The sequence below is a fragment of the Paucibacter sp. Y2R2-4 genome (assembly GCF_025717535.1).
GTDB lineage: Bacteria > Pseudomonadota > Gammaproteobacteria > Burkholderiales > Burkholderiaceae_C > Paucibacter_A.
In genome coordinates, this window is the sequence record NZ_JAJIRO010000005.1 from 340,493 (window position 1) to 398,163 (window position 57,671).

Annotated in this window: 42 protein-coding genes and 2 pseudogenes (2 of these 44 running past the window's edge); 24 read left to right on the forward strand and 20 right to left on the reverse strand. The window is 62.4% G+C overall.

The genetic code is table 11. From position 1 onward, the window contains the following. A protein-coding gene (locus tag LNV06_RS20000) for a LysR substrate-binding domain-containing protein (protein ID WP_263540050.1) crosses the window boundary here: on the reverse strand, positions 1-90 show its beginning. Its footprint begins 774 nt before the window's first position; the window shows 90 of its 864 coding nt (coding positions 1-90); it begins with the start codon at positions 88-90; its stop codon lies off the left edge, out of view. A gap of 219 nt (positions 91-309) precedes the next feature. Between LNV06_RS20000 and LNV06_RS20005 the strand changes: the two genes are divergently transcribed. From LNV06_RS20005 to phnX, 5 genes are all read left to right on the forward strand, one after another. Next, positions 310-1,290: a putative 2-aminoethylphosphonate ABC transporter substrate-binding protein gene (locus LNV06_RS20005; RefSeq protein WP_263540258.1), complete on the forward strand. Its 981-nt coding sequence runs from the start codon at positions 310-312 to the stop codon at positions 1,288-1,290. Between the two features lie 116 nt (positions 1,291-1,406). Further along, positions 1,407-2,516, forward strand: coding sequence for an ABC transporter ATP-binding protein (locus LNV06_RS20010; protein ID WP_263540051.1), 1,110 nt, complete (start codon positions 1,407-1,409; stop codon positions 2,514-2,516). Next, positions 2,513-4,273: a putative 2-aminoethylphosphonate ABC transporter permease subunit gene (locus LNV06_RS20015; RefSeq protein ID WP_263540052.1), complete on the forward strand. Its 1,761-nt coding sequence runs from the start codon at positions 2,513-2,515 to the stop codon at positions 4,271-4,273. Before LNV06_RS20010 ends, LNV06_RS20015 begins: the two co-directional genes overlap by 4 nt. A 40-nt stretch (positions 4,274-4,313) precedes the next feature. Continuing rightward, positions 4,314-5,429 (forward strand): TIGR03364 family FAD-dependent oxidoreductase, encoded by a 1,116-nt coding sequence (locus LNV06_RS20020; protein ID WP_263540053.1) that lies wholly within the window; start codon positions 4,314-4,316, stop codon positions 5,427-5,429. 33 nt (positions 5,430-5,462) lie between these two features. Beyond that, entirely contained in the window at positions 5,463-6,284 is an 822-nt protein-coding gene (gene phnX / locus LNV06_RS20025; RefSeq protein WP_263540054.1) for a phosphonoacetaldehyde hydrolase, read from the forward strand. Between the two features lie 577 nt (positions 6,285-6,861). On the opposite strand, the gene LNV06_RS20030 is transcribed toward phnX, so the two are convergent. After that, positions 6,862-8,571, reverse strand: a complete 1,710-nt coding sequence (locus LNV06_RS20030) for an alkaline phosphatase D family protein (RefSeq protein ID WP_263540055.1) — start codon at positions 8,569-8,571, stop codon at positions 6,862-6,864. Positions 8,572-8,796: 225 nt separating this feature from the next. Between LNV06_RS20030 and LNV06_RS20035 the strand changes: the two genes are divergently transcribed. Continuing rightward, positions 8,797-9,423: a PEP-CTERM sorting domain-containing protein gene (locus tag LNV06_RS20035; protein WP_263540056.1), complete on the forward strand. Its 627-nt coding sequence runs from the start codon at positions 8,797-8,799 to the stop codon at positions 9,421-9,423. Between the two features lie 62 nt (positions 9,424-9,485). Here LNV06_RS20035 and LNV06_RS20040 read toward each other — a convergent pair whose 3' ends face one another. Continuing rightward, positions 9,486-11,408 (reverse strand): glucokinase, encoded by a 1,923-nt coding sequence (locus LNV06_RS20040; protein WP_263540057.1) that lies wholly within the window; start codon positions 11,406-11,408, stop codon positions 9,486-9,488. A gap of 539 nt (positions 11,409-11,947) precedes the next feature. Between LNV06_RS20040 and glk the strand changes: the two genes are divergently transcribed. The 3 genes from glk (at position 11,948) to LNV06_RS20055 (ending at position 18,326) form a co-directional block, all read left to right on the forward strand. Further along, on the forward strand, positions 11,948-12,991 hold the full coding sequence (glk, locus tag LNV06_RS20045) for a glucokinase (RefSeq protein WP_263540058.1): 1,044 nt from the start codon (positions 11,948-11,950) through the stop codon (positions 12,989-12,991). 320 nt (positions 12,992-13,311) lie between these two features. After that, positions 13,312-16,101, forward strand: a complete 2,790-nt coding sequence (locus LNV06_RS20050; protein ID WP_263540059.1) for a TonB-dependent receptor — start codon at positions 13,312-13,314, stop codon at positions 16,099-16,101. Positions 16,102-16,244: 143 nt separating this feature from the next. Further along, the gene (locus tag LNV06_RS20055) at positions 16,245-18,326 is read left to right on the forward strand and encodes a prolyl oligopeptidase family serine peptidase (RefSeq protein WP_263540060.1); all 2,082 of its coding nucleotides are present in this window, start codon (positions 16,245-16,247) and stop codon (positions 18,324-18,326) included. A gap of 31 nt (positions 18,327-18,357) precedes the next feature. Here the strand turns inward: LNV06_RS20055 and LNV06_RS20060 are convergent, their stop codons facing one another. The 5 genes from LNV06_RS20060 to LNV06_RS20080 are packed head-to-tail and all read right to left on the reverse strand — an operon-like array spanning position 18,358 to position 25,699. Beyond that, on the reverse strand, positions 18,358-20,820 hold the full coding sequence (locus LNV06_RS20060) for a glycoside hydrolase family 13 protein (protein ID WP_263540061.1): 2,463 nt from the start codon (positions 20,818-20,820) through the stop codon (positions 18,358-18,360). 2 nt (positions 20,821-20,822) lie between these two features. Continuing rightward, complete coding sequence (gene malG, locus LNV06_RS20065) at positions 20,823-21,713, reverse strand: maltose ABC transporter permease MalG (RefSeq protein ID WP_263540062.1); 891 nt, start codon at positions 21,711-21,713, stop codon at positions 20,823-20,825. A 20-nt stretch (positions 21,714-21,733) separates the two neighbouring features. Beyond that, a complete protein-coding gene (malF, locus tag LNV06_RS20070) occupies positions 21,734-23,386 on the reverse strand; it encodes a maltose ABC transporter permease MalF (protein ID WP_263540063.1) in 1,653 nt (550 codons plus the stop codon). Between the two features lie 19 nt (positions 23,387-23,405). Further along, on the reverse strand, positions 23,406-24,599 hold the full coding sequence (malE, locus tag LNV06_RS20075) for a maltose/maltodextrin ABC transporter substrate-binding protein MalE (RefSeq protein WP_263540064.1): 1,194 nt from the start codon (positions 24,597-24,599) through the stop codon (positions 23,406-23,408). Continuing rightward, positions 24,596-25,699 carry an ABC transporter ATP-binding protein gene (locus LNV06_RS20080; RefSeq protein WP_263540065.1) on the reverse strand — a complete coding sequence of 368 codons (1,104 nt, stop codon included), beginning with the start codon at positions 25,697-25,699 and terminating at the stop codon, positions 24,596-24,598. The genes malE and LNV06_RS20080 overlap by 4 nt, the downstream gene beginning before the upstream one ends. 365 nt (positions 25,700-26,064) lie before the next feature. On the opposite strand from LNV06_RS20080, the gene LNV06_RS20085 reads away from it, so the two are divergent. The 5 genes from LNV06_RS20085 to LNV06_RS20105 all read left to right on the forward strand — a co-directional run bounded on the left by LNV06_RS20085 (position 26,065) and on the right by LNV06_RS20105 (position 35,834). Then, positions 26,065-28,575 carry a glycogen/starch/alpha-glucan phosphorylase gene (locus LNV06_RS20085; RefSeq protein WP_263540066.1) on the forward strand — a complete coding sequence of 837 codons (2,511 nt, stop codon included), beginning with the start codon at positions 26,065-26,067 and terminating at the stop codon, positions 28,573-28,575. 5 nt (positions 28,576-28,580) lie between these two features. Then, positions 28,581-30,830 (forward strand): 1,4-alpha-glucan branching protein GlgB, encoded by a 2,250-nt coding sequence (glgB, locus tag LNV06_RS20090; protein WP_263540067.1) that lies wholly within the window; start codon positions 28,581-28,583, stop codon positions 30,828-30,830. A gap of 2 nt (positions 30,831-30,832) precedes the next feature. Then, on the forward strand, positions 30,833-32,980 hold the full coding sequence (gene glgX, locus LNV06_RS20095; protein WP_263540068.1) for a glycogen debranching protein GlgX: 2,148 nt from the start codon (positions 30,833-30,835) through the stop codon (positions 32,978-32,980). 18 nt (positions 32,981-32,998) lie between these two features. Next, positions 32,999-34,546: a 4-alpha-glucanotransferase gene (gene malQ / locus LNV06_RS20100; RefSeq protein WP_263540069.1), complete on the forward strand. Its 1,548-nt coding sequence runs from the start codon at positions 32,999-33,001 to the stop codon at positions 34,544-34,546. Between the two features lie 79 nt (positions 34,547-34,625). After that, positions 34,626-35,834, forward strand: a complete 1,209-nt coding sequence (locus LNV06_RS20105) for a cation:proton antiporter (protein WP_263540070.1) — start codon at positions 34,626-34,628, stop codon at positions 35,832-35,834. Between the two features lie 14 nt (positions 35,835-35,848). Here LNV06_RS20105 and LNV06_RS20110 read toward each other — a convergent pair whose 3' ends face one another. Then, positions 35,849-36,745, reverse strand: coding sequence for an alpha/beta hydrolase (locus LNV06_RS20110; protein WP_263540071.1), 897 nt, complete (start codon positions 36,743-36,745; stop codon positions 35,849-35,851). After that, on the reverse strand, positions 36,742-38,418 hold the full coding sequence (locus tag LNV06_RS20115; protein ID WP_263540072.1) for an alpha-amylase family glycosyl hydrolase: 1,677 nt from the start codon (positions 38,416-38,418) through the stop codon (positions 36,742-36,744). The genes LNV06_RS20110 and LNV06_RS20115 overlap by 4 nt, the downstream gene beginning before the upstream one ends. Positions 38,419-38,702: 284 nt before the next feature. Between LNV06_RS20115 and LNV06_RS20120 the strand changes: the two genes are divergently transcribed. Both LNV06_RS20120 and LNV06_RS20125 read left to right on the forward strand, forming a co-directional pair. Further along, on the forward strand, positions 38,703-41,423 hold the full coding sequence (locus LNV06_RS20120) for an alpha-1,6-glucosidase domain-containing protein (RefSeq protein ID WP_263540073.1): 2,721 nt from the start codon (positions 38,703-38,705) through the stop codon (positions 41,421-41,423). Between the two features lie 190 nt (positions 41,424-41,613). Further along, on the forward strand, positions 41,614-42,801 hold the full coding sequence (locus LNV06_RS20125) for a hypothetical protein (RefSeq protein WP_263540074.1): 1,188 nt from the start codon (positions 41,614-41,616) through the stop codon (positions 42,799-42,801). A gap of 45 nt (positions 42,802-42,846) precedes the next feature. Here LNV06_RS20125 and LNV06_RS20130 read toward each other — a convergent pair whose 3' ends face one another. From LNV06_RS20130 to LNV06_RS20155, 7 genes and pseudogenes are all read right to left on the reverse strand, one after another. Continuing rightward, positions 42,847-43,182, reverse strand: coding sequence for a YkgJ family cysteine cluster protein (locus LNV06_RS20130; RefSeq protein WP_263540259.1), 336 nt, complete (start codon positions 43,180-43,182; stop codon positions 42,847-42,849). A 17-nt stretch (positions 43,183-43,199) separates the two neighbouring features. Next, complete coding sequence (locus LNV06_RS20135) at positions 43,200-44,666, reverse strand: bifunctional serine/threonine-protein kinase/universal stress protein (RefSeq protein WP_263540075.1); 1,467 nt, start codon at positions 44,664-44,666, stop codon at positions 43,200-43,202. 64 nt (positions 44,667-44,730) lie between these two features. Next, on the reverse strand, positions 44,731-45,474 hold the full coding sequence (locus LNV06_RS20140) for a metallophosphoesterase family protein (RefSeq protein ID WP_263540076.1): 744 nt from the start codon (positions 45,472-45,474) through the stop codon (positions 44,731-44,733). Positions 45,475-45,574: 100 nt separating this feature from the next. Further along, positions 45,575-45,688: pseudogene (locus tag LNV06_RS22690) on the reverse strand (PEP-CTERM sorting domain-containing protein); the annotation flags it as partial. A gap of 42 nt (positions 45,689-45,730) precedes the next feature. Next, positions 45,731-46,840: pseudogene (locus LNV06_RS20145) on the reverse strand (esterase-like activity of phytase family protein); the annotation flags it as partial. A gap of 461 nt (positions 46,841-47,301) precedes the next feature. Further along, positions 47,302-48,264, reverse strand: coding sequence for an ornithine carbamoyltransferase (gene argF / locus LNV06_RS20150; RefSeq protein WP_263540078.1), 963 nt, complete (start codon positions 48,262-48,264; stop codon positions 47,302-47,304). Beyond that, positions 48,261-49,466, reverse strand: a complete 1,206-nt coding sequence (locus LNV06_RS20155) for an aspartate aminotransferase family protein (protein WP_263540079.1) — start codon at positions 49,464-49,466, stop codon at positions 48,261-48,263. Before LNV06_RS20155 ends, argF begins: the two co-directional genes overlap by 4 nt. Positions 49,467-49,790: 324 nt before the next feature. Here LNV06_RS20155 and LNV06_RS20160 point away from each other — a divergent pair, with 324 nt between their 5' ends. Next, positions 49,791-50,141, forward strand: a complete 351-nt coding sequence (locus LNV06_RS20160; RefSeq protein ID WP_263540080.1) for a DUF3579 domain-containing protein — start codon at positions 49,791-49,793, stop codon at positions 50,139-50,141. Here LNV06_RS20160 and LNV06_RS20165 read toward each other — a convergent pair whose 3' ends face one another. Continuing rightward, the gene (locus LNV06_RS20165) at positions 50,142-50,270 is read right to left on the reverse strand and encodes a hypothetical protein (RefSeq protein ID WP_263540081.1); all 129 of its coding nucleotides are present in this window, start codon (positions 50,268-50,270) and stop codon (positions 50,142-50,144) included. It lies immediately after the preceding gene. A 205-nt stretch (positions 50,271-50,475) separates the two neighbouring features. On the opposite strand from LNV06_RS20165, the gene LNV06_RS20170 reads away from it, so the two are divergent. Together LNV06_RS20170 and LNV06_RS20175 are read left to right on the forward strand one after the other, a co-directional pair. Beyond that, complete coding sequence (locus LNV06_RS20170; protein WP_263540082.1) at positions 50,476-51,510, forward strand: M14 family zinc carboxypeptidase; 1,035 nt, start codon at positions 50,476-50,478, stop codon at positions 51,508-51,510. Continuing rightward, positions 51,507-52,316 carry an alpha/beta fold hydrolase gene (locus LNV06_RS20175; RefSeq protein ID WP_263540083.1) on the forward strand — a complete coding sequence of 270 codons (810 nt, stop codon included), beginning with the start codon at positions 51,507-51,509 and terminating at the stop codon, positions 52,314-52,316. Before LNV06_RS20170 ends, LNV06_RS20175 begins: the two co-directional genes overlap by 4 nt. 101 nt (positions 52,317-52,417) lie before the next feature. Here LNV06_RS20175 and rpsT read toward each other — a convergent pair whose 3' ends face one another. After that, positions 52,418-52,711 (reverse strand): 30S ribosomal protein S20, encoded by a 294-nt coding sequence (rpsT, locus tag LNV06_RS20180; protein WP_263540084.1) that lies wholly within the window; start codon positions 52,709-52,711, stop codon positions 52,418-52,420. Positions 52,712-52,906: 195 nt separating this feature from the next. Between rpsT and murJ the strand changes: the two genes are divergently transcribed. Together murJ and LNV06_RS20190 are read left to right on the forward strand one after the other, a co-directional pair. Continuing rightward, positions 52,907-54,469, forward strand: coding sequence for a murein biosynthesis integral membrane protein MurJ (murJ, locus tag LNV06_RS20185; RefSeq protein ID WP_263540085.1), 1,563 nt, complete (start codon positions 52,907-52,909; stop codon positions 54,467-54,469). Between the two features lie 56 nt (positions 54,470-54,525). After that, the gene (locus LNV06_RS20190; RefSeq protein ID WP_263540086.1) at positions 54,526-55,395 is read left to right on the forward strand and encodes a SirB1 family protein; all 870 of its coding nucleotides are present in this window, start codon (positions 54,526-54,528) and stop codon (positions 55,393-55,395) included. 90 nt (positions 55,396-55,485) lie between these two features. Here LNV06_RS20190 and LNV06_RS20195 read toward each other — a convergent pair whose 3' ends face one another. Next, positions 55,486-55,638: a hypothetical protein gene (locus tag LNV06_RS20195; RefSeq protein WP_263540266.1), complete on the reverse strand. Its 153-nt coding sequence runs from the start codon at positions 55,636-55,638 to the stop codon at positions 55,486-55,488. Here LNV06_RS20195 and hda point away from each other — a divergent pair. The 3 genes in view from hda to pcnB are tightly spaced (each overlapping or abutting the next) and all read left to right on the forward strand, a layout consistent with a single transcriptional unit that may run on beyond the window. Further along, positions 55,570-56,232: a DnaA regulatory inactivator Hda gene (gene hda, locus LNV06_RS20200; protein WP_263540260.1), complete on the forward strand. Its 663-nt coding sequence runs from the start codon at positions 55,570-55,572 to the stop codon at positions 56,230-56,232. The two genes, LNV06_RS20195 and hda, sit on opposite strands and share 69 nt — an antisense overlap. Further along, on the forward strand, positions 56,229-56,897 hold the full coding sequence (locus LNV06_RS20205; protein ID WP_263540087.1) for a histidinol-phosphatase: 669 nt from the start codon (positions 56,229-56,231) through the stop codon (positions 56,895-56,897). The genes hda and LNV06_RS20205 overlap by 4 nt, the downstream gene beginning before the upstream one ends. Then, a protein-coding gene (pcnB, locus tag LNV06_RS20210) for a polynucleotide adenylyltransferase PcnB (protein ID WP_263540088.1) crosses the window boundary here: on the forward strand, positions 56,894-57,671 show its start. The gene runs 824 nt beyond the window's last position; the window shows 778 of its 1,602 coding nt (coding positions 1-778); the start codon lies at positions 56,894-56,896; its stop codon lies off the right edge, out of view. Before LNV06_RS20205 ends, pcnB begins: the two co-directional genes overlap by 4 nt.

The window sequence follows — 57,671 nt, forward strand, 5'->3', positions numbered from 1 at the left end:
CGGCTGGCTCAGGCTCAGATGTTTGGCGGCCAAGGTCACGCTGCCCAGCCGGGCCACGGTGAAAAACGCCTTCAGCTGCGTCACCAGCATGAGGGGCTCCTCCGCCAGGGACGCAAAGACGCCAATACCTGATTTTTGAAATTTGCGTCCTTTGACGCTATGTGTTCATGGCCCATCCCTACAGTTTCGCTGATCCCAAGGCAGGGCCGAAGTCGGCCGTGCGTGGAGCGAATGACCCCTAAACCTGGAGCTGTGATGCGTCAAAAATTCCTGAAGCCCCTGTGCGCTGTGTTGGGCCTGTCGGCCGTGATGTTGGGCCAAGCCTGGGCTCAAGGCAAAACCGAGTTGTTGGTCTATTCGGCCCTGGAAGCCGACCAGATCAAGGCCTACAAGGCCGCTTTCGAAGCCGACAACCCCAGCATCGAGCTGAAGTTTGTGCGCGAGTCCACCGGCATCATCACCGCCCGCCTGCTGGCTGAGAAGGCCAATCCGCAAGCCGACGCAGTCTGGGGCCTGGCCGCCACCTCGCTGATGCTGCTGGACAAAGAAGGCATGTTGCAGCCTTACGCGCCCAAGGGCTTGGAGCAGGTGCGCGCCAATATGCGTGATCCGCGCGCCCAGCCGACCTGGGTGGGCATGGACCTGTGGTCGTCGGCTGTTTGCTTCAACACGGTGGAAGCCGAAAAGCGCAAGCTGCCCAAGCCCAGCAGCTGGGCCGACCTGACTCAGCCGGTCTACAAAGGCACGGTCACCATGCCGCACCCCGCCTCCAGCGGCACCGGCTTCCTGATGGTTTCGGCCTGGCTGCAAAGCATGGGCGAGGCCAAGGGTTGGGCCTTCATGGACGCGCTGCACCAGAACATCGGCAGCTACACCCACAGCGGCTCCAAGCCTTGCCGCCAAGCCGGCGCCGGTGAGTTCCCGGTCGGCCTGAGCTTTGACTACCGCGCCAACAAGACCAAGAAGGACGGCGCGCCCATCGACATCGTCTTCCCCAAGGAAGGCTTGGGCTGGGATGTGGAAGCCACGGCCATCTTCAAGACCAGCAAGAAGCAAGACGCCGCCAAGGCCCTGGCTGACTGGGCCGTGACCAAGAAGGCCAATGAACTCTACGCCGGCAACTTCGCCGTGCTGGCCTTGCCGCAGGTGCAAGAGCGTCTGGAGTTTGTGCCTTCCGACATCGAAAAACTGCTGGTCAAGAACGACTTCAACTGGGCCGCGAGCAACCGCGACCGCATCTTGACCGAATGGGCCAAGCGCTACGAAGGCAAGGCTGAACCGAAGAAGTGAGGGGAGAGGGTTGGGGCGCCGGGAGATGTGGCCTTACGCCACATCGGGCCCGGCGCCCTTGGCCTTTGATTGCAGCCACTCACCTTTCCTGCGCCACCCACAGAAGAAGAACACCCATGCTCTCGGTACAACACATCACCAAACGCTATGGCGCCCAGCCGGTGCTGCGCGGCATTGCGCTTGAAGTGGCGCAAGGTGAATTCATCAGCTTGCTGGGCCCCTCGGGCTGCGGCAAGACCACGCTGCTGCGCATTTTGTGCGGCATCGAAACCCCCGACACCGGCAGCATTCATTTGCAGGGCCGCGACATCACCGCCTTGGCCGCCTCGCAGCGGCGCTTTGGCGTGGTGTTCCAGTCCTATGCCCTGTTTCCGAATTTAAGCGTGCTGGACAACGTGGCCTACGGTTTGCAGGCCATGAAGCGGCCGCAGCAAGAGGCGCGCGCGCTGGAGATGCTCTCGCTGGTGGGCCTGGCCGAGCAGTCGCGCAAGTTCCCGGCCCAGCTCTCTGGCGGCCAGCAGCAACGGGTGGCGCTAGCACGAGCCCTGGCGCCGCAGCCGCCGCTGCTCTTGCTGGATGAGCCCTTGTCGGCCCTGGATGCCCAGGTGCGCGTTGGCCTGCGGGCCGAAATTCGCCGGCTGCAAAAGCAGTTAGGCATCACCACCATCATGGTGACGCATGACCAGGATGAAGCCTTGTCCATGTCGGACCGGGTGGTGGTCATGCACCAAGGTCAGATCGAACAAGCCGGCACGCCGCAGCAGCTGTATGCCCGCCCGCAGACCCCTTTTGTGGCCGGCTTTGTCGGCAAGATGAATCTGCTGCAGGCCCTGGTGACCGGCGCTGGCCGCGCCCGCGTGGGCCAGCATGAGCTGCGCTGCGAGGTGGAGGACTTCAAGACTGGCAGCCCCTTGCTGCTGGGCCTGCGGCCCGAGGCCATCGTCTTGCGCCCCGAGGCCTGTGACTTTGAGGCGCCGCCCTATGGCGCCAGCAACACCGTCAAGGCGCAGGTGCAGGAGGCCATCTTCCTGGGCCCTTGCACCTTGCTGCGCTTGCGCTGCGAGGCCTTGGGCGACGTGGTCTTGGAGGTGGAACTCTCCACCTCCCGCGATGCGAGCCTGCCCGAATGGTTGGGCCTGGCCTCGGGCCAATCGGTGCTGGTGGATCTGCCGCCGCAGGCCATTCGCGGGCTGGCCCAGCCGCTGTCGATGTTGAGGGCAGCATGAGCGCGGTCTTGGATCGCTCGTTGCGGGTGCCAGGTGCTAAGCCCAACTGGGCGGCCAAATGGGCGGCCAAGTTGACGGCCAGATGGACGCTCTGGCGTGAGCGCGCGCCGCTGGCCTTGCTCTTGGGCCTGGGGCTTTTGTTGCTCTTGCTGTCCATCGCCTTGCCGGTGGGCAGCCTCTTGACGCTGAGCTTCTTTGACGCCGAAGGCCGCTTTGTTGGCCTGGCCAATTTTTTTCAGTACGCGGCCAGCCCCAATGTGGGCCGCTCGCTGTTCAACAGCTTGTGGCTGTCGGGTCTGAGTGCGCTGATCAGCGTCAGTCTCGCCTATGTCTATGCCTATGCCTTGACGCAAAGCTGCATGCCGGGGCGGCGGCTGTTTCGCGCCCTGGCCTTGCTGCCGGTCTTGGCGCCTTCGCTCTTGATGGCCATCAGCCTGATCTATTTGTTTGGCAATCAGGGCTTGCTCAAGCCTTGGCTGCAGATGCTGCCGGGCTTTGAGAGCATTTACGGCCCCTCGGGCATCGTCATCGGCTCGGTGCTCTGGACCTTGCCGCATGCGCTGCTGATTCTTTTGACCGCTCTGGGCACCAGCGATGGTCGCCTGCATGAGGCCGCCGCCAGCTTGGGCGCCAGCCGCTGGCGCATCTTTCGAACCGTGACCCTGCCGGCCAGCCGCTACGGGCTCTTGATCTCGCTGGTGGTGGTGTTTGTGATGGTGCTGACCGATTTTGGCGTGCCCAAGGTGATTGGCGGCAGCACCCAGGTGCTGGCCACCGACATTTACAAACAAGTGGTCGGCCAGCAGCGTTTGCAAATGGGTGCGGTGGTGGCGCTGGCCTTGCTCTTGCCGGCAGTCGCGGCCTTCTTTGTGGAGCAGCGCCTGCGTCGCTCGCAGGGTGCCGCGCTGACGGTGCGCGCCGTGCCGTACCAACCCACGCCTTCCAAATGGCTGGACGGCAGCCTGCTGCTGTTTTGTAGCCTGATCGCCTTGCTCTTGATGGGCGTGATGGCGGTGGCGGTGTTCGCCGCCCTGGCCACCTACTGGCCTTACAACCTGCAGCCTTCGTTGAACAACTTCCGCTTTGACATGATGGACGGCGGCGGCTGGGCCAGCTATGGCAACTCGATCAAGATGGCCTTGTCTTGCGCGGTGTTGGGCGCGGTCTTGAGTTTCTTCACGGCCTATTTGGTGGAAAAGCCGCGCCGTTTTGCGGCCGCTCGCAGCCTGCTCAATGCGATTGCCAGCCTGCCGATGGCGGTGCCGGGCTTGGCGCTCGGCCTGGGCTACATCATGTTTTTCAATGCGTCTTGGAACCCGCTGCATGGGCTATACGGAACTTTGAGTTTGCTGGTCATCTGCACCGTGGCGCATTACTACTCGGTGGCGCACATCACCCAGCTCTCGGCCCTGCGCCAGCTGGACCCGGAGTACGAATTGGTGGCCGAGTCCTTGGGCGTGCCCTTCTGGCGCACGCTGTGGCGAGTGCATCTGCCGGTCAGCTTGCCCACGCTCATGCAGGTGGCGGGTTACTTCTTCGTCAATGCCTTGACTACCGTCTCGGCCGTGGTGTTTTTGTACTCGCCCGAAACCACCTTGGCCTCGGTGGCGGTGCTGGCCATGGATGACGCCGGCGATATCGGCCCGGCCGCAGCCATGGCGGTTTTGATCTTCGCCACCGCCGCCCTGGGCCGCTTGCTGATTGGCTTGCTGGAGGCTTTGTTGGTCAGCAAGACCCAGGCCTGGCGGGCTCGCTGAAGCTTTGTTTGATTCCCTTCCTGAAACTGAAAAATAGAACATGAAGTACGACTTGATTGTGGTGGGCGCCGGCATCGTCGGCCTGGCCCATGCCTATGCAGCGGCCCAGCGTGGCCTCAAGGTGCTGGTGCTGGAGCGCGACGCGGCTTGCGTGGGCGCCTCGATCCGCAACTTCGGCTTTGTCACCGTGACCGGCCAGAAGGGCGGCGCCAGCTGGGGCCGCGCGCGCCGCTCGCGCGAAGTCTGGGCCGAAGTCGCGCCGCAGGCCGGCATTGAGGTGGTGCACAGCGGCCTGTACCTGGCCGCCGAGCGCGAGGAAGCGCACACGGTGCTGGAGGCCTTCATGGCCACCGAGATGGCTCAAGGTTGCGAACTGCTGAGCCCGAGCGATGCGCAGCAGCGTGCCGGCGGCGTTTTGCATGCCGATGCCTTGCAAAGCGTGCTCTACAGCCCGCATGAGCTGCGCGTCGAGTCGCGCACCGCCATCCCGCGCCTGAGCAGCTGGCTGGCCGCCGCGCACGGCGTGGAGTTCCGCTTTGGCGAGAGCGTTCTGTCGGTCCAGACCCCGCATGTGCAAAGCTCGCGCGCCAGCTATCAGGCCGAGCGTGTGGTGGTCTGCGCCGGTGCCGAGCTGAATGGCTTGTTTGCCACCTCTTGGACGCCGCATCAGCTGCGTCTGTGCCAGCTGCAGATGCTGCGGGTGCGCCCCGAGGCCGGCTTCAAGCTGCCGGGCTCGGTGATGGGGGACTTGAGTTTGGTGCGTTATGAGGGCTATTCGGAGCTGCCCGAAGCCCAGGCCCTGCGTGCGCGCCTGGAAGCCGAGGAGGGCGCCAGCCTGTCCCATGGCATTCATTTGATCGTGGTGCAAAGCGCCGACGGTTCGCTGGTGGTGGGCGACTCGCACCACTACGGCCCGGTGCTGCCGCCCTTTGCCTCCGAGGAAGTGGACGCCTTGATCTTGCGTCATCTGCGCTCGACGCTGCAGCTGCGCGAGGCGGTGGTGACCGAGCGCTGGGTCGGCACCTACCCTTCATCCTTGACGGAGCCTTGCCTGGTGGAGACCCCGGCGCCCGAGACCCGTTTGGTCACCGTCACCAGCGGCACCGGCGCCAGCACCGCCTTTGGTTTGGCCGAAGAAGTCTTTGCCGCCTGGTAAATCCCACATCCAAGAAGAAAGAACAGTTCAAGCATGAGCACCGAAAACAAGAACTCTTTGCAAGCCGTCGTTTTTGATTGGGCCGGCACCATCATTGACTTTGGCAGCCAAGCGCCGATGGGCGCCTTTGTCCAACTCTTTGCCCGTTATGGCGTGGAGATCAGCATTGCCGAAGCGCGAGTGCCCATGGGTTTGGCCAAGTGGGACCATATCCACGCCCTGGGCAATCAGCCGCAGATCGCCGCACGCTGGCTGGCTCGCCACGGCCGCGCTTTCTCCAACGCCGACTGCGACGAGTTGTACGAGGTCTTCACCCCGATGAACCAAGAAAGCGTCAAGCAACATGCGACGCTGATCCCGGGTGCTTTGGACGCGGTGGCGGCCTTGCGCGAGCGCGGCCTTAAAATCGGCTCCACCACCGGCTACAACCGCCCCATCATGGAGGTGGTGGCGCCCTTGGCTGCCGTCCAGGGCTATGTGCCCGACAACCTGGTTTGCGCCGGTGACATGGCCAGCGCAAGACCTGGCCCCCTGATGATGGTGCGCACGCTGTCGGATCTGGGCGTTTGGCCGCCGAGCAGTGTGGTCAAGGTGGATGACACCGTGCCCGGTCTGCAAGAAGGCCGTGCCATTGGCGCCTGGGTGGTGGGTCTGGCCATCACTGGCAACACCTTGGGTTTGAGCGAAGCGGAATGGACGGCTTTGCCTGCCGATCGCCAAGCCGAACTGCGCGAACAAGCGACCCAGGAACTGCTGGCAGGTGGCGCGCATTTTGTGATTGATGGTGTGCATCAACTCTTGCCGCTGATCGACGAGATCGAGCGGCGTGTGGCGGCTGGGGAGCGGCCGGAGTAAGTTCTCGGTTCGCTGTTCTTCTTGGGCGGCTTGCGCGGAGGGCACTGCAGCCCGGGACGTTGCCGGGCTCATGGCTCGGGGGTTGGCACGATGTGCCAACTTCCCTGTGCTGCTCGCAACTGAGGGCCGGCGCAGAACTCACTTCACTCGCTGCGCTCGTTTCGTTCAAACATGCTGCGCCAAGCCAGAGCTTGAAGCGCGCTGCGCGCGCGCCCTCCATTGCTGCGCTGCTCGGCCCCTCACAAATCGCCCGTCAACGACCCGGGCTACAGCGCGCTTGCATGGCCAGCGATGTGTCTTGCCTCGTGGCGAAAGCCAAACCCGCAGGCGGCCTGGCCCGACGACGGGCGATTTGTGCCCGGCCGACGGCGCAGCGGAGTGGGTCAGGCGCGCGCAGCGCGCATCAAGCTCTGACTTGGCGGCACCTGTTTGAACGCAGTGAGCGCAGCGAGCGAAGTGAGTTTGCCGCCGCTGACCCGCGCAGTGAGCAAGGAGGGGAGTCGGCTCGTCAGAGCCGACCCGGGCACCATGAGTACGGCGGCGGGCCGGGCCGCCGGAGCTCGCATGAAAAGCCTCTTCAAACCTCCGTCAAACGACGCGCACCCGCACCCGGCAAGACGGCCAGCGAGCGGCCGATGCTGGTTTCGTAAGTCTTGGACTTGACGGTGCTGACGTAGTGCCAGTCGCAGCGGCATTGCTGAGCGTTGGCGGTGACGACCATAAAGCCGCGTTGGTGGGTGTTGGCGTACTTCAAGGGGCCGATGATTTGCTCGAGGCCGCCGGCCACGGCCAAGGGGTTCTCGTTCGGGAAGTACTCTTCAAAGCCGGGCGAGCTGACGCCGGGGGTGGCGAATTCCACGCCGACTTGATTGCCTTGGTAGTCTTGCAAATCGCTGGCCCAGGCATTGTGGGTATCGCCGGCCAGAACCACCAGGTTCTTGTTCAGCGCGCGGGCGGTGCCCAACACGGTTTCGCGGGCAACGGCGTAGCCGTCCCAGGCGTCGAGGTTGTAGGGGATGGAGGGCTGCGCAAGGATGGCTTTTTGCGTTGGCGTCAGCGCGGCCGGATTGCTTTGGGCCAGGGCCAGCAAGGCGACATAGTCCGAGAAGCTGATTTGGCCCAGCACCAGCGGCGCGGGGATGTTCATGCGTGCCATCAAAACCTGTTGGCCCAACACCTGCCAGGTGGCGCTGCTGGCGGCCAGGCGGCCTTGCAACCACTGCGATTGCTGGCTGCCCAGCAACTGGCGCGTCGGGTTGCCTATATCGGTGGCGAACTGCTGCGCATTGAAGCCGTTAGCGCCCATGTAATTGGCGTAGCTCAGCTGCTTGTCGCGAGCCAAGACGCGGGTGTCCAGCATGTGCAGGTCCAGCACATTGCCGAACTTGAAGGAGCGGAAGATGACTTCCGGGCGCGCGGCGTCGGTGCGGATCGGCATCCACTCGTGATACGCCTTCATGGCTGCTGCGCGACGCAGGGCGAAGTCGCCTTCGGTCTCGGGCGTATGGTTCTCGGCGCCGTCCTTCCAGGTGTCGTTGGCGAACTCATGGTCGTCCCAGACGCAGATGAAAGGCAGGACCGCGTGCAGCTCTTGCAGATCGGCGTCGCTGCGGTATTGGGCGTAGCGCTGGCGATAGTCGGCCAGGCTCAGCAACTCGTTCACCGGCAAAGACTCGCGGCCCATCTGGACAGCTTCGCCAGAGGCATAGCCGCCGCGAGGGTATTCGTAGATGTAATCGCCCAAATGCACGGCAGCGTCCAGGTCGGCCATCTTGGCGGCTTCGGCGTAGACGTTGAAATAGCCAGCGGGATAGTTCGAGCAAGAGAATACCGCCAGCTTGACCGGGGCCTGGCCGCCGTTAGCCAAGGTGCGGGTGCGGCCGGTGCGCGAGACCTGGCCATTGACGACAAAACGGTAGTACAGCGTGCTGGCGGCAGGCAGGCCCAGCACATCGACCTTGACGGTGTGGTCGCGGTCCGCCAGCGCTTGAGCACGGCCACGGCGCAGCAACTGCGTGAAGCCAGCGTCGCTGGCGACATCCCAATTCACGGTGACCGAAGCGCCCAGAGCCGGGTTGACGCGCGTCCACAAGATCACGCGGTCGGCCAGCGGGTCGCCGCTGGCCACGCCGTGGGTGAAGGGCGAATCGGGGTTGATGACCGAGGCGGCGCGCACCACGCTGGATGCGGCTGGTGCGGCCAGACCGACCACGCTGACGTCGCGCATGAAGGCGCGGCGATTGAAGGAGGGCTTGCTAGAACTGGGCTTGCGAGAGGCTTGGGTCATGGCTGAACCTTGGGGCTGATTGCGGCAGTGAAAAGGATGGGAGCCGATCGGGCTCGTCGCGCCGCAGCATAGGTTTGACGCATGACAGAACACCTCGTTCTGAGCCTTGTGGCCATGGGTCATCCGGCTCTTGATCCGTTCGGCAGGGGTGCTTGTCCGACGCAAGTCATGCCGGCTGCCTAAGCTCTCGCTTCAATTCGATTCATTCGCTTGAGGATGCAGTACATGAGCAAGAACACAGTCGGTTTTCTGAATTCGGCGCTGCGCAAGAAAGTTGCTGCCGCCGTGTTGCTGGGCGCGGCCTCGGTCGGCTCGGCCCAGGCCTTGACGCTGAGCTCGCAAACGCTCAATGGCGCTGAACTCAGCGATCTGTCGAGCCCCGGTTTGCTCGCCTTGGATCTGAGTTTTTTCAGCACCGCGCCTGTCGCCCTGGAGTTTGAATTGGACGCGGCCGATGTCGGACAGTCGATTGCCTTCAACTCGATCGTGAAGGCTGTGGGCGGCGCGGACTTTCTGTCCGACCTGCATCTGCAAGTGGGTGGTGGCGCCCAGTTCAGCAGCATCGGCAGTGCCTACACGTTGTCGGGACAAGATCTCGCGGTGACGCCTTCGAACACACCGCTCAGTCTGGTCAGCGTGCACAGCGAAGGCCAGAACGAGCTCTATTTGGGCGACCCGTTTTCGGAAGGCAAGGCCGACTGGCGCATTCAGTTCGGCAATCTGCAGCAGGGCGAGCGCTTTGTGTTGAACATCAGCCAGGTCAGCGCCGTGCCGGAGCCGACCACGGCCGCCATCTTGGCTCTGGGCCTGGTGGCTTTGTTCCTCTTGAGCCGGGTGCGTCGCCCCGACTGAGCGGAGCTTGGCTGAAGGCATCAAGAAAAAGCCGCTGCTATCCTGCAGCGGCTTTTCTTTTGTCAGCGGCTGTGCGAAGTCAGCCGCGCTAAGGGCGAAGCCAAGCTGACACCCGGCGCGGTACGGCCGGCACTGGCGGCCGGCTTCAGGCCGGCTTCATCCGCGCTTTGCGCAGCCGGTGGCAGCAGGTCCACGCCTTCCGGGTTGCGCCGCATGGCCACACCCACGGCCAAGATGTCGATCACCAGCAGGTGCAAGATGCGGCTGACCATGGGCACATGGGTGGCCACGTCTTCTTGGTGGTCCACGATCAGCGCCACATCGGCCTTGCGAGCCAGCGGCGATTGACCGGCGGTGATAGCGATCACAAAAGCGCCGCGCGCATGCGCCGCGTCCATCACTTCCAGCAACTCCGGCAAACGGCCGCTATTGCTGATGACCACGGCCACATCCCCGGGTTTGAGCACGTTCGCGGCGAGGCGTTGTAGGCGCGGGTCGGTGTAGGCGGCGCTGGGCATGCCAAAGCGCAGGAACTTGAACTCCGCGTCTTGCGCCACCACGCCGTAATGCCCCAGGGCATAAAACTCGATGCGGCCGGCATGCAGCAGCAGCTCGACGGCGCGGGCAATCATGTCGCGGTTCAACTGGCTGCGTACCTGCAGAATCGCCGAGGCGGTGTTGCCCAGCACCTTGGCGCCCAGCTCCAACATCGAGTCATCCAGATTCACCTGGCTGTGGGTCACGGGCACGGTGCCGGTCAGGCCCGAGGCCAGGCGCAGTTTGAAGTCCGACAAGCCCTCGCAGCCCAAGGTGCGGCAAAAGCGAATCACAGTGGGCTGGCTGACATTGGCCGCACGGGCGATGGTGGCAATCGGGTCGTTGAGCGCGGAGCGCGGATGCGCCAGCACATGCTCGGCCACGCGCAGCTCGGCCGGCGACAACTCGGCGCGGGCGCGGCGGATCTGGCCCAGCAGGCCGGCTCCGGGCTGGGTCTGCAAGGTGCGGAGCTGGGCCTCCAGAATCGCGGATGCGCCCTTGAAGGTGGCGTGCTCGGCGGTGATGACAAAGGTCGGGATGCCGGCCACATAGTCGCTGAAGCGGCCCTTGTCTTCGAAGCGAGCACGGAAGGGCGAGCGATCGAAAGCAGCGCCCAGGCGCGGCACGATGCCGCCACCGATATAAATGCCGCCCAAGGCGCCCAGCGTGACCGCCAAATTGGCCGCCGCCGTGCCCAGCAGGGCGCAAAACACTTCCAGGGTTTCGACGCAGAGCGGGTCTTCTTGGTCCAAGGCGCGCTGGGTGATGTCGGGCGCGCCCAACTCTTCGGCCCGCGCATTGCGGTAGTCGGCCAGGGCGCGATAAATCAGCTCCAAACCGGGGCCCGACAGCAATCGCTCAAACGACACATGCGGGAACTGCCGCCAGGCATGACGCAGGATGGCGATCTCGCGCTCATCGCGCGGGGCGAAATTGGTGTGGCCCCCCTCGGTGCCGAGCGCGATCCAGCCGTCGCCGGTAGGAATCAGCCCTGACACGCCCAGGCCCGAGCCCGAGCCCAGCAGGCCGATCACGCTGGGCATGCGGGCCTCGCCGCCACCGATCTGGCGCACCTCATGGGCCGACAGCCGCGGCAAAGCCATGGCCAGCGCCGTGAAGTCGTTCACCACCACCAGCGTGTCCAGCCCGAGGCGGGCGCGCATCTCTTCGATGGAGAACTGCCAGTGGTAATTGGTCATGCGCACCTGATCGCCTTCGACCGGGTTGGCAATGGCGATGGCGGCATGCGCAATCTGCTGCACATCCGGGGCATCGGCAGCGCTGCTCAAGCCTGCGAGATAGCTGCTGACTGCGGCATGAAAGTCCGCATGGTCCGCGCAGCGCAGCGAGGCGATATGGCTGAACTCGCCCGGCTTGGCCTCCAGAGCAAAACGCGCATAGGTGCCGCCGATGTCGGCGATCAAACGTGGGCTGTCAAGGCTCGACATAGATAGGCGAAGTCGCTGCTGGCGGGTTTGTGGGGCGGGTCACTGCCCCGGGGAGGAGAGATGAATCTTGGGCGCTGCATTATGGGGCCGCGCATGCCGTGCCCGGGACAGGGCTGGCCCGGGGCAGCCAGGCCTGTCTCGTGGACGGCGGCCTGCCGCTGAAGCATTTTGGATGTAGTTTGTAGCTTGACTACAGGCTGCGCTCAGCGAACCTTTGTCATGAAATCACCACGTTTTCATAGGTGATCCTATTGATTTGCCCCTTTGGGGCAGGTTCTTGCTGAGGGCTTGGGTGCATTCGGGTCAAAGGCTATTGCGTGATGAATGTAGTTTTGTTACCTTTCGTGCCTGAGGCGGGGTGCTTGGGTCTGGTTTGGCTCGCTCCCGGTGTGAAAACTGATTCGGCTGCCTGTGTGGCTCGGGTCTGATGGGTCCAAAACAATCGTGCAAGCTCTTCCTTCTCTTTTCAGGCCCAGGGCTCTCGCCCGGGAGAAAGTGCCTGACTTTGCGCTCGGTTCGGCTTGCTGTGGAGGTGCCCTGTGCTGAGTGCGAGCTATCCCTGCTTGGTGGCTGATGTCGGCGGCACCAATGCGCGCTTTGCTTGGGTGGCGTCTGCGGGCGCGCCGGTTACTGATATTGCGGTGCTGCCGGTGCATGCGCATGCGGGTCCAGCGGCAGCGGCGCAGTCCTATTTGTCGCAATTGCAAATTGGCTTGGGGGCGAGTTACCAAGCGCCGCGTCGCGCCGCTCTGGCTGTGGCGACTGCGGTGGCTGGAGACCGCGTCGAGCTGACCAATGGGCATTGGAGCTTCTCGCGTCAGGAGTTGCAGCAGGCTCTGGGGCTGGATTCCCTTTTGGTCTTGAATGACTTCGAGGCCTTGGCTTTGTCTTTGCCGCGCTTGCAGGCTGGGCAGTTGCGTCCGTGGCCGCAAGCTTCCGGCGTTGCGGGTGAAGTCGCGCCTCAGGCATCGGTGCTCGGTTCGGCGCCCGGTCCGACGTTGGCGGTGATTGGTCCCGGCACGGGCTTGGGTGTGGCGGGTGTGACCCGGGTGCGCGGCGAGTGGGTGGCCTTACCAGGTGAGGGTGGGCATATGACGCTGGCGCCCGGTGATGCCCTTGAGAGTGAGTTGCTGGCCTTTGTGCGGCGCACCTATGAACATGTGTCGGCCGAGCGCTTGCTCTCGGGCATTGGTCTGCCCTTGCTACACAGCGCGGTGGCGGCAGTGCGCGGGGCTGCGGGTTCGCCAGCAGGGATGCCGGCCTTGCCTGCGGAAGTCATTGTCGAGCGCGGCTTGGCGCGCTCGGATGCGCATTGCGAAGAGACGCTGGAGGTCTTTTGTGCCTTGCTCGGCGGCTTTGCCGGCAATGTGGCCTTGACCTTGGGGGCGCGCGGCGGAGTGTTCATTGGTGGCGGCATCGTGCCGCGCTTGGGTGAGCGCTTTTTTGCTTCGCGCTTCCGGGAGCGCTTCGAGGCCAAGGGGCGCTTCCGTGGCTATCTGGCTGACATCCCGACCGCCTTGATCACTGACACCTTGGCGGCCCTGGGTGGCTCAGCCTTGGCTTTGGATCAGCAGCACGACTAAGGTGCATGCAGCGCAATGATGCGCTGTAGTTGACTTTCATTTGAGATGTAGTTTGGGTACTTGGCGTTTGTTGCGACTTGGTATCGAAGTGGTCTTTGGTGCGTCATTTCAAGTGATTTCTAGGGTGTAACCCTTGATTTGCGAGTAAAAAAGCGAAGAAACTTGAAGTAACAAAACAACATCTAGGGTTTACGTTTGTTCCTTGTAAATCTAGTTTTGGTACAAATCGCTTTGTGACATGGAGTTCTTGGGTTCTGTGCTTGTGAGACGAAAAACAGGTACAGAGCAATGTTGTTGGGTTTGGCTTGAGGAGACAGTGAATGAATACTTCCGTAGAGAAGCGCAAGCAGTCCAAGGCTGTGACGCGCGAAATTTTTAGCATCAAACCGGTGGCCCTGGGCTGCGGTTTGTTGATGTTGGCCACCGGTGCTGCTTACGCGCAGCAGGCCTCAGAAAAGCTGGACACAGTCACTGTGACCGGCATTCGAAAAGGCATTGAAGCGGCCATTTCGATCAAGAAGAATTCGGATTCCATCGTCGAGGCCGTGTCGGCCGAAGACATCGGCAAGCTGCCGGACAACAGCATCGCTGAGTCGATCGCTCGTTTGCCTGGTTTGTCGGCCCAGCGCGTGGCCGGTCGTGCCCAGGTGATCAGCGTGCGCGGCTTGTCGCCCGACTTCGCCACCACTTTGCTGAACGGCCGCGAGCTGGTCAGCACCAGCGACAACCGCAGCGTCGAGTTCGACCAATACCCTTCCGAGCTGCTGTCCGGTGTGACCGTGTTCAAGACGCCTGACGCCGGTCTGGTAGGTCAGGGCCTGTCGGGTACCTTGGACATGCAATCGGTGCGTCCGCTGAACTTCGGCAGCCGTGTCGTGACCTTCAATGTGCGCGGCTCCAACAACTCCTTGGGCTCGGCCGCCAATGCCAGCGGCACCGGCAACCGCTTGAGCGCCAGCTATATCGACCAGTTCAACAACCGCACCCTGGGTATCGCGATTGGCTTCGCGCACCAGGAGACGCCGGTGGCTGAAAACCAGACGGGCACTTACGAGCCTTACTTCGCCAACCCGACCACGACGGCCAATGAAAACCGCCATCGTCCCGGTGTGGCCGACGGTGTCTTCATGACCGACGGCGTCAAGGCGCTGCGCCGCAGCGGCTTCACCAAACGTGATGGCGTGATGGCCACGGTCGAGTGGAAGCCCACCAGCGACTGGACCAGCACCCTGGATCTGTTCAGCTCCAAGACCAAGCAGACCGACACCGCCAACCAGTTCGAGTCGCACCTGTACTACAACGGCAGCTACCCTTGCGAGCCGGCTTGCACCTGGACCAACCCGGTCGTCAATTCCAGCGGCACCCTGGTCGGTGGCACCGTGGCCAGCGTCTATCCGCTGGTGCGCGGCCAGTACAACCGCCGAGAAGACAAGATCAACGCCATTGGCTGGAACAATGCCTTCAAGCTGGCGGGTGTGGCCCTGTCGGCCGATGCCAGCTACTCCAAGGCCAATCGCGACGAAACCAATCTGGAAGTCAACACCCAGCTGGTGCCGGCCAAGCAATTGGACAGCCTGACCTTGTTGTTCCCCAACAATGGCTTCGTCACCATGAACCCGGGCCGTGACTACTCGGACCCGAGCAAGCTCTTCCTGCGCGACAGCATTTACGGCTCGGGCTATGCCCGCATCCAGAACATCGAAGACGAACTGGGCAGCCTGAAGCTGTTGGCCAAGGTGCCGGCACCGGATTCGCTGGGCAGCTGGTTTGCCGATTTCGATCTGGGTCTGAACTATGTGGACCGCAAGAAGTCCAAGCATCAGCCTGAAGGCCCGATCACTTTGAAGGGCACCGAGGCGCCGATCTCGTCCGACCTGATCTACAAATCGGTCAACTTGGACTTTGCCGGTTCCAACCTGAGCTCCATCCCGTCCTTCAATGTGCCCGGCATCGTCGACAAGTACATGAACCTCTCGCCCAGCGAGACCGATGCGGCCTACAAGATCCCGGGTGCCTGGACCGCCAAGGAAAAGATCACCACCGGCTTCCTGAAAGCCAATATCGACTCCAACTGGGGCGGTGTGTCGGTGCGCGGCAATTTCGGCGTGCAAGTGCAAGCGGTGAACCAGTCTTCGCAAGCCAATTACTGGGACGCTGCAGCGCCCGCCGGCCAGAACGTCAAGCCGGTGGACGACGGCAAGACCTATACCGATGTCTTGCCTAGCCTGAACCTGGCTTTCGGCCTGGGCAATGACCAGACCGTGCGCTTTGCCTTGGCTCAGCAAGTGGCCCGTCCACGTGTGGACCAACTGCGCGCCGCCATCAACTTCGGCGTCGACCAGTCCACCGGCAAGCCGGGTGCCAGCGGCGGTAACCCTCGCCTGGACCCTTGGCGTGCTGATGCCGTGGACATCTCTTACGAGAAGTACTTCGGCAACAAGGCCTACTTCGCGGCTGCGGCTTTCTACAAAAAGCTCAACAGCTACATCTACACACAGAGCAATGCCTATGACTTCTCGAAGTTCATTGCCGGCTATGTGCCACCCGTGGGCTCGCCTCCTGCTCAGACCACCGGTCAGTTTGAGGCGCCTTACAACGGCCAAGGCGGCAATCTGAGTGGTTTGGAGTTGTCGGTGTCCTTGCCCTTCGCGCAGTTCTCGCCCATGTTGAACGGCTTCGGCTTGATCGCCAGCACCAGCATGACGAACAGCAGCATCAAGATCAAGGCCGACCCGAACAGCCAGTCGTCGGTGGGCTCTGCTGACATCTCGCTGCCAGGCTTGTCCAAGACGGTCAGCAACCTGACTTTCTACTATGAGAACAGCGGTTTCGAGGCTCGCATCAGCCAGCGTCGTCGCTCTGATTTCATTGGCGAAATCAAGAACTTCGATGCCTCGCGTTCTTTGCGTTATGTGGTGGGGGAAAACATCACCGATGCTCAGATCGGCTACAACTTCAACGATGGCAGCATGAAGGGCCTGGGCCTGACCTTGCAGGTGAACAACCTGACCGACTCGGCCTTCCGCACCTACTTCGGTACCAAGGATCGCCCAGGCGAGTTCATCAAGTGGGGCCGTACCGTCATGCTCGGCGCCAGCTACAAGTTCTGATCTGAAGCGCCTATTCAAGCCTTGAATACGGCACACTGAAGGACCCCTGCAGGCCGCAATGCCCGCAGGGGTCTTTTTCAATTTCGGCTCAGCTCTTTGGGGCGGCGGCCAATCATTACAACGACAAGTGGAGGATGGACAAAATGACTAACAAGAAAAATGCACGGCGTTCACAAGGCTTGAGTCGGCGCAGCGTTTTGGGCCTGAGTTTGCAGGCAGCCTTGCCGCTGCTCGGCGCAGCCCAAGTGCAGAACGCGCTGGCGGCGGACGCTGCTGCCCCAACACAGCCGGGCAAGCTGGACGGCAAGGTGGACGGCAAAATCAGCGCCGAGAGTTTTTTCCGCGCCCCTCAAATGACCGGCGCAGCGCTGTCGCCCGATGGCAAACGCCTGGCCATGCGCACACTCGGCCCCCATGGCCGCATGATGCTGACCGTCTTGACGCTGGAGAGCATGAGCCCGCAGGTGGTCTACAGCTCTGAAGCGGCGGACTTGAACAACTTCGTCTGGGTCAATAACGAGCGGCTGGCTTTTGACCTGACGGATCGCGAAACGCCCGCCGGCAAGATCGATGCCGCGCCGGGCCTGTTTGCGGTCAACCATGACGGCTCGTCCTTCAAGCAATTGGTGGAGCGCCAGCGGGTCTGGGCCCGCAATGGCAATGACACCCAAAGCCTTGCCCCTTGGAACACCTTCTTGCTGAATGGCGAAACGCAGCGCCAGGGAGACACGGTGCTGGCCGTTCGACCTGAGAGTTATGACGAAAAAGGCGTGGGCTTCATCAAACTCTTGCGCCTGAACACTCGCAACGGTCGCAGCGAAGAGATCGAAGGGCCGCTGCACACGGAGGGCTGGTGGGCCGATCCGCAGGGCAATCTGCGTGTGGCCCAGACCCGCGAGGGCGCGAAGGGTGCGATTCGTTGGCGCGATCCGGCCAGCGGGGCCTGGCGGGTTTTGGCCGAGTACGACGCCTTCACCGGCGGTGATTTGGGCGTCAGCCATGTCGGCAGCGACGGCAAGCTCTACGTGACCGCCCGCCGCGGCCGCGACAAGCAAGCGATGTGGTTGCTCGACCCGAGTTCCGGGGTTTGGTCGAGCGAGCCCTTGGCGGAGTCGCCACAGTTCGATGTGGACGCTCAGGTGATTGCCCGCCAGGACAAGGTTTTGGGCCTGCGCTTTCGCATCGACGCTGAAGTGACGCAATGGCTGGACGGAGAGATGCGCGGCTTGCAAGCGCAGGTCGACAAGGTGCTGCCGCGTACCGTTAATCGCTTGAGCGTGCCTTGGCAAGGGGCTTCGCCCTGGGTCTTGGTCGAGGCTTTTGCCGACATTCAGCCCACGCTCTATTTTCTGTTCAACCGCGAGACCAAGAAGTTCACCCGGCTCGGCGCTGAGCGCCCCGACATCGTGGCCAAGAACCAGGCGGGCAGCGATATGGTGCGCTTCAAGGCGCGCGACGGGCTGGAGATCCCGGCTTGGCTGACGCTGCCGCCGGGCCTGGATGCGGCATCCGCCAAGCATTTGCCCTTGCTGGTCTTGGTGCATGGCGGCCCCTTTGTGCGCGGCCCCGGCTGGCACTGGGATGCCGAGGTTCAGCTCTTGGCGGCGCGCGGTTATGCCGTCTTGCAGCCGCAGTTCCGTGGCACGGTGGGCTTTGGCCTGGCGCATTACCAAGCCGGCTGGCGGCAGTGGGGCAAGGCCATGCAGACCGATCTGGCCGATGCGGCGAACTGGGCCGTCGCCCAAGGCTTGGCCGACCCCAAACGCATGGCGATTGCCGGCGCCAGTTACGGCGGCTATGCAGCCCTGATGGGGCTTGTGCGCAACCCGGAGCTGTTCCGCTGCGCGATCTCTTGGGTGGGCTTGACCGATCTGGATCTGTTCGCCAGCAATTACTGGGACGACATCTCGCCCATCGTCAAGACGCAGGGCCTGGCCAAGGTGCTGGGGGACCGTGTGCAAGACGCGGCCGACCTGAAGGCCAACTCACCCTTGACGCATGCTGCGGCCATCAAGCAGCCGGTGCTGCTGGCCTATGGCAGCGCCGACCGGCGTGTGCCTCTGGTGCATGGCGAAAGCTTCAGCAAAGCCATGAAGGCGGCCAACTCACAGGTGGAGTACGTCGTCTATCAAGACGAGGGCCATGGTTGGCGGGTGCCGGCCAATCAGCTGGACTTCTGGAACCGCAGCCTGCGCTTCCTTGACCGACATCTGGCCAAGCCCTGAGTCTTGAGCCTGAGGTCCGCTAGCTCGGGCCTCAGTCGCTGATCAAAACCCGCCCACCCAGGGGTGGCACTTTGATTTGCAGCAGGCCCGGCGCGCCCAGTGATTTGAGCTTCTTGCCGGTCTGCGCGTCTTGCCAGCGCAGCCGCTGCAAGCCGCTCAAATGCGGTGCTAGCTTCACGGCCAGGGTCTGGCTGCTGTCGCTATTGTTCAGCGCCGTCAGCGCCCAGCGCTTGCCGTCTTTGCGCAGCAGCACGATCACATGCTCGTCCAGATGCAGCGGTGCTTCGATGGAGCCATGGCGCAGCACCCGGTGCTTATGGCGCATCTGCGTCATGGCCTGCACATCTTTGAGCAAGACCTGATCGGGCTTGCCGCCCTGGTCTACCCAAGGGTAGGGCGCCCGGTTGTAGGGGTCTTCGCCGCCGGCCACACCGACTTCATCGCCGTAATAGATGGACGGTGAGCCGGGGAAGATCATCTGAAACAGAATCGCCAGGCGCAGGCGCTGTTTGGCGAGGGTCAGGTCTTGCCCTTGAACTTGGCTTTCGTCCTGATAGCCCAAGGCATGCAGGGCGCGCGCCTGGTCATGCGAAGACAGCAGATTCATCAGCGCATAAAAAGCCTGCGGCGGGTAGGCCTCGCGCATCAGCTCGATATTGGCGTAGAGCTTGCGGGCGTCGCCACCGGCGGCGTAGTCCAGCACCGTGTTGCGGAAGATGTAGTTCATGGTCGAGTCAAAGCTGTCGCCCAGGAAATACTTGCTGGCATCAAACCAGGTCTCGGCAATCGTCAGCGCGTCGGGCTTGTGGGCCTTGATGGCGGCGCGCCATTCGCGCCAGAAGTCGTCCGGCACCCAGGGCGCCACATCCATGCGCCAGCCGGCAGCGCCTCGGTCCAGCCAGAGCTTCATCACCGAGTCCGGCGCTTCAAAAGCAAAGTGGCGAAAGGACGGCGAGCTCTTGTCGATCTCGGGCAGGTCCTTCACCCCCACCCAGCCTTGGTACTGGTCCTCAGGCTTGGCCTGGCTGGGGTCCAGCTTGAACCAGCTGGCATAGGCGGAGGCGGGGTTCAGCTGCCCATCGTCAAAAGCGCCACCGGCTGGGTAGTTGCCAAAGCGGTTGAAGTAGGGCGAGTCGCTGCCCACATGGTTCAGCGAGGTGTCCGGAATGACGCGAATGCCGCGCTTGGCGGCCTCTTGGGTCAAGCGGACAAAGTCTTCATTGCGGCCAAAAGCGGGGTCGATCTCTTTGTAGTCGGCGGTGTCGTATTTGTGATTGCTGGCGGCGCGGAAGACCGGCGTCATGTAGAGGGTGTTGGCACCGAGTTGCTGGATGTAGTCGAGCTTCTCGATGATGCCGGCCAGGTCGCCGCCGTAGAAGTCGTTGTTGTAGACCTCGTCGGAACCGTCTGAGGTGCCAGGCTTCCAGGGTTTGTCCAGCCAGTTGCGGTGGAACTCCACATCGTGGTTTTGATAGTGGTCGCGGCCGGGGCGCGGGTCATTGTCCGGGTCGCCATTGCGAAAGCGATCGGGGAAGATGGCGTAGTAGACCGCGTCCTTGGCCCAGGTTGGCACCTTGAAGTCGGCGGCGTAAACGGTCTGTCGGAAGCGGCGGATTTTTTTCTCCGCCTGAGGCGTGGGTTCAGGCTTGGGCTCAATTTCTCCTGGCCCCATGCTGCCTTTTTCACGCGTCCAGAACACCGCATCGCGGTTGTTGTGCAGCACCAAGGTCTGGCCCTTGATCTGCAACTCGAAGTGGTAGCCGTAGATGGCGGGCGAGTCAAAGCGGTGGCTGGCGCTCCAGCGCTCGGCCTTGCCTTCTTTGGCGCGGCTCATGGGCAGGCGCGCCAGCTCGGTGTAGCTCAGTACCTCTTGATTGCCCTCGAGGCGACGCTTGGCGATGACCAGCGTGGCCGTCTCCACGCCGGGCAGGGCACTGAAGGAAAAACGCAGCGGCGTGTTCGGAGTGACCGCGCCAAAAGGGCTTTTGTCTGTGAGTTGGCGCGAGTCGAAGCGCACGCTCAAGGCGACCGGATCGCTGATCTGTGGCGCGCTCGCCCGCTTCGGGATTTCGCCGGTATAGGGTTTGATGCTCAGCTGGGGCGCGCCTGCGTCTGGCAACTGCAATAGCACTTGGCTCAGGCCGCCAAAGCGCTCGCTCAAGGCGCCGCCCTTGAGGATCAAGGCTGTGGCACTGCCGCCAAAGTCGGCATCCGGTGACCAGTCTTCATCGGCGATCTTGAAGCTTTGCTCGCCACTGATCTTGGCGTACAACTCATAACGGTCACACACATAGACGAAGCGATGCTCGTCGGTGGCGCTCCAGTTGTTGAAGGTTCCGCGCAAAAACAGCTCGCGGCTGCCGAGCGGGCTGGGCTTGCAATCGGCGGGTTCTGCGTGTGCCGCGCCCAAGCCGCTCAAGCCATTCAAACCACTCAAACCATTCAATAGCAAGGCCGCAGCCAGCAGAGGCTTCAAGTTCGCCGAGCGCTTCATGCTCAACCCTTCACACCGCCAGCCGTCAGGCCCGAGACGATCCAGCGCTGCGCCAGCAAAAACACCAGGGTGATGGGCAGGCCGGAGAGCACCGCTGCGGCGGCAAAGTCGCCCCACAAAAAGCGCTGGTCGTGCAAGAAGTATTTGGAGCCCACGGCCAGGGTCAGATTGCCTTCTTCGCGCAGCAGCACCGAGGCCACCGGGTACTCGATGATGGTGCCGATAAAGGCCAGCACAAAGACCACCATCAGAATCGGCACGGCCATGGGCAGCAGCACCCGGCGGAAGGCTTGCCAATGGCTCGCGCCATCGACCTTGGCGCATTCTTCAATCTCGACCGGAATGGTCTCGAAGTAGCCCTTGATGGTCCAGATATGCGTGGCCACGCCGCCCAAGTACGCCAGCACCAGGCCGCCATGGGTCTCGATGCCGAGTGCCGGAATGAAGTTGCCAATCGTCTCAAAGATGGCGTAGATGGCCACCAGGGCCAAGACCGGCGGGAACATTTGCAACAGCAACATGCTGTTGAGAATGGGCGTCTTGAAGCGGAACCTCAGGCGAGCAAAGCCATAGGCCGCGGTGGTGGATATTGCCACGATCAAAAAGGCCGAAATGGTGGCGACCTTGATCGAGTTCCACAGCCAGGTCAGCACCGGGAAGGGCGGCTGGACCAAGCTGCCATCGGCCGCTTGGTAGGGAATGCCAAGGGCCAGCTGCCAATGCTCCAGGCTGATTTGCGTGGGGATGATGCTGCCGGTGGCAAAGTTGCCGGGTCGCAGCGAGATGCTGATGATGGCCAGCAGCGGGAACAGCGTCAGCGCCAAAAACACCCACATCAGCGCATGCGCCGCCCAGATTCGCCAACGGGCTTGTTTGCCTCGAACGATTGCCATGGTGTTCTCTCGGTCCTCAATCAGTTGGACTGCGCTTTTTTCATCAAGCGCAGATTGATCAGCGACATGGCCGCGACCAGGAAGAAGATCAGCGTCGAGATCGCCGCCGCCAAGCCGAAGTCCGAGCCCGAATCTTTGAAGGCGATGCGGTAGGTGTAGGACACCAGGATGTCGGTCTGCCCCGCGGGGATCTTGGTGCTCAGGTAGTCGGGCCGGCCATCGGTCAGTAGCGCGATCAAGACAAAGTTATTGAAGTTGAAGGCAAAGGCGCTGACCAAGAGCGGCGCCAGCGGCTTGATGATCAAGGGCGCGGTGATCTTGAAGAAATTCGTCAGCGGTCCAGCGCCGGCAATCGCGGAGGCTTCGTACAGATCGGCTGGAATCGACTTCAAGAGGCCGGCGCACAAAATCATGATGTAGGGGTAGCCCAGCCAAACGTTGACGATCAGCAGCATCACCTTGGCCAGCAGCGGGTCGGCAAACCAAGCCGGTTTGACGCCAAAGAGCGCATCCAAGATGGCATTGATCTCGCCGAAGTTCTGGTTGAACAAGCCCTTGAAGACCAGGATGGAAATAAAGCCAGGCACCGCATAAGGCAAGAACAAAAGCGTGCGGTAGGTGGTGCGGAACTTCAGGTCCTCCCAGTTCAGCATCACCGCCAGCAGCATGCCTACCGCGGTGGCAATCGCCACCGTCAGCGCCGAGAACATCACCGTCCAGCTGAAGATGGACAAGAAGGGGCCGCGGAACTCGGCGTCCATCACCATGCGGCGGTAGTTCTCCCAGCCCACCGTCACCTTGAAGCCGGGCTGTTGCACCTCGCCGGTGGCGCTCTCGAAGTAGCCGGTTTTCAGATTGGGGCTGAAGACGGTTTGATCGCTCAAGCGCGTCAGGCTACCGTCGGCTTGAGCCTGCCAGTGGCGTGTGATGGGGCCGAACTCGCGCAGGCCCAAATAACGCAGCTCGCGCTCAGCCGCGCGGCGCCCCTCTTCGGGCGGCAGTTGCAGCTTCAATCGCATCAAGGCCTCGCGGTGTTGAATCAGCTCGCGCAAGGACAGGGCGCTTTGCAGCGGGGCGGCAAAGCTTTGATTGGGCGATTGATTGGCCTGCGTGGCGCTGAGCATCTCAACGGAGAGCTCAGTCCTGGAGGGCTTCAGGGCCAGTGGCGGCGAGATCCAGTTGGGCGCGCCGTCCTCGCTGCGCAGCACTAAGCGGAACTCCGGGCCATCGGCATGCAAGGTGAAGGGCTGGATCTGCGCTTGCACCGCCTCATGCTGGTCCAGCAAGTACTCGCGCACCCGCTCTTGGCTCAGCAAATGAGCCGAGGAATAGTTGGTGAAGCCGATCTGCGCGGTGTAGATCAGCGGAAAGGCGATGAAGACCAACATGCCCGCAATGCCGGGGAAGAGGTAGCGGTAGGCAAAACCGGCATTGCTGACATAAACGTAAAACGCAGCGGACAGCAAGGCCAGCACGCCCATGGCCCAGGCGGCTTGGCCGGCCGTGTAGATCATGAAGACCAGGTAGAGCGAGGCCAGCATGGCCAGGCCGGTCAGCGGCCAGCGCAGCTGGCGGGCGATGCGCTCCAGCGGCGTGGCGGGCAGTTTGCTGTAGGCGCTCAGCGCGCCCAAGGACTCCGCGGAGCCCAAAGTGGGTGAATGGCTTGCACTCATGAGTTTGGCTTCTTCATCGTCACTTGTTCAGCAGCATGCGGGCGGCGGCGCCGTCCAGTGCGTCTTTGGGGCTTTGCAAGCCATTGGTGATGGCTTCCAGGGCCGCGTCCATGGCGGTCCAGAAGCGCCCCACCTCGGGGATGTTGGGGATGGCTTCGCCGAGGCGGGCGTTCTCCATGCTGGCGCGAATCAAGGGGTTGACCGACAGCTCGGCGTAGAAGGCCTTGTTGGCGGGCACGCCGATGGGCACATCGGCGTCCAGCACCTTCAAGGCTTCAGGGCGCATCAAATGGTTCTCGATGAACTCACGGGCGATGTCTTTCTGCTGGCTGGGGGCGGCGATCATGCAGCCGAGCACGCCAACAAAAGGCTTGGAGGGCTTGCCGGCGAGCACCGCCGGAATCGGCGCCACGCCGAAGTCGATCTTGGCCTTTTTGGCGTTCTCCCAGGCCCAGGGGCCAGAGATCATCATCGCCACCTCGCCCTTGGCGAAGCCGCTTTCCATTTCGGCATAGCGGGCGCCCTTGGGCATATGGCCGCCTTGCAACAGCCGGGCAATCATCTCGGCACCGGCCAGGGCGCCGGCATTGTTGACACCCACTTGGCTGGCATCGAACTCGCCCTTGGCATCGCGGCCAAAGATCTGCCCGCCGGCGCCGGCCAAGATCGACCAGCTGAAAAAGCTCTTGTTGTAGTCCCACAAAACCGCGTGCTTGCGGCCGCCGGACTCGGCCTGCAGCTTTTTGTCCAGGGCGATCAGCTCTTCAAAGCTGGCCGGGGGCTTGGGCACCAGGGCTTTGTTGTAAATCAGGCCGGTGGTTTCGATGGCGATGGGGTAGCCCCAGAGCTTGCCCTGGTAGGCAAAGGCCTTCCAGGCGGTGTCTTCCACTTCGGCATAGAGCTTTTTGCTGGGGCGCAGCGGCGTCAGCAGGCCGGACTTGGCCCATTCACCGACCCGGTCATGCGGCCAGCAAAAAATGTCAGGCCCCTTGCCGGCGCCGGCGGCCTGCTGGAACTTGTCGGTGGCGTCCACCGGGTGTTCGACCACGACCTTGACGCCGGAGGCTTGCTCAAAGGCGTTGCCCACCTTTTGCAAGCCGTTGTAGGCCTTGTCGCCATTGATCCAAACCAAGAGTTTGTGCGGTGTGGCGGCGTGGGCGGCCAAGCTAGCGCCCAGGCCCAGCAGCAGGGCCCCAAGTCGTGTGGGCCTCATGCCGGCACCCCGGCCAGGCGAGTGAAGGCCAGGCCTGCCGCATCAAAGACATAGCAGGCTTCGGGCGGCATGCTCAGGCGAATGTCTTGGCCGGCCTTGATGCGGGTGCGGCCGTCAAACTCGCAGGTGAGGGCATCTTCCACGCCAGGGTAGGCGCAGTAAGCATGGGTGGCGCTGCCGAGTGACTCGACAAAGGTCACCGTGCACTGAATCGGGTTGAGCTCGCCGCCGACGACAAAGTGCTCAGGCCGCAGGCCCAGGGTGACTTTGTCGCCGGGCTTGCCGCGCGCGGCGTTGACGGCAGCGCGCACCACCGCGCCACTGGCCAGACGCAGGCTGGCGCCTTCGGCGCTGGCTTCCACCAACTCGGCCTGCAAGAAGTTCATCTTGGGCGAGCCGATGAAGCCGGCCACAAAGAGATTGACCGGGTGCTCGTACAGCTCCAGCGGCGTGCCCACCTGTTCGATCTTGCCGGCCGACAAGACCACGATGCGGTCCGCCAGCGTCATCGCCTCCACTTGATCATGGGTGACGTAGACCATGGTGGTCTTCAAGTCTTCATGCAGCTTGGCGAACTCATAGCGCATGCGCACCCGCAGCGCCGCGTCCAAGTTGGAGAGCGGCTCATCGAACAAAAAGACCTCGGGCTTGCGCACGATGGCGCGGCCAATCGCTACGCGTTGGCGTTGGCCGCCGGACAGATCTTTGGGCTTGCGGTCCAAGAGATGCTCGATGTGCAAGATCTTGGCCGCGCTCTTCACCGCGGCATCAATCTCGGCCGGCGGCACCTTGGCCAGCTTCAGGCCAAAAGCCATGTTGTCGTACAGATTCATATGCGGGTAGAGCGCATAACTCTGAAACACCATGGCAATGCCGCGCTCGGCCGGCGGCACCTCATTGACCAAGCGGCCGCCGATGCGCAGCTCGCCGCCGGTGATTTCTTCCAGGCCGGCAATGGTGCGCAAGAGGGTGGACTTGCCACAGCCCGAGGGGCCGACAAAAACCATGAACTCGCCGTCGCGGATTTCAAGGTCGATCCTGTGCAGGATCTTGACGTCGCCATAGGCCTTGGCCACGCCGCTCAGCTGAACATCTGCCACATCGGTCTCCGTGTGAAGGCGCACAAAGTGCTGCGACTTCTTTTGTTTGTCTATTGGTGTGCGGTGATTCTGATGGAGGCGCCGCAAGCCCAGCGCGGGCTTGTGACGCCTTATTTGTAGGCAATATACCGTTGAAAATGTAGTTCAACAACAGCGTTAACACCCAAGTTGTGGCTTGAAAAGCCCAAAAGACATGGGTGAAGCAAAAATTCAGGGCTTTCCATATGTAGTCAAACTACACAAATCGCAAAGACTGGGCGATACTTTGCATCAAGCGACAGACCACGCGTCGCAAGCAGACCTACTTGGCCTTTTGCGGCCACCCGACCATGTTCAATGTCTTTGCAAAAAAACCAGCCACGGCCATGAATCAAGCTTCTCGCTCCGCTCCGGATTCTTCAGCCTCTCATCAAGCCCTGCTGGCCCAGTTTGAGTTGGCCTACCAGCGCGAGTTGGCGCAAGCGGCTCAGCCGCAGGCTGGCACATCCGCGACCTTGGCTCTGCGTGCAGCCGCCACGGCCGCGCGCTCGCTGCTGGCCGAACGCTGGGCGCAAACCCAGGCCGAAGATGCGGCGCGTGGCAGCGCGCATCCGGTGCGTCGGGTGCACTACCTGTCGATGGAGTTCTTGATGGGCCGCGCGCTGTCCAATGCTTTGGCGGCGCTGGGTCTGGAGGCGGATTTGAGCCGCGTCTTGGCGGGCCAGGGCCAAAGCCTGGGTCAGGTGCTGGAGCGTGAGCCCGATGCAGCGCTGGGCAATGGCGGTCTGGGTCGCTTGGCTGCTTGCTTCTTGGATTCATTCGCGGAGCTGGGCTTGCCGTCTTTTGGCTATGGCCTGCGCTACCAATACGGCATGTTTGCTCAGGCGATCCAAGATGGGCGCCAGGTCGAGGCGCCCGATGACTGGATGCGCCACGGCGCGCCGTGGGAAGTGCCGCGCGCTGAAGTGCGCTACGCCGTGGGCTTTGGTGGTCGGGTGCAGGTGGACGAGGGTGGCCAGCGCCGCTGGTTGCCCAGCGAAATGCTGGAAGCGCAAGCCTTTGACTTCATCGTGCCTGCGCATCACAGCCCGCGCGTCTCGACCCTGCGCCAATGGCATGCCAGCGCGGCCCAGCCGATTGACTTCAAGGCCTTCTGCCAAGGCGACTATGCCGGCGCCGCCCGCCACCGCGTGGCTGCCGATGCGCTGAACTGGGTTTTGTACCCCGATGACAGCAGCGACGCCGGCCGCGAGTTGCGCCTGAAGCAAGAAGCCTTCTTGGTCAGCGCCTCGCTGCAAGACGTGATTGCGCGCCATCTGCGCGAGGCCGGCAGTCTGCAAGGCCTGGGCCTGGCCAATGCCATCCATTTGAACGACACCCATCCGGCCTTGGCGCCGGCCGAGTTGATGCGCTTGCTGATGGACGAGCAGGGCCTGGGCTGGGATGAGGCCTGGGCCATCACCCGCCAAGCGGTGTCTTACACCAATCACACGCTGATGCCCGAGGCGCTGGAAACCTGGCCGGTGCGCATGTTCGAGGCCTTGCTGCCGCGTCACCTGGAAATCATTTACGAGATCAACAGCCGTTTCCTGGCCGAGGTGCGCGCCAAGTTCCCGGGCGACGATGCGCTGCTCTCGCGCGTGTCCTTGATCGATGAGGGTCAGCAGCATGGTGGCGAGCGCCGCGTGCGCATGGCGGCCTTGTCCATCGTGGCCTCGCACCGCGTCAACGGCGTGGCCGCGCTGCACTCCGCGCTGATGGTGCAAACCATTTTTGCGGACTACGCCGCCATCTTCCCGGACCGTTTCCATAACGTCACCAATGGTGTGACGCCGCGCCGCTGGCTGGCTCAGGCCAATCCGCAGCTGGCCAGTCTCTTGGATGCACGCATTGGCCAGGGTTGGCGCCAGGATCTGGCCGAGCTGCGCCACTTGACGCCGGCGGCCTCGGACGCCGCCTTCCAGCAGCAGTTCAGCGCCGTCAAGCGCGCCAACAAGCAGCGCCTGGCCGACTTGATTCGCCGCGAGTTGGGGCTACAGGTGAATGTGGACAGCCTCTTTGATGTGCAGATCAAGCGCATCCACGAATACAAGCGCCAGCTGCTCAACATCCTGCATGTGGTGGCGCGCTACCAGGCCATCGTGGCCAATCCGGAGGGCGTGGACGGCAAGCCCTGGGTGCCGCGCACCGTCATCATCGCGGGCAAGGCGGCCTCGGCCTATGTCACGGCCAAGTCCATCATTCAGCTGGCCCATGATGTGGCGCGTGTGGTCAATAGCGACCCGCGTGTGGGTGACAAGCTCAAGCTGGTCTATCTGCCGAATTACGGCGTCTCGCTGGCCGAGGTGATCATTCCGGCGGCCGATTTGTCGGAGCAGATCTCCACCGCCGGCACCGAGGCCTCCGGCACCGGCAATATGAAGTTCGCCCTCAACGGCGCGCTGACCATAGGCACCTGGGACGGCGCCAATATCGAGATGGCCGAGGCCATGGGTGTGGAGAATATGTTCGTCTTCGGCCTGCGCACCGAGGTCGTCGCGCAGATCAAGGCGCTGGGCTACGACCCGCGCCTGTATGCGGAGCAAAACGCGCAGCTGCAGCGCGTGATTCAAAGCATTGCCGAGGGTGAGTTTTCCTCCGGTGATGCGCAGCGTTATCGCGCGCTGACCGAGATGCTCTTGAACCGCGACGCCTACCTGCTGATGGCCGACTTTGCCGCCTATGTGGACAAGCAAGCCGAGGTGGATGCGCTCTATCGCCAGCCCGATGCCTGGCTGCAACGCGCGGTTTTGAATGTGGCCGGCATGGGCGACTTCTCCAGTGACCGCACCATCGCCGAGTATGTCGAGCGCGTCTGGTCCGTGAAGAGCTTGGGCCTGAATCTGCCGCGCGCCTGAACCCCATGTTGAGCCCGGCCGAAGTCGATGCGCTATTGGCGGCGCGGCACGCAGACCCCTTCTCCGTCTTGGGTCTGCATGCCGATGCGGCCGGCCGCCTGTGGCTGCGCGCCTTGCTGCCGGGCGCGTTGTCGGTCGAGGTGCTCGACGCCGCCAGCGGCAAGCCGGTCGCAGCTTTGAAACTTCGCCATGCGGGCGGCTTGTTCGAAGCGCCGATGGGGCGCCGCCGCAAGCGTTTTGACTATCGGCTGGCGGTGCGCTGGTCGGCGGATGAGGCCGAGCAGATCCTTGCCGACACCTATGCCGATGCCTATGCCTACGGCCCGCAATTGGCAGAGCCAGAGCTGCAACGCTTTGCCCAAGGCCAGCATCCGCGTCCCTTCGAGTTGCTGGGCGCGCATCCGCTGACGCAGACCGACGCCGGCGGCGAGCTGGCCGGTGTGTGCTTTGCCGTTTGGGCGCCGCATGCGCAGCGGGTTAGCGTGGTCGGCTGCTTCAATGCCTGGGACGGGCGCCGCCACCCGATGCGCAAGCGCCATGAGGCGGGTGTGTGGGAGATCTTTGTGCCGCAGGCGGCTGTGGGCGATCTCTACAAATTCGAGCTGCTGGGCCCGGCGGGCGAACTCATGCCGCTGAAGGCCGACCCCTATGCTCGCGCCGCCCAGCTGCGGCCCGAGACCGCCAGCATCGTGGCTGCGCCCTTGCGCCCGCCGCAGCGCCTGCCGGCGGAACGCGCGCAGGCGAACGCGCGCCGGGCGCCGGTGACCATTTACGAAGTGCATGCCGCTTCCTGGCGGCGCGGTGCGGCGCAGTTCCCCACATGGGATGAGCTGGCGGCCGAGCTGCCCGCCTATGCGGCGGACCTGGGCTTCACCCATCTGCAGCTGATGCCTATCAGCGAGCATCCTTTTGACGGCTCTTGGGGCTATCAAACCCTGGGCCTGTTTGCGCCCAGTGCTCGTTTCGGCCCACCCGAGGGCTTTGCGCGTTTTGTGCAGGCCTGCCACCAGCGCGGCTTGGGCCTGCTGCTGGACTGGGTGCCCGCGCATTTCCCCAGCGACGCCCATGGCTTGGCTCGCTTCGATGGCACGCCGCTGTTTGAATACGCCGATCCGCGCGAAGGCTTTCATCGCGACTGGAACACCCTGATCTACAACTTCGCCCAGCCACAAGTGCGCCAGTTCCTGGCAGGCAATGCGCTGTACTGGGCTGAGCGCTGGGGCGTGGATGGGCTGCGGGTGGATGCGGTGGCTTCCATGCTGTACCGCGACTACTCGCGCCCGGCCGGTGAGTGGGTGCCGAATGTGCATGGCGGCAATCACAACCTGGAAGCCATCTCGCTGATGCGGCGCATCAATGAGCAGTTAGGCCTGGATGCGCCGGGCGCCATCACCGTGGCGGAGGAGTCGACCAGCTTCCCCGGTGTTTCGGCGCCGACCTCGGCGGGCGGCCTGGGCTTTCACTACAAATGGAATATGGGCTGGATGAACGACACCCTGCGCTATATGCAGGAGGACCCGATTCATCGGCGCTGGCATCATGACAAGATGACGTTTGGCCTGGTCTATGCCTTCAGTGAGAACTTTGTGCTGCCGATCTCGCATGACGAGGTGGTGCATGGCAAGGGCTCCATGCTGGGCAAGATGCGCGGTCCGGCGGACGATGCCAGCCAGTGGCAGCAGTTTGCCAATTTGCGCGCCTACTACGGCTTTATGTGGGGTCACCCGGGCAAGAAGCTGCTGTTCATGGGCCAGGAGTTTGCGCAAAGCAGCGAATGGAATCATGAGGCCCAACTGCCCTGGGCCTTGCTGCAGGATGCGCGGCACGCCGGCGTACAGCGCCTGATTCGCGACCTCAACCAGCTCTACCGCACGCAGCCCGCCTTGCACCGGCTCGACTGCGAGGCTGCCGGCTTTGAATGGCTGCAGGCCGAGGACCGCGAGCAATCGGTGCTGGCCTGGTTGCGCAAGGATGAACAGAACGGAGAAGATGCCGCAGCGCCAGTGCTGGTGGTCTGCAACTTCACGCCGGTGCCGCGCATGGGCTACCGCCTGGGCGTGCCTGCAACGCCGGGCCTGGGCTGGAAAGAAGTTTTGAATACCGACTCCGCCCACTATGGCGGCAGCAATCTGGGCAATCTGGATCAGGTCTTGCAGCCCGAGGCGGTGGCAGCGCTTGGCCATGCCCAGTCCATCAGTCTGAATCTGCCGCCGCTGTCTTGTCTGTTCTTGATGCCTACAGCTTTGAATTTCTGACCATGCCCACCGATTCACTTTTGCCTGCTTCACTGGCGCCGGGTCGCCATGAACCCTTAGGCGCCACGCCGCGCGACGGCGGCGTGAATTTCGCCGTCTTCTCCGAGTCGGCCACGGCCATTGAGCTGTGCATTTTTGATGGCTCGGGCCAGCGCGAGCTGCGCCGCTATGCCTTGCACGGGCCGGATGACGGCGTCTTCCATGGCTTTTTGCCGGGCTTGGCTGCGGGTCTGGTTTATGGCCTGCGTGCCCATGGGCCTTACAGCCCCGAGCATGGTCATCGCTTCAATGCTCACAAGCTCTTGCTTGACCCCTATGCCCGAGAGATCGTCGGCCACTTTGCCTGGGCACCCGAGCAACATGGCTATGAGCTGGGCCACCCGGATGGGCCGCGCTCCTTCGACACCCGCGACAACGCCTTGCAAGCGCTGAAGGCCAGGGTGGCGCAGCCCTTGCCGGCCGACAGCAGCCCGCGACTGAATGCGCCGCGCCATGCCACCGCTGACTTGGTGCTGTACGAAGTGCATGTGAAGGGCTTCTCGCAGCAATTGCAGGCGGTGCCTGAGGCCCTGCGCGGCAGCTACGCCGGCTTGGCGCACCCCGCCTCGGTGGCGCACTTCAAGGCCCTGGGGGTCACCACCTTGTCCTTGCTGCCGGTGCACTTTCACATCGACGAGCCGCATCTGGCCGATCTGGGCAAGCCCAATTACTGGGGCTACAACACCTTAGGCTTTTTCAGCCCCGACCCGCGGCTGGCGCAGCGTGCGCATCGCGAGGACCCGGCCGCCGTTCGCGAGGAGTTCCGCGCCATGGTGCGCGAGCTGCATGCGCAAGGCCTGGAGGTGGTGCTGGATGTGGTCTACAACCACACGCCCGAGGGCAATGAGTTCGGCCCAACCTTGAGTTTCAGAGGGCTGGACAACCGCAGCTACTACCGCTTGGTGTCTGACGACAAAAGCCGTTATGAAAACGTCAGCGCCTGCGGCAACACCTTGAACTGCGCCCACCCGCGCGTGGCCCAGCTGGTGCTGGACTCGCTGCGCTACTGGGTGAGCGAGATGGGCGTGGACGGTTTTCGCTTCGATCTGGCGCCGGTGCTGGGGCGCACGCACCATGGCTTTGAACCGCAAGCCGCCTTCTTCACCGCTTTGCGTCAGGACCCGGTGCTGGCCCAGGTGCATTTGATCTCCGAGCCCTGGGATGCCGGGCATGAGGGCTACCAGGTCGGCCGCTTCCCCGGGCGGTTTTTGGATTGGAACGACAAGTTCCGCGATGCGGTGCGCGGCTATTGGCTGCGCTCGCAGCAGCCCAGCGTCAGCCGCGGTGAGTTGGCGCGGCGCTTCATGGCCTCCAGCGATTTGTTCCACCATGGCGCGCGCCGGCCCACCGCTTCGGTGAACTTTGTCTCTGTGCATGACGGTTATGTGCTGGCCGATGTGGTGAGCTATTCGCACAAGCACAACCACGCCAATGGCGAAAACAACCGCGATGGCCGCGACGGCGAACTCTGCGCCAATTTCGGCCATGAAGGCGCGAGCGAGGACGCCGCCATCCGCGCCACGCGCTTGCGGGTGCGCCGCGCGATGTTGGCCACTTTGCTGCTGGCCCAGGGCACGCCCATGCTTTGCGCGGGTGACGAGATCGGCAACAGCCAGGGCGGCAATAACAATGCCTACTGCCAAGACAATGCCATCACCTGGCTTGACTGGGCGCAGGCTGAGAGCGACACGCAAGCCTTTGTCGCCGCGCTGCTGGCGCTGCGCCGTGCCGAGCCCTTGCTGCGGCATGAGCAGTGGTTTGCCGCGGCTTCTGCAGATGCGGCTCAGGCCTCGGCGCCCAGCTTGCGCTGGTTCTCGCCGCGCGGTGCGGAGATGCAGCAGCACGACTGGTTTGATGCCTCGCAGTCGGCCTTCGCGGCGGTGTTTTTTGAAGCGCGCCAGCCTGTGGAGGCTGCAGCTGCGCCGCGCCTGATGGTCTTGTTCAACCCCGAGCCCGAGCCGCAGGCTTTTTCCTTTAGCCTAGGCGCATGGCGCTTGGTTCTGGACAGCAGTGGCGAGTTGCCCCTGGACTCGGTGGCTGAGTCCGACACATCCATCTTCACCCACCTGAATGTTCCCGCGCGCAGCCTCCTGGTGCTGCGCCATGTTTGAGAAGAAAGCTCTGAGACGATGAACCTCAATCAACGCTCCGCCGGCGTGCTCTTGCACATCACTTCGCTGCCTGGCCCTCATGGCATGGGTGACTTCGGGCCCGAGGCCTTTCACTTTGTCGATTGGCTGGCCTCGGCCGGCCAAAAGATCTGGCAACTGCTGCCGACCACGCCCATCGGCCCCGGCGACAGCCCTTACCAAGGCGTCTCGGCCTTTGCAGGCAGCCAGTGGATGGTGGCCTTGGAGCCGCTGGTGGCCAAGGGCTGGTTGGCCGCGCCAACAGCGGCTGAGCTGGCCGGCTTTGATGCCAAGCAGGTGAATTACGGCCAGGTCTTGCCCTGGCGAGAGAAGCAACTGCGCGCTGCGGCGGCGGGCTTCTTCGCCAAGGCCAATACGGCGGACCAGCAGGCTTTTGCCGTCTGGTGCACCGAGCAAGCGTCTTGGCTGGACGACTACGCCTTGTTCATGGCGATCCGCTCGCCGCTGGGTGGCCAAGCCTGGTGGACCTGGGCGCCAGCCTTGGCTCGCCGTGAGCCCGCCGCCTTGGCGCAAGCGCGAGTGACGCATGCCGAGGAATACCGCTTCTGGCAGTTTGTGCAGTGGCAGTTCGATGTGCAAAGCGCGGCCCTGAAGGCTTATGCCAATAGCAAGGGCGTGGCGCTGATGGGCGATCTGCCCATCTTTGTGGCGCATGACAGCGCCGATTGCTGGAGCCGACCAGACCTGTATGAGCTGGACGATCAATTCCAGACCGCGGTGGTGGCCGGCGTGCCGCCCGATGCGATGTCGGTGGCTGGCCAGCGCTGGGGTAATCCGTTATATAACTGGGCCCGAATGGCGGATGAGAACTACGCTTGGTGGATGGCGCGGGTCAAGCGGGCGCTGAGCCAGGCGGATGTGTTTCGCATCGACCATTTCCGTGGCTTTGCCGGCTACTTTGAGATTCCCGGCAGCAGCCCGGATGCGCGCCAGGGCCAATGGCGCACCGGCCCCGGCAAGGCCTTGTTTGACGCGATTGAAAAAGCCTTGGGTCAGCTGCCCATCGTGGCCGAGGACCTGGGTTTCATCACCGAGGATGTGCATGCGCTGCGCGATGGCTGCGGCTTCCCGGGCATGAAGATCTTGCAATTCGCCTTTGGTGTGGATGCGGCTCAAGTAGAGCAGGGCGCGGTGGCGGACCATGAGTTCTTGCCGCATATGTGGCCCCGCAACTGCGTGGCCTACACCGGCACCCATGACAACGACACGGTGCGCGGCTGGTGGGACAGCGCCTCGCCGCAAGAGCGCTCTTTCGCTGGCTCCTATTTGGCTTGCGGCGCGCACGATGTGCACTGGGCCATGATCCGCGCCTGCTGCAACTCGGTGGCGAATATGGCGGTGTTTCCGCTGCAAGACGTCTTGGGTCTGGGCAGCGCCCACCGCATGAATGTGCCGGGTGTTCTGGGCGGCAACTGGGGCTGGCGCTTCAGCTGGGACATGCTGGGCGCGGAGCCGACTCGGGTGCTGGCCTTGATCACCGCCGCGAGCGGGAGAGCCCCTATGGCGATGATGCAGTTGCCGCGCTGATAATCCGCGCAGTTTCTTGCCAAGGGCGATGCCGGTGTTGGCCGGTGTCGCCCTTTTTCATTGTCGATCTGAGCCTGTGATGAATACGACCGAGATTTTCTTGATTGCCATGCTGATCATCCTCAGCGTGCCATATCTGATTTGGCGCTTGGGCCGTACCGAGTACTTTGCGCCCTTGGTGGTGGTGCAAATCATTACCGGCATCTTGCTCGGCCCCGGGGTCTTGGGCGCGCTGTTCCCGGCTTACTACCAGTTCGTCTTCAACCCGGCGGTGATTCAGTCGCTCAATGGGGTGGCCTGGTGGGCGGTGATGCTGTTTGTCTGGATTGCCGGCATTGAGCTGGACCTGAAGGCCGCCTGGCAACACCGGCGCGAGAGCGGCATCACGGCCGGCTTGGCCCTGGGGGTGCCTTTGCTGTTGGGTTGCGGCGCCGCGCTGGTGATGCTCTCGTCATCGCTGGGCTCAGGCTGGATGGGCCCGAAAGCGCTGGACTGGCAGTTTGTGCTGGGCGTGGGCATGTCCTGCGCGGTGACGGCCTTGCCGATTCTCATTCTCTTGATGGAAAAGCTCGACATCCTGCGCCGGCCGCTGGGCCAGCGGGTGCTGCGTTATGCCAGCGTGGACGATGTGGCGATCTGGGGCGTTTTGGCTCTGATCTTGATGGACTGGCACCGGGTCGGTCGCCAAGCGGCCTTCATCCTTGCTTTTGTTGTGGTGGGGGCCTTGTTCCGTCGCTTGATGCAACGCCTGCCGCAGAGTGACCGCTGGTTTGTCGGCCTGATCTGGCTGGCGGCCTGCGCCTTTGGCGCCGATTGGTCAGGCTTGCATTTCATGGTGGGCGCCTTTTTGGCCGGCGCCATCATCGATGCCGATTGGTTTGATCAGCAGCAGCTTGACAGCCTGCGCCACCATGTCTTGCTGGTCATCATGCCGGTGTTCTTCCTCAGCACCGGGCTACGCACGCAGTGGAATGTGGGCGGTGCGGCGGTCTTCTTTGCTGCAGCCTGGTTATTGCTGGCCTCGGTGGCCGGCAAGCTGATCGGCGTGCATCTGGCGGGCCGGATCCTGGGTTGGCAAAAGGGCGAGGCCAGCCTGATCGGATGGTTGCTGCAGACCAAGGCGCTGATCATGATCATCTTTGCCAATATCTTGCTGGACAAGCAAATCATCACCAGCGAGACCTTCACCGCGCTGCTGCTGATGGCGGTGGCCAGCACCATGCTGACCATGCCCATGGTCAAGCCCATGCTGCAGCGCATGAGCGGCTTGCTGGGGCGCGGCGCCTGAGCTGATGGCGCTCGTCAGGGTTTGAACAGCCAGAGCACGGCCTGTTCAAACTCACTGGCCCAGAAGGCCTCGTTGTGACCGGCGCCGGGCGTCACCTTGATGGAGAGCTGGTCGGCCGGATGGCCGGCCTTCAACAGGCTGGCGTACACGGTCGACATGTTGTCCACCATATCTCGGCCTTCTTGGTCGCCCGACAGCAGATAGAGCCGCGCATCGGGCGCCGCCGGGTGCTGGGCGAAGTAAACGAGCGCGGCGCTTTGACCTATCCAGTAGGACGGTGAAAAAACGCCAGCGCGGCCGAAGACGCCAGGGTACTGGGTGATGGCGTAGTGCGAGATCAGGCCGCCCATGGAGCTGCCCATGATGGCGGTATTGCTCGGCTCCGGCAGGCTGCGGTAGTCGCGGTCGATGGTGGGTTTGATCACCTTGACGATGAAGTCCAGATAGGCCTTGGCTTCGGACTTGCCGAACTTGGGGTTGTCCCAAGGGTTCAACTCGCTCATGCGCTTGTCTTGGCCGTTATCAATGCCGACCACGATCAGCTCCAGCTTGCCCGCCTGGGCCAGGGCATTCAAGGTTTCGTCCACCTTCCATTCGCCGGCGTAGGCGGTGGCGTCGTCAAAGAGGTTTTGGCCGTCGTGCATGTAAAGCACCGGATAGCGCTTGCCGGAGCTGGCATAGCCTGGCGGAAGGTAAAGGCGCACCTGGCGAAGCCGTGCCAGGCCCGGAATCTCCAGCAACTGCGGCAGCACCGAGACATTGGCCTGCGCGGTGCTGGGGCGCTGCTCGATCGGTCGGCTTAAATCAGTGCTCGGGTTCTTGCTGCAGGCGCTGAGTGTCAATGTCAGCGTCAAAGTGAGCAGCAAAGGCCGGGTGCGAACTGTCCAGGAAGCTTGGGGCATGGGCTTCATGGCAAGACCTCGTAGACCTGGACTGAACGAGCGCCCACGTTGATGCGGGCATGGCCGTCTGCATCGGCGCTTATCGCTGTCTTTCGCTTTGATGGGGGCGGCGGCTTGGGGTAGGCCGCCTTGAGCTGCGCGTGCTTGGGCAAGGCTGGGATCGTCATCATTTGCTCTGCATCACCATAGTTGATCAAGACCACGTTATGCGCTTTGGCATTCAAGCGGCGCTGAAAGCTCAGCGTCTGTCCTTGAACCTGTGGATGGACATAGGCCCCAGTGGCGATGGCGGGCAGGCGGTTCCGCAGCGTCAACATGGCTTTGTAGAAATTCAGGATTGAGCCGGGGTCGCGCAGCTGGGCCTGGGCGTTATGCGTAGTGGCATTCGGGGAGACTGGGCGAAAAGCCTGGGCCTTGGAAGTAAAGCCCGAACGCTCATGGGTCCAAGACATCGGCGCGCGCAGCGGCTCGTCGCCCGGCAGACCTTTGACGCCGGCCATGCCGATTTCTTCGCCGTAGTAGATGAAGGGCGTGCCGGGCAGCAGCAGATAGGTGGCGGCCGCCAGTTTGTAGCGAGACTCATCGCCGGCTAACTGGTCCCAGATCCGCTCGCCGGCAAAGATATCGTGGTTGGCCAGCATGGTGGCCATGCTGAGCGGCGCCTTCACAAAGTAGTCGGCCACCTGCTGGATGGCGTTGGGCTCGCCTTTGGCGGCCTTCAGAATCTGCTGCTCCAGGCCAAAGGCAAAAGCGCTGCCGCAGACCTCGGGCGCGGCATAGGCTTTGGGTTCGGCGGTGGCTTCGCAGACCGTGTAGCGCTGTGGGTAGCTTTTGATCAGGTCTTGAAAGTCTTTGGTCAAGCGGCGGCTCTCGGGCTGATCGTTCCAATTCACCGCGTCGTTCTCGATCATGTGCGGCACGGCGTCGAGCCGAAAGCCGTCCAGGCCGCGATTCAGCCAGAAGCGCAGGCTGCTGCGGTGGTAGTCCACCACCTCGGGCTTGCGCAGATTGAAGTCCGGCATATGCGGGCCGAAGGTGGCGAAGTAGTGGCTGGAGCTGCTTTCGGCGCCGGGGTACCAGGGATTCTTGCCCCAGATGTCCCAGCCGCTGGGGGCGGGGTCTTGCCAGACGAACCAGTCGCGGTAGGGGCTGCTTTCGCCCTGCAAAGCCGACTGGAACAGCGGGTGTTGCGAGGCGGCGTGGTTGAGGATGTAGTCGATGATGATGCCGATGCCGCGCCGGTGCGCTTGCTGGATCAACTCATCAAAATCGCCCAAGCTGCCGTATTGGGGCTCTAGCGAGCGAAAGTCGGTGGTGGCATAACCATGATCCCGGTCGGCGCTGGCGGTGATGGGCATCAGCCAAATGCCTTTGATGCCCAAATCCTTCAGATAGTCCAGTCGTTGGATCAGGCCACGCAAGTCACCGACACCATCGCCATCACTGTCTTGGTAGCCGCGTACAAAGATCTCCATGAAGGCGCCGTTTTGCCAGCCCGCGGGCAAGGCACTGCGCATGCCTTGTTGGGCTTGGATGGGACTCAGGTCAAGCTTTGCAGGGGTTGTTGGCGAATTGCTGAGCTTGTCTTGAGGGGTGGCCGCTGCGGCTCCGCTGAAGCTGCAGGACAAGGCCAGCAGCAGGGGGGCGAAGGCCTGAGAGCTATGCTTTGAGAGTTTCTGCATGGGTGTAGCAAAATTACCTTGATTTGGGTGTGTTGCTTCCTAGCTTAGGTGAATGTGGCGGCTTATGGAATACCTGCAAACCATTTGAATGTAGTTTTGCTACTATCTTGGCATCCATTGAAGGGGGCGAGATGGTCGGGTTCGAGCAAGAACAAAAGCAAAAACAAGAAGACAGTGCGGCATCAGCAAAAGGGCGCTGGCGGGGCCTTGCAAGGCCTGTGTTCAGTCTCATTGGCCTTTTCGCTGGGATCCCTCAGCAGGCGCTTGCCGCGGCCCCTGAGGCTTTGTCTTCGCAAGCTAACGCCTTCGCCTACACGCTGGACGATTGCAATCGACCTGAGCCTCAGCGGCTTTTGCTGGCGGCGGCGATGGCCAACACCGAGGCGCGCGCTTATTGGTTGAGCGCACGCTGGATCCAATGGCCGGGCATGCCCGCGGCCGGCGCCCAAACGCGCTACAAGCTTTATTCCTCTAGCCAAGGCCAGCTGCAGCTGCGTGTTGGGGAGGCCGTGCAGGGCGCTGAAGGCGTATTGACATTGATCGAGCCTGAGCAGCCCATGCCCGCTGAGTTGCAAACGCGCTTCAAGTTCGTCGCGCCTGGGGCGCGGCTGCAAGTCCCTGGGTCTTTTGCGCCGCAACTGAAGCGCTGGTTGCGGGGTCAGGTCTTGCTGGTGCAAGAAGACAGCGCGGGGCGGGTCTTGGCGAGCACGGCTTTGCAAAGCCCGGGCGTCTTGGACGATGTGTACGCGTCGGCACAGAAGGTGGCGGACTTGGGTGTGACGCTGAGCCCCGCCCAGGCTGCACGAGCGGCCACCCAGTTCAAGCTTTGGGCGCCCACGGCCCAGGCCGTGGCCCTGTGTCCTTATGCCCAGGGGCAAAGCCTCGCGACAGACTTGCCTCAGCCCCTCGCAAGAGAGGAGCGCAGCGGCGTCTGGCGTCTGGGCATGGCCGGCAGTTTGCGCGGGCAGTACTACAACTATCTGGTCGATGTGTGGGTGCCGGGCCTGGGTCTGGTGCGCAATCGCGTCACCGACCCCTACTCGGTCAGCCTGACGACCGACTCCAAACGCAGCTATGTAGCCGATCTGAACGACGCGGCCTTGAAGCCTGCCCATTGGGAGCGGACGCCGCAGCCCAAGCGCCTCAAGGCGCAGACCGATATGGTCATTTACGAGTTGCATGTGCGCGACTTCTCTTTGCATGATGCATCGGTCAGCGCGGCGCACCGCGGCAAGTACCTGGCCTTCACCGAGCGGCAATCGCAGGGCATGCGGCATCTGCGGGCTTTGGCGGCGGCCGGCTTGACCGATGTTCATCTGCTGCCGATCTTTGATTTGGCCTCGGTGCCAGAAGCCGCTTGCGTCACGCCCAAGGTGCCGGCGGCTCCGCCCGACAGCGAGGCGCAGCAAGCCGTGGTGATGGCGGTGGCCGCGCAGGACTGCTTCAACTGGGGCTACGACCCTTTCCACTACAACGCCCCCGAGGGCAGTTATGCCAGCGACTCCAGCGACGGCGCTCGCCGTGTGCTGGAGTTGCGCCAGATGGTGCAAGCCCTGCACAGCGAGGGGCTGCGGGTGGGCATGGATGTGGTCTACAACCACACGGCCGCAGCCGGCCAGCATCCGCAGTCGGTGCTGGACCGCATCGTGCCGGGCTATTACCAACGCCTGGATGCCAAGGGCACGATTGAGCGCTCTACCTGCTGCGACAACACCGCCACCGAGCACGCCATGATGGCCAAGCTGATGATCGATTCGGTGGCTTTGTGGGCGCGCGAGTACCGGCTTGATTCCTTCCGCTTCGACCTGATGGCGCACCAGCCGCGGGCGGTGATGGAGGCCTTGCAAAAGCGCGTCAATGCGGCGGCGGGGCGGCCGGTGCAGTTGATCGGCGAGGGCTGGAATTTTGGCGAGGTGGCCAACGGCGCGCGCTTTGTGCAGGCTTCGCAGCTGTCGCTGAACGGATCGGGCATTGGCACCTTCAGTGACCGAGGGCGCGATGCCGCGCGCGGCGGTAGCGCTGGCGACAGCGGTGACTCGATCATTCAAAACCAGGGCTGGTTGAACGGCTTGGTCTATGCGCCGAATGCGCTGGCGCCCCAGCGCCCGATGTCCGATTTGATGCAGGCGGCTGATTTGATTCGCGTCGGCTTGGCCGGCTCGCTGCGGGACTACCGCATGCAGACCTGGCGTGGCGAGCAGCGCCGCTTGGCCGAGATTGCCTATGGCGATCAGCCGGCGGGCTATGTCTCCCAGCCCGCCGAAGTGGTCAATTATGTGGAGAACCACGACAACCAGACGTTGTTCGACATCCATGTACTGAAGCTGCCGCGCGAAACCTCGGTGCAGGACCGGGCGCGGGTGCAAATCTTGGGGGCGGCGCTGACCGCCTTCAGCCAGGGCGTGGCTTACTTCCATGCCGGTCAGGATGTGATGCGTTCCAAATCGCTGGACCGCAACAGCTATGACTCGGGCGACTGGTTCAACCGCCTGGACTGGTCTTACCAAGACAATGGTTTCGGCAGTGGCTTGCCGCCGAAGGCGGACAACGGCGAGTTCTATCCGCGGCTGAGTGAGTTCTTGTCCGACGCGTCCCTCAAGCCCAGCCCGGCCGAGCTGGCCTGGAGCCGCGATGCCTTTCGTGATCTCTTGAAGATTCGCGCCAGCTCCATGCTGTTTCGCCTGCGCAGCGCGGAGGAGGTGCAGCGCCGCCTGCGTTTCTTGAACACCGGGCCGCAACAGAACCCGGTGTTGGTGGCTGGGCTTTTGGACGGCCGTGGCTTGGCAGATGCCGGTTTCAAACGAGTTCTGTACATGATCAATGTGGCGCCCACAACTCAGCAATTGCAGCTGCCCGAAGCGGAAAGGATGAACTGGGTTTTGCATCCGGTGCATTTGGCGCCCGGGGCCGCCGATCAAGCGCCAGCCCAGCAAGCGCGCTGGGATGCAGGCAGCCGCACGTTTAGCGTGCCAGGCCGCACAGCCATGGTCTGGGTGCAGCATTGAGTACGTTCTAGCTTGGCAGATGGCGCGAGGCCGGCTTGAGTGGGATGAATAGCGGTAAAGAGGGGTCTAAACGCGTGGCGCTGAGTCGGGTGCAGCAGTAGGATCAAACGCATCCCGTCCCTTCTTGCTGTGGCTTGTGCCGCTTGGCTGCTCAGCTCCTTGCAGAGGGAACTCACTGCCAGGAGCTGCCATGAAAACTGGATGCACCTCGCTGATCACTTGGATCGGTTTGATTTTGAGTCTGTCGCTGTGTGGCTGCGCCTCTGGGCCCCGCGGCGAACTGAGTAAGCCGGCGCTTCAGCTGTTTCACGACGAGCTGTTCAAGCCGCCCGCCAAGGCTCTGGACCCCTCGGCGATCTTTGCCTTGAGTCCGGCGATGGAGGAATACCTGTCCTTCGATATCGCCCGGCATTCGCGCAACAAAGGTTCTCGCCAAGGCCTGCTGGATGCGCTTTACAACAAGAGCTTGTTGCAACTCGAGTACGACGACAGCATGACGCGCGACGCCGCCCAGGCCTTTGCTGAGCGTCGTGGCAATTGCTTGTCACTCGTCATCATGACCGGGGCATTTGCCAAGCACTTGGGCCTGCCGGTGCGCTATCAAAGCGTTTATGTCGAAGAGGTCTGGAGTCGCACCTCAGACATGTATTTCTTGTCCGGCCATGTGAATTTGAGCCTGGGCCGGCGCATGTCTGAGGCGGGCTTTTCAAGCGTTGGCAATGAGATGATGACGGTGGATTTCATGCCCCCCGAGCGCGGCAAGATGCACTACACCCGCGAGATCAGCGAAGAGGCCGTGATGGCGCTGTTCATGAACAACCGTGCCGCTGAGAGCTTGCGTGACGGACAGGTGGACGAAGCTTATTGGTGGGCGCGCGGTGCGCTGACGGTTGATCCGAAACAGCTCTTGGCCTACAACACGCTGGCCGTGATCTATCGGCGCAAAGGCCAATCTGCGCTGGCCGAGCCGGCCTTGAGGCATGTCTTGGCGGAAGAACCGGCCAATGTGCAGGCCATGTCCAATCTGGTCTTGGTGATGGGGGATTTGGGGCGAGCTCAAGAAGCGCAGACCTTCTCTCGGCGACTGGCCGAGTTGCAGCCTTATCCGCCCTACAAGTATTTCAATCTGGGCGTGGAGGCGATGAAGGCGGGTGAGTTCGCCAAGGCGCGTGAACTGTTCGGCAAAGAAATCGAGCGCTCCGCCTACTTCCATGAGTTCCATTTCTGGTCGGCCATGGCCAGCTTTGGCTTGGGGGATTTGAAGGCGGCGCGTCAGCAAATGGCCCTGGCCGTGGAGAACAGCACCACACCCAAAGACCGCGAGCGTTACAGCGCCAAGCTCGATCTGCTCAAGCTGCAGCGCAAGCCGTTCCAATAAGACTCCAGACCTGAATGGCGTGCTCCTGAGTGCTCTTGAGTATGTTTAAGCCAGCGGCGGCAGGCCGTGGCGAGCGCGGGCACGGGCGCAGGCTTCATCGCCAATGCCCATCGGTGCGCGCAGGCCAAACTCACGGCAGGGAGCCGGGCGCCATTCGTAAATGCCGCAGCCGGCCTTGACGCCAATCTGGCCCACCAGGGCAGCGCAGCGCGGTGAGGCGTGGTCGGTGCCGCGCATGCGGGCCAAGCTGTCCGTTAGCTCCACGGTCAGTCCATCGGGCACGCAGCCGCCCTCGCTGAGCAGTTCTTGCCGCGCAAAGTCGACCCGAAAGCTCGCGCAACAAGCGCCGCAGCGCACGCAGGGGTTGTCGGATTCGGCCATCTTGTTTGGGGTGCAGCTCAAGCGGTGCGCGCGGCTTCGCGAACCACGGTCACCGAACAGTCGGACTGGGTCACCACCTGGGCCGACACGCTGCCCAGGTAGCGCCGCAGCGTCGAAGCACCGCGCGCGCCCATGACGATGTGGTCGGCGCCATTCTTGGCGGCAAATTCAATGATGGCCGCCGCTGCGTCAGGCGCTTCCAGCACATGAAAGGTCAGGCGTCCGTCTTCCAGATTCAGCGCGCGGCTGATCGGGCGGGCCCAGTGGCGCAGCGCGATCAGCTGCTTCACATGCACGCTCTTGCCGTCCTTGTCGGTCAATTCGTCCATGCCGATGCGGTTGGTCTTCATCACGCTGACGCAGGCCAGCCGCGCGCCAGGTTCGGTCTGCACGATGCGGCGCACTGTTTCGCGCAACTGCTCCAGCAGAGCCGGCGTGGCATGTTGAATGTCTACCGCGGCCATGATGATGGGACTGCGGGCGAGCTGCTCGGTGGCGCTGGCCTGCGCCACCGGCTCGGTGCCGAGGGCGAAGAACCAGCGCTTGAGCGTCTTCAAGCTGCCGCTGGTGCTCATCTTCTTGGCGCGCGCAGTTAGTGCCACTTCATGCGGGTGCTGCAGGTCAAAGATCAGCTGGGCGGCGCTCTGGTAGCGCCGCTCGGGCTTGACCTCCAGGCAATGCAGGATCACTTCCTGGAACCACGGCGGCAGCTCCGGGTCGATGGCACGTGGCGGCACCGGCTCCACATACAAGCGGCGGCGCAGACCGCGCACCGAGGAAGGTTGGCCAAAGGGGCGCTCGCCGGTGGACAGGTGATAGAGCATCACACCCAGCGCAAACAAATCGCTGCGCGGGTCATTGCGCACAAACTGCACTTGTTCGGGCGACATATAGGGGCCGGTGCCCATGGGCAGGGAGAACTCTTCTTCCAGCAGATCGGGCAGATGGTCGTGGCGCGACAGACCAAAGTCCACCAGCACGGCCGCACCATCGGGGCGGAACATGATGTTGCTGGGCTTGATGTCTAGGTGTACCACATGTTGGCGATGCAGGTCTTGCAAGGCGGTGGCGACCTTGATGCCTATGTCTATGACCTCGTCCAGCGGCAGCGGCGCTTCGTCCAGGCGTGGCCGCAGCGAAGCGCCGCCAATGCGCTCCATCACGATATAGGCCTGCCGGGTCCAGTCGCCGCGCGCCACAAATTTGGGCACATGCGGGCCCTTCAGCGCCGGCATCAGCATTTGTTCGACTTCAAAGCCGACGATGGTGGCCGGGTCTTCGCCGCCCTTGATGCGCGGCACTTTCATGATCAAAGGGAAGCTCTCACCCTCGATTGGCTCCAGTCGGGTGACGCGCCATAGATTGGCCATGCCGCCCTGGTGCATGCGCTCTTCCAGCTTGAAGCCATCCAACACCAGGCCCGGCTCCAGATTGGCGATCGGGGGCAGCAGGGTGCTGTTGAGTCCGGCATCAGACTTGGGCATGGGCAGATTCCTGGTGAGGCGGGAGACGTTGGCGGCGACGAGGCAAGACCTGGCACCAAGAATGCTACTCGCCCTTCAGCAGGCGCTGCGCCAGTCGCTCGGGCAGGCCGGCGGCGCGAATGCTGGCGGCGGCGGCCTCCACGTCATAGGGCACACGTTGAAAAGTCAGCTCCGCGCTGACGCTGTCAAACACGGCATAGCAGGCGGCCGGGTTGCCATCGCGCGGCTGGCCGCAGGAACCGGGAATCACCAGCCATTGCCGATTCGGCAAGAGCGGAATCGTGACATCGGGCGCCGGCGTGAATTCGCCAGCCTTGCCAGTGCCCGAGAGGTGGTAAAGCATGGGCTCATGCATATGGCCGCAGAAGGTGAAGCGGGCTTCTGTGGCATGCAGGCTGCGCATGGCTTCGATGCGGCCTTGAATATAGTCCCAGCCGCTCGGGTCATAGGCATTGGCGTGCACGAAGAGCCGGTCTTCGTGCGTCGCCGTCAAGGGCAATTGGGCGAGAAAGGCGAGCTGCTTGGCGCTGAGCTGGCCATGGGTCCATTCGATCACCTGCCGGGCTTCTTCGCGCATCGTCGGGCCAGAGCCCTGGGCGACGGCCGCATCGTGATTGCCGCGCACCGCCACAGCGCCCGCGTCGACCAGTTCCATCACCTTGTCCAAGACCCAGGCCGGGTCGCCGCCATAGCCGACAAAGTCGCCCAAGAGGGCGTAATCGGTGACTCCCAAGTTCTGCGCATGCTCGAGCACGGCTGAAAAGGCTTGGGCGTTGGCGTGCAGATCGGTGATGAGGGCAATTTTCATGGCAAGCCCAGCATGCCATGCTTGCCTGACGTCGGGCTGATGCCAACGTCAGGCCTTTCTTGCTTTCCCCTCAGGGTTTGCCTTGGGGTGTTCGGCCCAATCAGGCCTTGCGAGCGTGCATGCGCTTGTTGCGCGCCACCAGGCCCAGCAGGCCCAGACCGGCCAGCAGCAGGGCGTAGCTCTCGGGTTCTGGCACCGGGGCGTTGACTGACAAGGCCACGAACTGGGTGAACTGGCTGGCGCCGAAGTTGTTGTCCGACACCAGCACCAGGGTCTGCTTGCCGTCGATGACCGGGCCCAGGGTGATGCCTTCGATATTGTCCAGCGCGAGCGTGGAGCCGTCGTCATTCTTCAGCGTCGACAAATCCAGCAGCAGCTCCTTGCTGACGGCCGTGAAGCTCTGGCCGGCCAGCGAGTCCAGGCCCGAAACATCGGTGGCTTGGCGTGCATCGGCGTAGTACAGACGGATGGTGTTGCCGGTGGGCTTGCCATCGGTGGTGGCAGCGACGCCCGGCGTAGCGGCGCCGACGCCAAAGGAGCGCTCGATGGCGATGAACTGGCGGTCGCCCACGGCGATCAGGTCGGTCAAGCCATTGGTGGCGAACTGGCCAGGCACCGGCGGCAGCACCACCGGGGCGACTTGGTAGACGTATTCGGCGCCGGCTTTGCCGCTGTTCAAGTCAAAGGAGAGCAGGCGAGAGTTGCTGCCGTTGTTGACGGTGGCGGGCAGGTCGTCTTGGCTCAGCGCGTTCTCGGTCGCAGTCCACAAGGTTTTGCCGTCCTTGGACAGCGTCAGGCTTTCAAAGGCCAGGTTGTTGTAAATGCCGCGGTCGCCAGTGCTTGCGCCACCGATCGAGCCGGCCGGCTTGAAGCGATCAGGCACCGTGAATTCGCCGGCATAGCTGCCGTCCAGATTCATGCTGCGCACGGTCGGGTCTTGAAAGCCAGCGGCGGCGCGCTGACCTTCATTGGTCCAATAGATGCGATTGCGAGCGGCATCCAGACGCAGGCTTTCAGGGTCCACTTGATTGGTGCCGAAGGTACTGCCGTCGGCCTTCAGGATGGTGGTCACTGCATTGAAGCTGACGCCGGCGCTGTTGGCCGTGGCGCTGCGTTGGAACTTGGAAATGTCCAGGCTCAATTCGTAAAAACGCGCTGGGTTCAGCGCACTGCGGTCATCGCTGATGGCCAGATAGCGGCCGGTGGCGGCGTTGTAGTCGATGCCCGAGAGGCCGCCGACGGTGGTACCGGAATAGTTGCGGCCGGATTCAACGATTTGTTGGCCGATATAGCTGAGCGACAGGGTTTCGGCCTGAACGGCACCGATGTTGAGGAGGGCTGCGCTGAGGGCAAGAAGTTTTTTCATGGCGTGAGGTCTGAGGTTCAAACTCAAGCCCGGACTGGGCTTGATATGACATTCAGCCTAACGGCGCAAAGTGACAGACTGCGTTTGCGCTTTTGCGAGACCCTGATCCGTTTGGATCAGGGCTTGAATGCTCAGGATGTCAGCCGATGCGGCCCAGCAAAAGGTACTCCATGAGTGCCATTTGCACATGCATTCTGTTTTGGTGCGCACCCGCCGCTGACGCGGCTTCACTTGGCGGGGCGCCAAGTGAGTGCACCCCGAATCGCATGCGGCCCTATTGGGCCGGGCACACCTCGGCTTTCAGCCGATGCGGCCGAGCAAAAGGTACTCCATGAGTGCCTTTTGCACATGCATTCTGTTTTGGTGCGCACCCGCCGCTGACGCGGCTTCACTTGGCGGGGCGCCAAGTGAGTGCACCCCGAATCGCATGCGGCCCTATTGGGCCGGGCACACCTCGGCTTTCAGCCGATGCGGCCGAGCAAAAGGTACTCCATGAGTGCCTTTTGCACATGCATGCGATTCTCAGCCTCATCCCAGACGACGGATTGGGGGCCGTCGATGACTTCGGCGGTGACTTCTTCGCCGCGGTGGGCGGGCAGGCAGTGCATGAAGAGGGCGTCGGGTTTGGCCACGCCCATCATCTCGGCGTCCACACACCAATCGGCAAAAGCCTCGCGGCGTTTGTCGTTCTCGGCCTCAAAGCCCATGCTGGTCCAGACATCGGTGGTCACCAGATCAGCGTCGCGGCAGGCATCCAAGGGGTTCTTGAAGACCTTGTAGCAATCGCTGTTCTTGATGCCGGCCACGGCCGGATCGATCTCGTAGCCGCTGGGCGTGCTGACATGCACCGTGAAGCCCAGGATCTCGGCAGCTTGCAGCCAGGTGTTGGCCATATTGTTGCCATCGCCCACCCAGGCGACCACGCGGCCCTTGAGGCAATCCACATCCACGATGCCGCGCTGGTTCATGCCGCGTGCTTCGATGAAGGTGAACAAATCCGCCAAGATCTGGCAGGGGTGGTACTCGTTGGTCAGGCCGTTGATAACCGGCACCCGCGAGTGCGCCGCAAAGCGTTCCAGCTTGCTTTGCTCATAGGTGCGGATCATCACCAAGTCCACCATGCGGCTGATGACGCGGGCGCTGTCTTCGATGGGCTCGGCGCGGCCGAGTTGGCTGTCGCCGGTGGTCAGGTGCACCACCGAGCCGCCCATTTGGTACATGCCGGCTTCGAAGCTGACCCGGGTGCGGGTGCTGGCTTTCTCGAAGATCATGGCCAAGGAGCGGTCGGCCAGCGGCTGGTAACGCTCATAGTTTTTGAAGCGTCGCTTGATGATGGCGGCGCGTTCGAACAAATGGGCGTATTCCTCAGCGCGGAAGTCCTTGAATTGCAGGTAATGGCGCATCAGGCCGGGTCCGGGCTTCATGCTTGTGGCTCCGACAAAAAGGCCTTGATCAGCGGGCACAGAATCGCCGCGATTTGCGCGGCCTCTTCACTGCTCAGGATCAGGGCGGGCACCAAGCGAACCACCTTGTCGGCCGTCACGCTGATCATCAAGCCGGCTTCGGCCGCACGGCCGAGCAGCACGCCACAGGGACGATCCAGGGCAACGCCTAGCATCAGGCCTTGGCCGCGCACTTCCACGACGCCGGCCACGCCGGCCAAGCCGGCTTCCAGCGCGGCCTTCAACTCAGAGCCGACCTTTTCGGCATTGGCCAAGAGGCCGTCTTCGCTCATGATCTTCAGCGTCTCGACCCCGGCGCGCATGGCCAAGGGGTTGCCGCCAAAAGTGGTGCCGTGGTTGCCGGGCTGCATCACCTTGGCCGCACGCGGCCCGCAGACCACGGCGCCAATCGGCACTCCCGAGCCCAGGCCCTTGGCCAGCGGCATCACATCGGGCTGAATGCCGGCCCATTGGTGGGCAAACCACTTGCCGGTACGGCCAATGCCGCACTGCACCTCATCCAACATCAAGAGGATGTCGTGCTCGTCGCAAACCTGGCGCAGCGCTTGCAGGAACTCGATGCGGGCCGGGTTGACGCCGCCTTCACCCTGGATGGTTTCCAGGAACACCGCCGTGATATTGGGGTGCTCGGCCAGCGCTGCGCGCACCGCCTCGATATTGTTCAAAGGCACGCGCACAAAACCGGGGACCAGGGGGCCAAAACCGGCGTGAATCTTTGGGTTGGCGGTGGCTGACAAGGTGGCGATCGAGCGGCCGTGGAAGGCGCCTTCGAAGACCATCACCTCGGGATTGTGGTTGCCACGGTCGTGGCCAAACTTGCGGGCGATCTTCAGCGCGGCTTCGTTGGCTTCCAGTCCGCTATTGCAGAAGAAGGCGTTGGTCAGCCCGGACAGCTCGCAAAGCCGACTGGCCAATTCCTCTTGCAGCGGCACATGGTAGTAATTGCTGCTGTGGATCAGCTTGGCCACCTGCTCCTGCAGGGCGGGTACCAGGCGAGGGTGGGCGTGGCCCAGGGTGTTGACTGCGATGCCACCGAGCCCGTCCAGGTAACGCCTTCCATTCACGTCCCAGACCCAGCAGCCTTGGCCATGCGACAGGGCAATGGGCAAGCGGCCATAGGTTTGCATCACGTGCGGTTCAGACGGGACTACTGGGGCGTTCATCAGTTCTCCAAGTGAGGGGTTTTGGGCCGAGATGTCGGCGCGCGGTCCGCCGGCAGCATGCCAGCGGCGCTTGATTCTAAAGGTCAGTCGTGAAGCCTCCGGGGCAGGGGGCTCGCACTCGTGTCACAGCGGGAATGAGACTGACGAGAGCCTGACGAAAGACCGAAGCGAAGGGCATGCAAAAGTACAGACTTTGCGAGCGCGGCTTGCTGCGGCGCAGCACATCCAAGGCACAATACGGACTGTTCAAAACCGTCGTTCTTGCGGCGTGCCGGGTTTTTAGATCCGCGCACAAGGCCGAGAGAGCATGAGTCAGTCCGCCGTATGAGTCAGCCACCCGCCAAAGCACGTGAAGTTTTCATCCAAGGTGTCACGTTGGCGGGCCGCACTTTTCGTCCCAGTGATTGGGCCGAGCGCCTGGCCGGCGCCATGTCTTGCTTTCGGCCCGGCGGTGCACGTGGCGGCATTGGCGCCTACATCGGCTATTCGCCGTTGTGCGTGCCGCGTGTCATCAATGGCATCAAATGCGTGATCGTCAATGAAGAGCTGAAAAAGCTCGAGCCCATGGCTTGGGACTTTGTGATGAACTTCGCCCGAGACAATGAGTTGCAGGTGGCCGAAGCTTGTTTGTTGCCGGAACCTAGCGCGGCCATGGCAAAAAAGACCCCCGACTGATCAAGTCATGCGGCTCCAACGAGCGCGCAGCAGGGCTAGCCATTCCAACATGCCCAGCATCATGGCGCGTCCAAGTGCCAGGCGCGAACGCCAGTTGGGTTTGAATTGCTGAATGCTCTCTGTGCTCATGGCTTGACCCGAATGCGGGCGAAGTAACGCAACGCCTTCAGAAGCTTAGTGATGCCACATGACAGGCGCGTGTCCGGTGCGTGTCGATCAAAGTGCCTGCTGTGGCTTTGACGAGAGAGGGGTTTCAGCGGCTATGCTCGCGCCTTCGATCGCTTGGCTAGCGTCAGGCGTCACATCGTCTTGGGCAAATAATGGAGAGCCTGGGTTGAAGCAAGTTCCGGCCTTGGCCGAGTACAAAGTGCTAGAGCGTTTGCTCGACGAAGGTTCACCTGATTTGCGCTGTCAGCATTTGTGCGATGTGCATCTCGGCGATCAGTGCTTGCCGATCCAAGCCTATTGCATCGGCAATCCGGACCCTGCCGTGCCGGCAGTTGGTTTTTTCGGCGGCGTTCATGGTTTGGAACGCATTGGCGCCGAGCTGGTGACGGCTTTTCTGGCCAGCTTGGTGTCTCGTCTTCGCTGGGACAGCAGCTTGCACCATATGTTGGACTCGCTGCGAGTGGTCTTCATCCCCTTGGTCAATCCCGGTGGGCTTGCATTGGGCACGCGTGCCAATCCTCGCGGTGTTGACTTGATGCGCAATGCGCCGGTTGATGCTGGCGCGGCGGCGCCGCCATTGCTGGGTGGGCAGCGAATCAGCCCCAAGTTGCCTTGGTACCGCGGCGCGGCGGATGCGCCCATGGAGGTGGAGAGCCAGGCTTTGGTCGATTTTGTTGAGCGTGAAATGCTTTGTCATGCGCATTCGATCTCGGTGGATTGCCATTCTGGTTTTGGCTTGGCGGACCGAATCTGGTTTCCTTTTGCGCACACGGCCAAGCCGATTGAACACTTGGCTGAGATGCATGCGCTGTGTCAAATCTTGGACCAAACCCATGCGCAACATCGCTATGTGTTTGAGCCGCAAAGCCGCCAATACCTGACCCATGGTGATTTATGGGATCACCTGTATCGGCAGGCCAGCGCACGAGGCAACTGCATGCTCCTGCCACTGACCTTGGAGATGGGCTCGTGGATCTGGGTGAAGAAAAATCCTCGCCAGTTGTTCTCGCGTCGAGGCATCTTCAATCCCTTGATTGAGCATCGGCAGCAGCGGGTTTTGCGTCGACATATGGCCTGGCTGGACTTTGTGATGCGCGCGGCGGCCGGCATGCAGCGCTGGCTGCCGAGCCAAGCGCAACGCGCTTGGCATGAGGAGCGGGCCTTGAATCGTTGGTACCGGCACGGAGTGCTTGCTGCATGAGTACTGCGCCGCCGACCTGGGTCTTGCTTCGCGGTTTAGCCCGCGAGAGTGGTCATTGGGGTGAGTTCCCGGCCCGTCTGCGCGAGCGTATCGAGTGCGAGCAAGCAGGGGTGCGCTTGCTGCTGTTGGATCTACCGGGCAATGGCTTGCTGCATGCTGAGACCAGTCCCAGCCATGTGTCCGAGATGGTGGAGTCTTGCCGTTCCCGCTTGGCCAGCATTGGTGTGACTGGGCCGGTGCATTTGCTAGCCATGTCTTTGGGCGCCATGGTGGCCAGCGATTGGGCGGCGCGCTATCCGCAAGAGCTCAGTGCTGCGGTGTTGATCAACACCAGCTTGCGTCCCTTCAGCCCGTTTTACCGGCGCTTGCGGCCGCTCAATTACTTGGACTTCTTGATTCTGAGTTTGACCCGGTTGAGCCGGCGTCAGCGCGAGGCCAAGGTCTTGCGCATGACTGCGAACCTGCAGGCGCGCCCTGATGAGGTTTTGGATCACTGGGTGGCTTTGCAGGACAAGCATCCGGTGAGTCTGAGAAATACCCTTCGGCAGCTGCGGGCGGCGGCGCGCTTCAAGGTCAGCCGACTCAGGCCGCAAACGCCGGTGCTGCTTTTATGTAGCAAGGCCGATCATTTGGTCGACTGGCGCTGCTCGCAAGCCATCAGCCGCGCTTGGGGTGCGCCCTTGCGGCTGCATCTGCAGGCTGGGCATGACTTGCCGCTGGATGATCCAAACTGGGTGGCCGAGGCCGTCGGGGACTGGTTGCAACTGCGTCAGATGCAAGGCTTGGGAGAGGGGCGCTGGCACTGAGGCGTGCGGCGGGAGTGTTGCCGCTGAGGGTGCAAAGTTCAGGGGCAGAAACAAAAAAGCCCGCTTTGCAGCGGGCTCTTGCTTTGCACCAGAACTGGTATTTAGGCGGCCAGGGCCTTGATTTTTGCCGACAGGCGGCTCTTGTGGCGAGCGGCCTTGTTCTTGTGGAAGATGCCCTTGTCAGCGACCGAGTCGATGACGATTTGAGCCGTCTTGAACAACTCAGCTGCCTTGGCCTTGTCGCCGGTCAGGACAGCTTTTTGCACGTTCTTGATGACCGTGCGGAATTTGGAGCGCAGAGCGGTGTTAGCTGCGTTCAGTTTGATGTCCTGGCGAGCGCGCTTGAGGCCCGATGCCGAACGGACGGTCTTCTTGACTTTTGAAGAGGATGCCATGCTGTGATTCTACCCAGTTGGTGCAAAGACCGCGAGTATAGCACTGAATTCAAATTGATTCAAACTCCTGCGCGGTTGAACTGCATTTCTGTCATGCGCTGCCATGATAATGCGCCCCCTGCGCTTTGATCAATCCACGCCAATCCTGACTGAGTCTCCACTCAGCGCAGTTTGGCCAGCTGGCAAACTCCATTCATGAATCTGCTCCGTGCCGCGTCCTTCATCTCGATATTGACCTTGGCATCGCGCATCACAGGTCTGATGCGTGAGCAGATGCAGGCCGGAATGTTTGGGGCGGGCGCCATGTCGGACGCCTTTTTGGTGGCTTTTCGCATTCCGAATATGTTGCGACGCCTGTTTGCCGAAGGGGCGTTTTCACAGGCTTTTGTGCCGGTGCTGGCCGCTACCCATGCCAAAGAAGGTGAACAGGCGACGCATGCCTTGATTGACGCTGTGGCCACCGTGCTGCTGTGGGCTTTGGTGCTCACTTGCGTGGTGGGGGTGGTGGGCGCGCCTGTCTTGGTATGGCTGCTGGGCTCGGGTATGCCTGAACAGGGGCAAGAGGCTTCGGTTGTGATGACGCGCTGGATGTTCCCCTACATCGGCTGCATGTCCATGGTGGCCCTGTCATCAGGCATCCTGAATACCTGGAAGCGTTTTTTGGTGCCGGCTGCCACGCCTGTGTTGCTGAATCTGTCGGTGCTTGCTGCTGGTTGGTTCCTGACGCCTTATGTCGAGCGCTGGGGCTATCCGGGCATTTATTCAATGGCCGTCGGCGTGATGCTGGGCGGAATCTTGCAACTGGCGATCCAGATTCCGGTGCTGCGTCGCATCGGGGTGGTGCCGCGACTGGGCTTGACTCCGGGGCGGCTGCGTGAAGCAGGTGCCTACCCCGGAGTTGGGCAGGTGCTCAAACAAATGGGGCCGGCGCTGCTGGGCGTGGGCGTGGCGCAGCTGTCTTTATTGATCAATACGCAGATCTCTAGCCATATCGCCGTCGGCGCAACTTCCTGGCTGAACTATGCCGATCGCTTGATGGAGTTCCCCATGGCCTTGTTGGGCGTGGCCTTGGGGGCGGTATTGACGCCGCAGTTGTCGGCGGCACAGGCCAAAGGGGATGGCGCCCAGTACTCGGAGATGCTCGACTGGGGCTTGCGCATGGTGCTCTTGTTCGGTTTGCCCTGCGCCGCAGCGCTGCTGCTGTTTGCCGACCCCTTGGTGGCGGTGCTCTATCACCGCAAGGCTTTCGCAGCCAGTGATGTGCTGCAAACCGGGCGTGCGGTGATGGGGTGGGGCGTGGGCTTGCTGGGCTTGCTGGCGGTCAAGGTCTTGGCGCCTGGTTTTTATGCCCGTCAAGAGACGCGTACGCCGGTGCGTATTGCGATTGCGGTGCTGGCTTTGACGCAGCTCCTCAATCTGGTGTTCGTCCCGCTGTTTGGTGTGGCCGGCTTGGCCTTGTCTATCGGCGTCGGGGCTATGGTGAATGCGTTTTGGTTGATGCGTGGCTTGCGCAAGCTGGGCAGCTACACCCCGTCACCGGGCTGGCTGAAATTCAGTTTGAAGGTCTTCTTGGCCAGTGCGGCTCTGGGCGCATTGCTGCAACAGCTGGCTTGGCGCATTGACTGGATTGCTTTGGGTGCAAGCGAGGGCAAGCGAGCGCTGGCCATGGCAGCCTGTCTCGGCGCTGCAGCCCTGGTGTATTTTTCTTTGTTGGCCCTGATGGGCTTGCGCTTGCGCCAATTCATGCAACGCGGCTGAAGAGGCCGTCCTTGCGTCAGACGCTTGCAGCCCATCTTGCCTTCTAAACTCGAGCCATGAGTCATTCGCTGCGACTGCATTTGCCCACGCCGCTGGAGTATTTTTCGAGCCTGGTAGCCGAGGATGCAGGCTTAAATTTGTTGGAAGCGGCGGCTTCGATTGCTCAGGACGAGTTTCCGGCTCTGGATGTTCAAACCGTTTTGGACGAGGTGGACGAGTTGGCGCAGCGCTTGCGTCAGCGTTTGCCGTCGGATGCCTCGGCACGGCATAAATTGCAGGTCTTGCTGCGATTTTTCTATCAAGAGCTGGGTTTTGCCGGCAACTTGAACAACTACTACGACCGCGGCAACAGCTTTGTTCACCATGTCTTGTCGACCCGGCGCGGCATCCCCATCACCTTGGCGGTGATTCTCTTGGAGCTGGCAGCTCAGCTGGGTTTGCGTGCACATGGCGTGTCATTTCCTGGGCATTTTTTGATCAAGCTGAGCATGGGCAATGGCGAGCTGGTGTTGGATCCCTTCACCGGAGATTCTTTGTCACGCAACAAACTGGATGAGTATTTGCAGAGCTTTCGCAGCGGCGCGGGTCTCGAAGGCGACTTAGAGCTGCCGGTTGAGCTTTTTTTGCAAGCGGCCACGCCGCGCGATGTGTTGGCGCGCATGCTGCGCAATCTGAAGGAGATCCACCGGGCGGCGCAAGATTGGCCGCGTTTATTGGCCGTGCAGCAGCGCTTGGTGGTGCTTTTGCCTCAAGAGGCAGGGGAGCGGCGTGATCGCGGTTTGGTGCTCGAGTCGCTACAGCACTGGCCAGCCGCTGCTGAAGACTTGGCGTTTTATCTCGAGCAAGCCCCTCAGGCCTCTGATGCTTCGGCTGTTGAGCAGCGATTGGCGCAGCTGCGCCAGCGCGGTGTGCCGCCACTGCATTGATGGGCGTCAAGTGCTTCGCCACTAGAATCGCGACCGCCTTGGCGAAGATGGCCTTGGGCTAGAGCGTGCGTTTTTGAGCACCTGCTGGCATCAAACAGCGATCGATGCGATGGCACAGGCCAGCAGCACGCCTGTATCTTGGAAAAATTGGTTTTGAAGCAAATACCGCTTGCGATTGGCCCGGAGCCAATCTTCACCTTTGAAAATTTTCTGCCCGGCGGCAACAGTGCGGCCTTGGCGCATTTGCAAGCACTCAAGCCGGGGGCGCATGGTGCTGCGCCTGTGTTTCTATGGGGTGCGCCCGGTTCGGGCAAGACGCATGTGCTGCGCGCCTTGGCGCAGCGTTGGCAAGACGCCGGAACGCAGGTGGGTTGGTATGACGCTGACACCTGCTTGCCCTGGGAATTGCCCAGCCAGCCCAGCTTGTTGATTCTGGACGATTGCGAACGCTTTGATGCCGGTCAGCAGCACGCTGCTTTTGCCTTGTTTGTCGAAGCCGCTACCGATGGGCTGGCGGTCGTGGCTACGGGCAGCATGCCTCCCACAGATTTGGATTTGCGCGAAGACTTGCGGACCCGCCTGGGCTGGGGCCCGACCTTTGCCTTGCAGCCTTTGTCAGAGGCCGAGACCCGCGCCGCGCTTCGCCGCGAAGCCGACCGGCGCGGCATCATGCTGGGTGATGAAGTGATTGATTATTTGTTGACGCGCTTTGCGCGTGATCTCAAGCATTTGATGCGCTTGCTCGATCGATTGGATGAATTTGCTCTGGCCGCCAAGCGTGCGGTCACGGTGCCATTGCTACGCCAGATGCTGGCTGATGAAGGACTTCTTGGATGAATTTGACGCTTTTTGATCTTGACGGCACCTTGATTCCGAACGATTCGGACCATGCTTTTGGTGCTTTTATGGTCGATATCGGCTGGGCCAATGGTGAGCAGTGGCGCGAGCGCAATGACGAGTTCTATGCCCAGTACCAGGCCGGGCGCTTGGATCTGGATGGCTATATTGATTTCGCCACCGCCGTCTGGCGCAGCCGGCCTCTGGCCGAGGCGCATGCCGCCCGCGAGCGCTTCATGCAAGAAGTGATGGCGCCCATGCTGCAAGACAAGGCACGCGCTTTGGTGCGCAAGCACTTAGATGCCGGCGATTTGGTGGCCATCGTCACCGCAACCAATGAATTTGTGACCGAACCGATTGCGCGCGCTTTTGAGGTGGAGCATCTCCTGGCGGTGCAACTGAAACGCGACGCCGAGGGGCGCTATCTGGGGGCGGTGCAGGGCGTGCCGTCCTACCAAGCAGGCAAGATCAGCCGAGTGCAAGACTGGTTGAAGGACTTGGGGCGACAATGGCAGGATTTCGAGCGCGTGACGTTTTACAGTGACTCGGTCAATGATTTGCCTCTTCTGGAATTGGTCAGCCACCCGGTGGCTACCAATCCGACGCCGGCCTTGACGGACATTGCGTCCGCCCGTGGTTGGCCCATTCTGAATCTGTTCGCATGATCAAAAAATTCATAGACAAGTTGCTGGGCAAGCCCTCTCTGGCCAAGGTGGCCAAAGTGGCGAAGCCCGCAACGGCGGGCAAAACTGCCTTGGGCAAGCGGGTTGAGGTGCAAGTGGCCGAGCACGGCATTGACCCCAGCCTCTTGGACGAGCGCGCGGTGCGCGTGGTGCAGACCCTCAGCGATGCGGGCTATGAGGCCTATATCGTCGGCGGTGCGGTGCGTGACTTGCTCTTGGGCATGCGCCCCAAGGACTTTGACGTGGCCACCAATGCCACGCCCGAGCAGGTCAAGGGTTTGTTCCGCCGCGCCTTCATCATCGGCCGGCGTTTCCGCATCGTGCATGTGGTTTACGGTCGCGGCCGTGAGCATGAGGTGATTGAGGTCTCCACTTTCCGTGCCTTGCTGGTCAATGAGGGTGCCGAGCAAGTCGCCGGTAACGAGAAAACCTCGAAAGAAGAACTGGCCGGCAAGTCGCATGTGGTGGATGCTGCCGGTCGGGTTCTGCGGGACAACGTCTGGGGCCCGCAGGTGGAAGATGCGGCGCGCCGCGACTTCACCGTCAATGCCTTGTATTACGACCCGCAGCGCCAATTGGTGGTGGACTACCACGGCGGACTGGCCGATGCCAAGAAACGCGTGCTGCGCATGATTGGCGACCCCGAAACACGCTATCGCGAAGACCCGGTGCGTATCGTGCGTGCGGTGCGTTTCGCGGCCAAACTGGGCTTCGAGCTCGAGGCCAAGACGCGTGCGCCGATCAAGGCGATGTCGG

Bases quoted from the DNA above. Each gene is read 5' to 3' on its own strand.
- LNV06_RS20175 (WP_263540083.1), top strand. From the start codon at position 51,507: ATGAGTACTGCGCCGCCGACCTGGGTCTTGCTTCGCGGTTTAGCCCGC.
- LNV06_RS20125 (WP_263540074.1), top strand. From the start codon at position 41,614: ATGAAAACTGGATGCACCTCGCTGATCACTTGGATCGGTTTGATTTTG.
- LNV06_RS20140 (WP_263540076.1), bottom strand. From the start codon at position 45,474: ATGAAAATTGCCCTCATCACCGATCTGCACGCCAACGCCCAAGCCTTT.
- LNV06_RS20165 (WP_263540081.1), bottom strand. From the start codon at position 50,270: ATGAGCACAGAGAGCATTCAGCAATTCAAACCCAACTGGCGTTCGCGC.
- LNV06_RS20015 (WP_263540052.1), top strand. From the start codon at position 2,513: ATGAGCGCGGTCTTGGATCGCTCGTTGCGGGTGCCAGGTGCTAAGCCC.
- LNV06_RS20155 (WP_263540079.1), bottom strand. From the start codon at position 49,466: ATGAACGCCCCAGTAGTCCCGTCTGAACCGCACGTGATGCAAACCTAT.
- murJ (WP_263540085.1), top strand. From the start codon at position 52,907: ATGAATCTGCTCCGTGCCGCGTCCTTCATCTCGATATTGACCTTGGCA.
- phnX (WP_263540054.1), top strand. From the start codon at position 5,463: ATGAGCACCGAAAACAAGAACTCTTTGCAAGCCGTCGTTTTTGATTGG.
- glgB (WP_263540067.1), top strand. From the start codon at position 28,581: ATGTTGAGCCCGGCCGAAGTCGATGCGCTATTGGCGGCGCGGCACGCA.
- LNV06_RS20050 (WP_263540059.1), top strand. From the start codon at position 13,312: ATGAATACTTCCGTAGAGAAGCGCAAGCAGTCCAAGGCTGTGACGCGC.
- LNV06_RS20130 (WP_263540259.1), bottom strand. From the start codon at position 43,182: ATGGCCGAATCCGACAACCCCTGCGTGCGCTGCGGCGCTTGTTGCGCG.
- LNV06_RS20005 (WP_263540258.1), top strand. From the start codon at position 310: ATGTTGGGCCAAGCCTGGGCTCAAGGCAAAACCGAGTTGTTGGTCTAT.
- malF (WP_263540063.1), bottom strand. From the start codon at position 23,386: ATGAGTGCAAGCCATTCACCCACTTTGGGCTCCGCGGAGTCCTTGGGC.
- LNV06_RS20190 (WP_263540086.1), top strand. From the start codon at position 54,526: ATGAGTCATTCGCTGCGACTGCATTTGCCCACGCCGCTGGAGTATTTT.
- LNV06_RS20110 (WP_263540071.1), bottom strand. From the start codon at position 36,745: ATGAAGCCCATGCCCCAAGCTTCCTGGACAGTTCGCACCCGGCCTTTG.
- LNV06_RS20195 (WP_263540266.1), bottom strand. From the start codon at position 55,638: ATGCGCCAAGGCCGCACTGTTGCCGCCGGGCAGAAAATTTTCAAAGGT.
- LNV06_RS20040 (WP_263540057.1), bottom strand. From the start codon at position 11,408: ATGTCGAGCCTTGACAGCCCACGTTTGATCGCCGACATCGGCGGCACC.
- LNV06_RS20010 (WP_263540051.1), top strand. From the start codon at position 1,407: ATGCTCTCGGTACAACACATCACCAAACGCTATGGCGCCCAGCCGGTG.
- LNV06_RS20020 (WP_263540053.1), top strand. From the start codon at position 4,314: ATGAAGTACGACTTGATTGTGGTGGGCGCCGGCATCGTCGGCCTGGCC.
- malG (WP_263540062.1), bottom strand. From the start codon at position 21,713: ATGGCAATCGTTCGAGGCAAACAAGCCCGTTGGCGAATCTGGGCGGCG.
- LNV06_RS20105 (WP_263540070.1), top strand. From the start codon at position 34,626: ATGAATACGACCGAGATTTTCTTGATTGCCATGCTGATCATCCTCAGC.
- argF (WP_263540078.1), bottom strand. From the start codon at position 48,264: ATGAAGCCCGGACCCGGCCTGATGCGCCATTACCTGCAATTCAAGGAC.
- malQ (WP_263540069.1), top strand. From the start codon at position 32,999: ATGAACCTCAATCAACGCTCCGCCGGCGTGCTCTTGCACATCACTTCG.
- LNV06_RS20115 (WP_263540072.1), bottom strand. From the start codon at position 38,418: ATGCAGAAACTCTCAAAGCATAGCTCTCAGGCCTTCGCCCCCCTGCTG.
- LNV06_RS20055 (WP_263540060.1), top strand. From the start codon at position 16,245: ATGACTAACAAGAAAAATGCACGGCGTTCACAAGGCTTGAGTCGGCGC.
- LNV06_RS20030 (WP_263540055.1), bottom strand. From the start codon at position 8,571: ATGACCCAAGCCTCTCGCAAGCCCAGTTCTAGCAAGCCCTCCTTCAAT.
- LNV06_RS20205 (WP_263540087.1), top strand. From the start codon at position 56,229: ATGAATTTGACGCTTTTTGATCTTGACGGCACCTTGATTCCGAACGAT.
- LNV06_RS20035 (WP_263540056.1), top strand. From the start codon at position 8,797: ATGAGCAAGAACACAGTCGGTTTTCTGAATTCGGCGCTGCGCAAGAAA.
- rpsT (WP_263540084.1), bottom strand. From the start codon at position 52,711: ATGGCATCCTCTTCAAAAGTCAAGAAGACCGTCCGTTCGGCATCGGGC.
- LNV06_RS20160 (WP_263540080.1), top strand. From the start codon at position 49,791: ATGAGTCAGCCACCCGCCAAAGCACGTGAAGTTTTCATCCAAGGTGTC.
- LNV06_RS20135 (WP_263540075.1), bottom strand. From the start codon at position 44,666: ATGCCCAAGTCTGATGCCGGACTCAACAGCACCCTGCTGCCCCCGATC.
- LNV06_RS20060 (WP_263540061.1), bottom strand. From the start codon at position 20,820: ATGAAGCGCTCGGCGAACTTGAAGCCTCTGCTGGCTGCGGCCTTGCTA.
- LNV06_RS20085 (WP_263540066.1), top strand. From the start codon at position 26,065: ATGAATCAAGCTTCTCGCTCCGCTCCGGATTCTTCAGCCTCTCATCAA.
- malE (WP_263540064.1), bottom strand. From the start codon at position 24,599: ATGAGGCCCACACGACTTGGGGCCCTGCTGCTGGGCCTGGGCGCTAGC.
- glgX (WP_263540068.1), top strand. From the start codon at position 30,833: ATGCCCACCGATTCACTTTTGCCTGCTTCACTGGCGCCGGGTCGCCAT.